Origin of the sequence: Polynucleobacter sp. AM-7D1 (genome assembly GCF_018688455.1) — a bacterium.
Classification (GTDB): domain Bacteria; phylum Pseudomonadota; class Gammaproteobacteria; order Burkholderiales; family Burkholderiaceae; genus Polynucleobacter.
On sequence record NZ_CP061319.1, the window covers coordinates 227097 to 283149 of the forward strand.

The 56053-nt window shown below is 44.4% G+C and carries 69 protein-coding genes (2 of these 69 only partly in view); 46 read left to right on the top strand and 23 right to left on the bottom strand.

Translation table 11 applies throughout. The features are described 5' to 3' along the window. The 5 genes from GQ359_RS01205 to hemL form a co-directional block, all read left to right on the top strand. On the top strand, positions 1–318 hold the 3' end of the coding sequence (locus GQ359_RS01205; protein ID WP_251367895.1) for a glutamate-5-semialdehyde dehydrogenase. Its footprint begins 969 nt before the window's first position; the window shows 318 of its 1287 coding nt (coding positions 970–1287); its start codon lies off the left edge, out of view; the stop codon is at positions 316–318. A gap of 62 nt (positions 319–380) precedes the next feature. Then, positions 381–806 (top strand): CopD family protein, encoded by a 426-nt coding sequence (locus GQ359_RS01210; protein ID WP_215302482.1) that lies wholly within the window; start codon positions 381–383, stop codon positions 804–806. 70 nt (positions 807–876) lie between these two features. Beyond that, the gene (locus GQ359_RS01215) at positions 877–2343 is read left to right on the top strand and encodes a class I SAM-dependent RNA methyltransferase (RefSeq protein ID WP_215387150.1); all 1467 of its coding nucleotides are present in this window, start codon (positions 877–879) and stop codon (positions 2341–2343) included. Positions 2344–2368: 25 nt separating this feature from the next. Further along, positions 2369–2539, top strand: a complete 171-nt coding sequence (locus GQ359_RS01220) for a rubredoxin (RefSeq protein ID WP_011902084.1) — start codon at positions 2369–2371, stop codon at positions 2537–2539. Between the two features lie 54 nt (positions 2540–2593). Next, a complete protein-coding gene (gene hemL / locus GQ359_RS01225; RefSeq protein ID WP_215387151.1) occupies positions 2594–3886 on the top strand; it encodes a glutamate-1-semialdehyde 2,1-aminomutase in 1293 nt (430 codons plus the stop codon). Between the two features lie 36 nt (positions 3887–3922). Here the strand turns inward: hemL and GQ359_RS01230 are convergent, their stop codons facing one another. Then, positions 3923–4762, bottom strand: a complete 840-nt coding sequence (locus tag GQ359_RS01230) for a symmetrical bis(5'-nucleosyl)-tetraphosphatase (RefSeq protein ID WP_215387152.1) — start codon at positions 4760–4762, stop codon at positions 3923–3925. A gap of 36 nt (positions 4763–4798) precedes the next feature. Then, positions 4799–6289 carry a deoxyribodipyrimidine photo-lyase gene (locus GQ359_RS01235; protein WP_215387153.1) on the bottom strand — a complete coding sequence of 497 codons (1491 nt, stop codon included), beginning with the start codon at positions 6287–6289 and terminating at the stop codon, positions 4799–4801. A 78-nt stretch (positions 6290–6367) separates the two neighbouring features. Here GQ359_RS01235 and GQ359_RS01240 point away from each other — a divergent pair, with 78 nt between their 5' ends. From GQ359_RS01240 to waaC, 10 genes are all read left to right on the top strand, one after another. Next, positions 6368–7186: a YdcF family protein gene (locus GQ359_RS01240; RefSeq protein ID WP_215387154.1), complete on the top strand. Its 819-nt coding sequence runs from the start codon at positions 6368–6370 to the stop codon at positions 7184–7186. 113 nt (positions 7187–7299) lie between these two features. Further along, the gene (locus tag GQ359_RS01245; RefSeq protein WP_215387842.1) at positions 7300–7884 is read left to right on the top strand and encodes a YqgE/AlgH family protein; all 585 of its coding nucleotides are present in this window, start codon (positions 7300–7302) and stop codon (positions 7882–7884) included. After that, the gene (gene ruvX, locus GQ359_RS01250; RefSeq protein WP_215387155.1) at positions 7877–8302 is read left to right on the top strand and encodes a Holliday junction resolvase RuvX; all 426 of its coding nucleotides are present in this window, start codon (positions 7877–7879) and stop codon (positions 8300–8302) included. Before GQ359_RS01245 ends, ruvX begins: the two co-directional genes overlap by 8 nt. A 1-nt stretch (position 8303) precedes the next feature. Then, complete coding sequence (gene pyrR, locus GQ359_RS01255) at positions 8304–8810, top strand: bifunctional pyr operon transcriptional regulator/uracil phosphoribosyltransferase PyrR (protein WP_215387156.1); 507 nt, start codon at positions 8304–8306, stop codon at positions 8808–8810. A gap of 5 nt (positions 8811–8815) precedes the next feature. Beyond that, entirely contained in the window at positions 8816–9787 is a 972-nt protein-coding gene (locus GQ359_RS01260) for an aspartate carbamoyltransferase catalytic subunit (protein WP_215387843.1), read from the top strand. A 46-nt stretch (positions 9788–9833) separates the two neighbouring features. Beyond that, positions 9834–10883, top strand: coding sequence for a dTDP-glucose 4,6-dehydratase (rfbB, locus tag GQ359_RS01265; protein WP_215387157.1), 1050 nt, complete (start codon positions 9834–9836; stop codon positions 10881–10883). Positions 10884–10899: 16 nt separating this feature from the next. Beyond that, positions 10900–11883, top strand: a complete 984-nt coding sequence (gene rfbD, locus GQ359_RS01270; RefSeq protein ID WP_215387158.1) for a dTDP-4-dehydrorhamnose reductase — start codon at positions 10900–10902, stop codon at positions 11881–11883. Positions 11884–11899: 16 nt separating this feature from the next. Then, positions 11900–12835, top strand: coding sequence for a glucose-1-phosphate thymidylyltransferase RfbA (gene rfbA / locus GQ359_RS01275; protein ID WP_371822448.1), 936 nt, complete (start codon positions 11900–11902; stop codon positions 12833–12835). A gap of 2 nt (positions 12836–12837) precedes the next feature. Then, complete coding sequence (gene rfbC, locus GQ359_RS01280) at positions 12838–13404, top strand: dTDP-4-dehydrorhamnose 3,5-epimerase (RefSeq protein ID WP_215387159.1); 567 nt, start codon at positions 12838–12840, stop codon at positions 13402–13404. Positions 13405–13445: 41 nt separating this feature from the next. Next, a complete protein-coding gene (gene waaC / locus GQ359_RS01285; protein WP_215387160.1) occupies positions 13446–14477 on the top strand; it encodes a lipopolysaccharide heptosyltransferase I in 1032 nt (343 codons plus the stop codon). Between the two features lie 21 nt (positions 14478–14498). On the opposite strand, the gene GQ359_RS01290 is transcribed toward waaC, so the two are convergent. After that, a complete protein-coding gene (locus GQ359_RS01290) occupies positions 14499–16112 on the bottom strand; it encodes a TolC family protein (protein WP_215387161.1) in 1614 nt (537 codons plus the stop codon). Between the two features lie 120 nt (positions 16113–16232). Here GQ359_RS01290 and GQ359_RS01295 point away from each other — a divergent pair, with 120 nt between their 5' ends. The 3 genes from GQ359_RS01295 to trmB are packed head-to-tail and all read left to right on the top strand — an operon-like array spanning position 16233 to position 18388. Next, positions 16233–17078, top strand: a complete 846-nt coding sequence (locus tag GQ359_RS01295) for an undecaprenyl-diphosphate phosphatase (RefSeq protein ID WP_215387162.1) — start codon at positions 16233–16235, stop codon at positions 17076–17078. 40 nt (positions 17079–17118) lie between these two features. Then, positions 17119–17577, top strand: a complete 459-nt coding sequence (locus GQ359_RS01300; RefSeq protein ID WP_215387163.1) for a DUF2721 domain-containing protein — start codon at positions 17119–17121, stop codon at positions 17575–17577. 13 nt (positions 17578–17590) lie between these two features. Further along, positions 17591–18388 carry a tRNA (guanosine(46)-N7)-methyltransferase TrmB gene (trmB, locus tag GQ359_RS01305; RefSeq protein WP_251367896.1) on the top strand — a complete coding sequence of 266 codons (798 nt, stop codon included), beginning with the start codon at positions 17591–17593 and terminating at the stop codon, positions 18386–18388. A 72-nt stretch (positions 18389–18460) separates the two neighbouring features. On the opposite strand, the gene GQ359_RS01310 is transcribed toward trmB, so the two are convergent. From GQ359_RS01310 to ribBA, 4 genes are all read right to left on the bottom strand, one after another. Then, positions 18461–19933, bottom strand: coding sequence for an NAD-dependent succinate-semialdehyde dehydrogenase (locus GQ359_RS01310; protein WP_215387164.1), 1473 nt, complete (start codon positions 19931–19933; stop codon positions 18461–18463). Positions 19934–20095: 162 nt separating this feature from the next. Further along, a complete protein-coding gene (gene nusB / locus GQ359_RS01315) occupies positions 20096–20590 on the bottom strand; it encodes a transcription antitermination factor NusB (RefSeq protein ID WP_215387165.1) in 495 nt (164 codons plus the stop codon). Between the two features lie 8 nt (positions 20591–20598). Next, positions 20599–21114 (bottom strand): 6,7-dimethyl-8-ribityllumazine synthase, encoded by a 516-nt coding sequence (gene ribH / locus GQ359_RS01320; protein ID WP_215387166.1) that lies wholly within the window; start codon positions 21112–21114, stop codon positions 20599–20601. An 18-nt stretch (positions 21115–21132) separates the two neighbouring features. Beyond that, positions 21133–22284 carry a bifunctional 3,4-dihydroxy-2-butanone-4-phosphate synthase/GTP cyclohydrolase II gene (ribBA, locus tag GQ359_RS01325; protein ID WP_215387167.1) on the bottom strand — a complete coding sequence of 384 codons (1152 nt, stop codon included), beginning with the start codon at positions 22282–22284 and terminating at the stop codon, positions 21133–21135. A gap of 131 nt (positions 22285–22415) precedes the next feature. Here ribBA and GQ359_RS01330 point away from each other — a divergent pair, with 131 nt between their 5' ends. The 6 genes from GQ359_RS01330 (at position 22416) to GQ359_RS01355 (ending at position 26119) form a co-directional block, all read left to right on the top strand. After that, positions 22416–22754, top strand: a complete 339-nt coding sequence (locus tag GQ359_RS01330) for a prepilin-type N-terminal cleavage/methylation domain-containing protein (protein ID WP_215387168.1) — start codon at positions 22416–22418, stop codon at positions 22752–22754. Further along, positions 22693–23331 carry a hypothetical protein gene (locus tag GQ359_RS01335; RefSeq protein WP_215387169.1) on the top strand — a complete coding sequence of 213 codons (639 nt, stop codon included), beginning with the start codon at positions 22693–22695 and terminating at the stop codon, positions 23329–23331. The genes GQ359_RS01330 and GQ359_RS01335 overlap by 62 nt, the downstream gene beginning before the upstream one ends. After that, the gene (locus GQ359_RS01340) at positions 23331–23660 is read left to right on the top strand and encodes a hypothetical protein (RefSeq protein ID WP_215387170.1); all 330 of its coding nucleotides are present in this window, start codon (positions 23331–23333) and stop codon (positions 23658–23660) included. Before GQ359_RS01335 ends, GQ359_RS01340 begins: the two co-directional genes overlap by 1 nt. Positions 23661–23681: 21 nt before the next feature. Then, positions 23682–24251: a Tfp pilus assembly protein FimT/FimU gene (locus tag GQ359_RS01345; protein WP_251367897.1), complete on the top strand. Its 570-nt coding sequence runs from the start codon at positions 23682–23684 to the stop codon at positions 24249–24251. A gap of 49 nt (positions 24252–24300) precedes the next feature. Further along, positions 24301–25419, top strand: a complete 1119-nt coding sequence (gene ribD, locus GQ359_RS01350; RefSeq protein WP_215387171.1) for a bifunctional diaminohydroxyphosphoribosylaminopyrimidine deaminase/5-amino-6-(5-phosphoribosylamino)uracil reductase RibD — start codon at positions 24301–24303, stop codon at positions 25417–25419. An 82-nt stretch (positions 25420–25501) separates the two neighbouring features. After that, on the top strand, positions 25502–26119 hold the full coding sequence (locus GQ359_RS01355) for a riboflavin synthase (protein ID WP_215387172.1): 618 nt from the start codon (positions 25502–25504) through the stop codon (positions 26117–26119). On the opposite strand, the gene GQ359_RS01360 is transcribed toward GQ359_RS01355, so the two are convergent. The 9 genes from GQ359_RS01360 to tolQ form a co-directional block, all read right to left on the bottom strand. Then, positions 26120–26410 (bottom strand): type II toxin-antitoxin system RelE/ParE family toxin, encoded by a 291-nt coding sequence (locus GQ359_RS01360; protein WP_215387173.1) that lies wholly within the window; start codon positions 26408–26410, stop codon positions 26120–26122. Next, on the bottom strand, positions 26397–26651 hold the full coding sequence (locus GQ359_RS01365) for a type II toxin-antitoxin system prevent-host-death family antitoxin (protein WP_215302514.1): 255 nt from the start codon (positions 26649–26651) through the stop codon (positions 26397–26399). The genes GQ359_RS01360 and GQ359_RS01365 overlap by 14 nt, the downstream gene beginning before the upstream one ends. 88 nt (positions 26652–26739) lie before the next feature. After that, complete coding sequence (queC, locus tag GQ359_RS01370; RefSeq protein WP_215387174.1) at positions 26740–27480, bottom strand: 7-cyano-7-deazaguanine synthase QueC; 741 nt, start codon at positions 27478–27480, stop codon at positions 26740–26742. Between the two features lie 31 nt (positions 27481–27511). Further along, positions 27512–28243, bottom strand: coding sequence for a tol-pal system protein YbgF (ybgF, locus tag GQ359_RS01375; RefSeq protein WP_215387175.1), 732 nt, complete (start codon positions 28241–28243; stop codon positions 27512–27514). Continuing rightward, complete coding sequence (gene pal, locus GQ359_RS01380; protein WP_215387176.1) at positions 28243–28743, bottom strand: peptidoglycan-associated lipoprotein Pal; 501 nt, start codon at positions 28741–28743, stop codon at positions 28243–28245. Before pal ends, ybgF begins: the two co-directional genes overlap by 1 nt. 119 nt (positions 28744–28862) lie before the next feature. After that, positions 28863–30116: a Tol-Pal system beta propeller repeat protein TolB gene (gene tolB / locus GQ359_RS01385; RefSeq protein ID WP_251367944.1), complete on the bottom strand. Its 1254-nt coding sequence runs from the start codon at positions 30114–30116 to the stop codon at positions 28863–28865. 81 nt (positions 30117–30197) lie between these two features. Further along, positions 30198–31073 carry an energy transducer TonB gene (locus GQ359_RS01390; protein WP_215387178.1) on the bottom strand — a complete coding sequence of 292 codons (876 nt, stop codon included), beginning with the start codon at positions 31071–31073 and terminating at the stop codon, positions 30198–30200. A 19-nt stretch (positions 31074–31092) separates the two neighbouring features. Beyond that, a complete protein-coding gene (tolR, locus tag GQ359_RS01395; RefSeq protein WP_215387179.1) occupies positions 31093–31512 on the bottom strand; it encodes a protein TolR in 420 nt (139 codons plus the stop codon). A gap of 2 nt (positions 31513–31514) precedes the next feature. Further along, positions 31515–32171 (bottom strand): protein TolQ, encoded by a 657-nt coding sequence (gene tolQ, locus GQ359_RS01400; protein WP_215302521.1) that lies wholly within the window; start codon positions 32169–32171, stop codon positions 31515–31517. A 76-nt stretch (positions 32172–32247) separates the two neighbouring features. Here tolQ and glyA point away from each other — a divergent pair, with 76 nt between their 5' ends. Together glyA and nrdR are read left to right on the top strand one after the other, a co-directional pair. After that, on the top strand, positions 32248–33492 hold the full coding sequence (gene glyA / locus GQ359_RS01405; RefSeq protein ID WP_215387180.1) for a serine hydroxymethyltransferase: 1245 nt from the start codon (positions 32248–32250) through the stop codon (positions 33490–33492). A 41-nt stretch (positions 33493–33533) separates the two neighbouring features. Next, positions 33534–33980, top strand: a complete 447-nt coding sequence (gene nrdR / locus GQ359_RS01410) for a transcriptional regulator NrdR (protein WP_015420459.1) — start codon at positions 33534–33536, stop codon at positions 33978–33980. 98 nt (positions 33981–34078) lie between these two features. Here nrdR and adk read toward each other — a convergent pair whose 3' ends face one another. From adk to GQ359_RS01440, 6 genes are all read right to left on the bottom strand, one after another. Next, the gene (gene adk, locus GQ359_RS01415; protein ID WP_215387181.1) at positions 34079–34744 is read right to left on the bottom strand and encodes an adenylate kinase; all 666 of its coding nucleotides are present in this window, start codon (positions 34742–34744) and stop codon (positions 34079–34081) included. A 106-nt stretch (positions 34745–34850) separates the two neighbouring features. Then, on the bottom strand, positions 34851–35615 hold the full coding sequence (gene kdsB, locus GQ359_RS01420) for a 3-deoxy-manno-octulosonate cytidylyltransferase (RefSeq protein ID WP_215387182.1): 765 nt from the start codon (positions 35613–35615) through the stop codon (positions 34851–34853). Positions 35616–35640: 25 nt separating this feature from the next. After that, complete coding sequence (locus GQ359_RS01425) at positions 35641–35820, bottom strand: Trm112 family protein (RefSeq protein WP_215387183.1); 180 nt, start codon at positions 35818–35820, stop codon at positions 35641–35643. An 18-nt stretch (positions 35821–35838) separates the two neighbouring features. Next, complete coding sequence (gene lpxK / locus GQ359_RS01430; RefSeq protein WP_215387184.1) at positions 35839–36930, bottom strand: tetraacyldisaccharide 4'-kinase; 1092 nt, start codon at positions 36928–36930, stop codon at positions 35839–35841. 42 nt (positions 36931–36972) lie between these two features. Continuing rightward, positions 36973–37419 carry a biopolymer transporter ExbD gene (locus GQ359_RS01435; RefSeq protein WP_215387185.1) on the bottom strand — a complete coding sequence of 149 codons (447 nt, stop codon included), beginning with the start codon at positions 37417–37419 and terminating at the stop codon, positions 36973–36975. Then, positions 37416–38042 (bottom strand): MotA/TolQ/ExbB proton channel family protein, encoded by a 627-nt coding sequence (locus tag GQ359_RS01440; protein ID WP_215387186.1) that lies wholly within the window; start codon positions 38040–38042, stop codon positions 37416–37418. Before GQ359_RS01440 ends, GQ359_RS01435 begins: the two co-directional genes overlap by 4 nt. Positions 38043–38356: 314 nt before the next feature. Here GQ359_RS01440 and xseA point away from each other — a divergent pair, with 314 nt between their 5' ends. Continuing rightward, a complete protein-coding gene (gene xseA, locus GQ359_RS01445; protein WP_215387187.1) occupies positions 38357–39571 on the top strand; it encodes an exodeoxyribonuclease VII large subunit in 1215 nt (404 codons plus the stop codon). Positions 39572–39573: 2 nt separating this feature from the next. Here xseA and murB read toward each other — a convergent pair whose 3' ends face one another. Continuing rightward, complete coding sequence (gene murB / locus GQ359_RS01450; RefSeq protein WP_215387188.1) at positions 39574–40614, bottom strand: UDP-N-acetylmuramate dehydrogenase; 1041 nt, start codon at positions 40612–40614, stop codon at positions 39574–39576. 115 nt (positions 40615–40729) lie between these two features. Between murB and GQ359_RS01455 the strand changes: the two genes are divergently transcribed. The 19 genes from GQ359_RS01455 to pseI form a co-directional block, all read left to right on the top strand. Further along, entirely contained in the window at positions 40730–41215 is a 486-nt protein-coding gene (locus GQ359_RS01455) for a YajQ family cyclic di-GMP-binding protein (protein ID WP_215387189.1), read from the top strand. 255 nt (positions 41216–41470) lie between these two features. Further along, positions 41471–41680, top strand: a complete 210-nt coding sequence (locus GQ359_RS01460; RefSeq protein ID WP_215387190.1) for a ParD-like family protein — start codon at positions 41471–41473, stop codon at positions 41678–41680. Continuing rightward, entirely contained in the window at positions 41680–41958 is a 279-nt protein-coding gene (locus GQ359_RS01465) for a type II toxin-antitoxin system RelE/ParE family toxin (protein ID WP_215387191.1), read from the top strand. Before GQ359_RS01460 ends, GQ359_RS01465 begins: the two co-directional genes overlap by 1 nt. Positions 41959–41970: 12 nt before the next feature. Continuing rightward, positions 41971–42915 (top strand): site-specific tyrosine recombinase XerD, encoded by a 945-nt coding sequence (xerD, locus tag GQ359_RS01470; RefSeq protein WP_371822449.1) that lies wholly within the window; start codon positions 41971–41973, stop codon positions 42913–42915. 54 nt (positions 42916–42969) lie between these two features. Continuing rightward, positions 42970–43605 carry a glycerol-3-phosphate 1-O-acyltransferase PlsY gene (plsY, locus tag GQ359_RS01475; protein WP_215387192.1) on the top strand — a complete coding sequence of 212 codons (636 nt, stop codon included), beginning with the start codon at positions 42970–42972 and terminating at the stop codon, positions 43603–43605. Continuing rightward, positions 43602–43973 carry an MAPEG family protein gene (locus GQ359_RS01480; RefSeq protein ID WP_215387193.1) on the top strand — a complete coding sequence of 124 codons (372 nt, stop codon included), beginning with the start codon at positions 43602–43604 and terminating at the stop codon, positions 43971–43973. The genes plsY and GQ359_RS01480 overlap by 4 nt, the downstream gene beginning before the upstream one ends. A gap of 138 nt (positions 43974–44111) precedes the next feature. Next, positions 44112–44783: a GTP cyclohydrolase I gene (gene folE / locus GQ359_RS01485; protein ID WP_215387848.1), complete on the top strand. Its 672-nt coding sequence runs from the start codon at positions 44112–44114 to the stop codon at positions 44781–44783. A 442-nt stretch (positions 44784–45225) separates the two neighbouring features. Further along, positions 45226–45432 carry a high-potential iron-sulfur protein gene (locus tag GQ359_RS01490; RefSeq protein ID WP_251367898.1) on the top strand — a complete coding sequence of 69 codons (207 nt, stop codon included), beginning with the start codon at positions 45226–45228 and terminating at the stop codon, positions 45430–45432. A 320-nt stretch (positions 45433–45752) separates the two neighbouring features. Beyond that, complete coding sequence (locus tag GQ359_RS01495; RefSeq protein WP_215387850.1) at positions 45753–47282, top strand: mannose-1-phosphate guanylyltransferase/mannose-6-phosphate isomerase; 1530 nt, start codon at positions 45753–45755, stop codon at positions 47280–47282. Between the two features lie 57 nt (positions 47283–47339). Next, positions 47340–48467, top strand: a complete 1128-nt coding sequence (gmd, locus tag GQ359_RS01500) for a GDP-mannose 4,6-dehydratase (RefSeq protein ID WP_215387194.1) — start codon at positions 47340–47342, stop codon at positions 48465–48467. Between the two features lie 160 nt (positions 48468–48627). Then, a complete protein-coding gene (locus GQ359_RS01505) occupies positions 48628–50412 on the top strand; it encodes an ABC transporter ATP-binding protein (RefSeq protein ID WP_215387195.1) in 1785 nt (594 codons plus the stop codon). Between the two features lie 27 nt (positions 50413–50439). Further along, positions 50440–51606, top strand: a complete 1167-nt coding sequence (gene pseC / locus GQ359_RS01510; RefSeq protein ID WP_215387196.1) for a UDP-4-amino-4,6-dideoxy-N-acetyl-beta-L-altrosamine transaminase — start codon at positions 50440–50442, stop codon at positions 51604–51606. Beyond that, positions 51603–52289, top strand: a complete 687-nt coding sequence (pseF, locus tag GQ359_RS01515) for a pseudaminic acid cytidylyltransferase (protein ID WP_215387197.1) — start codon at positions 51603–51605, stop codon at positions 52287–52289. Before pseC ends, pseF begins: the two co-directional genes overlap by 4 nt. Positions 52290–52301: 12 nt before the next feature. Further along, the gene (locus GQ359_RS01520; RefSeq protein ID WP_215387198.1) at positions 52302–52934 is read left to right on the top strand and encodes a pseudaminic acid biosynthesis-associated methylase; all 633 of its coding nucleotides are present in this window, start codon (positions 52302–52304) and stop codon (positions 52932–52934) included. Positions 52935–53034: 100 nt separating this feature from the next. Then, positions 53035–53721, top strand: coding sequence for a PIG-L deacetylase family protein (locus tag GQ359_RS01525; RefSeq protein ID WP_215387199.1), 687 nt, complete (start codon positions 53035–53037; stop codon positions 53719–53721). Further along, positions 53718–54392: a hypothetical protein gene (locus tag GQ359_RS01530; RefSeq protein ID WP_215387200.1), complete on the top strand. Its 675-nt coding sequence runs from the start codon at positions 53718–53720 to the stop codon at positions 54390–54392. The genes GQ359_RS01525 and GQ359_RS01530 overlap by 4 nt, the downstream gene beginning before the upstream one ends. A gap of 49 nt (positions 54393–54441) precedes the next feature. Next, a complete protein-coding gene (locus tag GQ359_RS01535; protein WP_215387201.1) occupies positions 54442–55083 on the top strand; it encodes a formyltransferase family protein in 642 nt (213 codons plus the stop codon). Positions 55084–55090: 7 nt separating this feature from the next. Then, the gene (locus GQ359_RS01540; protein WP_215387202.1) at positions 55091–55537 is read left to right on the top strand and encodes a hypothetical protein; all 447 of its coding nucleotides are present in this window, start codon (positions 55091–55093) and stop codon (positions 55535–55537) included. Between the two features lie 33 nt (positions 55538–55570). Then, positions 55571–56053: the 5' portion of a pseudaminic acid synthase gene (gene pseI, locus GQ359_RS01545; RefSeq protein ID WP_215387203.1), read on the top strand. 564 nt of this gene lie beyond the right edge of the window; the window shows 483 of its 1047 coding nt (coding positions 1–483); it begins with the start codon at positions 55571–55573; its stop codon lies beyond the right edge, outside the window.

Genomic DNA, 56053 nt, shown 5'->3' on the forward strand with positions numbered 1-56053 from the left:
TATTTAGCGCCAATTTTGTCGATTAAGACGGTTGCGGATATGGATGAGGCAATGGGTCATATTGAGCAATATGGCAGTAAGCATACTGATGCCATCATTACTAACAATCAAGCGCAAGCGAATCGCTTTTTGCGTGAGGTTGATAGTGCCAGCGTGATGGTCAATGCCAGCACGCGTTTTGCCGATGGTTTTGAATATGGTCTGGGCGCAGAGATCGGTATTTCTAACGATAAATTACATGCTCGTGGCCCTGTAGGTTTAGATGGTTTGACTTCCCTCAAATACATCGTCATGGGTCATGGCGAAATTCGTACTTAAATGCGTACTTAATCAATCCCGATTCAAGAACGATAAAAAATACCTAACGGAGACTATTCAACATGGGTAACGCATATTTATGGACTAAGACACTTCACATTGTCTTGATTGCCTCTTGGTTCGCAGGCTTGTTTTATCTCCCACGTATTTTTGTGAACCTGGCGGATGAGAAAAATCCTGAAGTCTATGCACGTCTTCTCGGTATGGCTGATCGCCTCTTTCGCTTTATGACCATTTTGGCAGTACCTGCAGTCTTGTTGGGCCTGACACTTTGGCTGCATTTTAAGATTGGTGCCGGTGAGGTTTGGATGCATGCCAAATTTTTCTTTGTCATCTTGGTTATTGGTTATCACCATGCTTGTTGGGGCTTGCTCAAAAAGTTCCGTAATGGTGTTAATGCCCGCTCTGGAGTTTGGTATCGCTGGTTTAATGAAGTGCCTGTGATCCTTTTATTGATCGTGACAGCCTTAGTCGTGATCAAGCCTTAATGCTGACACCTAAGTAATTGTTTAATTGTTTTGATGATTTTTTACTTCACCTTTTTAGATTGCTAGCTCCATGAGATTTTTTGTTGTTTGTCCAGGTGGACTGGAAGTGCCTCTTGCACAAGAGCTAGCAAGTATTGCGCAGCGCCCTGACTGCAAGGCTCTGGGCGCTTGGGTGATTGATCCAACACCAACTAGCCCTACAGGTGGTATAGGCTTGGCAGCCCCTATCTCTGCAACGATGGCATTGAACTTGCATTCACGAATTGCAAGTCGCGTACTGTTGCAGATGGCGGAATCGCCATACCGCCAGGAGGAGGATTTGTATAAGCTGGCCAGTGGTTTGGCTTGGGAGGAATGGTTTTCTTCTAAGCAAACCCTTCGAGTAGATGTGACTGCTCATCGCTCCCCACTTAAGAGTCTGAATTTTGCAACCTTGAAAATTAAGGATGCGATTGTCGATCGCCTGCGTGATGTCACTGGTGATCGCCCAAGCATTGATACCGCGTTTCCGGATGTGCGTGTGCAGGCCCATCTAACGGCCACTCATGCCACGATCTATTTGGATACTTCTGGCGAGGCCTTATTTAAACGTGGCTGGCGTGATGAAAAAGGTGATGCCCCTTTAAAAGAAAATCTTGCAGCAGGCATTCTGTCAATTACTGGCTGGAAACCCTCCCAAACTTTATTTGATCCGATGTGCGGTAGCGGTACCTTTTTGATTGAGGCTGCACAAATGGCTTTAGCTATTCCGCCAGGAGCCATTCGAGCGGGAATGTATGGCGATGATGCAAAGCCAAGTCGCTTGGCTTATCGTCCATTAGTGACTTCAGCTCATGGCTTTGGGTTTCAAAGACTCAAGCCTTTTAACGAGGCTGCTGAGCAAAAACGATGGGGCTCTCTGAAAGACACCGCACATGCTGAAATGATGGAAAAGCGTAAGCAGTTCCCAGATTCAGAATCTTTAGGCATTAGCGGTGGCGATATTAATGAGCGTCTGGTGGCAATGTTTAAAGGTAATTGGCAGCGTGCGCAGTTACCTGGCTTACCAGTGACTCGCCAGATTGACGCCTTGGCTAGCAAACCACCATCGAATGTTAAAGAGGGTGTCATGCTCTTGAACCCTCCATATGGTGAGCGCTTAGTCATCAAAGGTGGGCGAGGTCAGGATCGTGCTGCAGGCGGTGATATGGAGCCTGACTCCTATGAGCAAGCTGAAGAGCCAGAAGATCGCTACGCCTTTAATTTGGAAACAGGTCGTCAGAGCGCTAAACGTTCGAGCCGCGAGTCTCTCAAAAAGTTGCAAGCTCAGGAAGAGCAAGATCCAAAATTTGTTGAGTTCTTGAGACAATTTGGTCAGTACCTTAAGGATGCTTTTGGTGGTTGGAATGTCTTTGTACTCACAGCAGACATGTCCTTACCAGGGCAGTTGCGTATTAAGGAATCCAAGCGCACTCCTTTATTTAACGGTCCGTTGGAATGCAGGCTGTTTAAGTTTGAGATGCATCAAAAACGCGATGCTGCAGCGGATTTAAAATAAAAAAATATCTACAAGGAAGACAGCGATGGAATTTAAAACATACATGTGTTTAATTTGCGGTTGGGTTTATGACGAAGCTGCTGGCCTACCGGAAGAGGGTATTGCACCAGGCACCCTTTGGAAAGACGTGCCTATGAACTGGACTTGTCCTGAGTGCGGCGCACGTAAAGAAGACTTTGAGATGATGGCGATCTAATCGCCCCGAATTAATCAATTACTAAAAATACTTTAGCGAAAGCAGGACAGCATCTTGGGACAAAACGATATCTTATTTGAGCGTGCGCAAAAGACCATTCCGGGTGGGGTGAACTCGCCAGTACGCGCTTTTCGTCAGGTGGGTGGAACACCCCGTTTTGTTGCTAAGGCTAAAGGCCCTTATTTCTGGGATGCCGAAGGTACGCGCTATATTGATTTGATTATGTCTTGGGGCCCGATGATTGCGGGCCATGCAAATCCAGAGGTAGTTGAGGCTGTGAAGCAAGCTGCAGAAACCAGCTTTAGCTATGGCGCCCCTACCGAAGGTGAAATTGAATTAGCGGAGCGCATCAGCCAGTTGGTTCCTAGTATTGAGCAAGTGCGTATGGTCTCAAGTGGAACTGAAGCAACGATGAGCGCCTTGCGTCTTGCGCGTGGTTATACAGGGCGTGATCTTATTATTAAATTTGAAGGCTGTTATCACGGCCATGCTGATAGCTTGCTGGTTAAGGCAGGCTCCGGCCTCTTGACCTTTGCAGACTCCACTCAAAATGCCCCGTCATCTGGTGGCGTGCCACATGATTTAGTGAAACATACCTTGGTGTTGCCATACAACGATGTGGCAGCAGTAAAGGAAGTATTTGAAAGGCAGGGCAATCAGATTGCAGCAGTCATTATTGAGCCGATTGCCGGCAACATGAATCTGATTAAACCTTCAAAAGAATTTTTATCGACGCTGCGTCAGCTAACTAGCCAGCATGGCAGTGTGTTGATTTACGACGAAGTAATGACAGGCTTCAGGGTTGCTTTAGGTGGCGCTCAATCTCTGCAAGGCATTACTCCTGACCTCACTTGCCTTGGCAAGGTGATGGGCGGCGGCATGCCGATGGCTGCGTTTGGCGGTAAAAAAGAAATCATGTCTAAGCTCGCTCCGCTGGGCAATGTATATCAGGCTGGTACCTTGTCAGGCAACCCAGTGGCCGTAGCAGCAGGCTTAAAAACCTTGGAGATTATTTCTAGAGAAGGTTTCTATGAGTGTTTGACTGGTCAAACCGAAAAGCTCATGGCTGGATTAAAGCTGGCTGCGGATGAAGCGGGCGTACCGTTTTCTGTGGATAGTGTTGGCGGTATGTTCGGCTTTTACTTTGCCAATGAAGTCCCCACTTCTTTTGAAGCGGTGACTAAAACTGATATCGAAGCGTTCAAGAAATTCTTCCACTTAATGCTAGATCAAGGTGTTTACCTTGCACCATCAGCATATGAAGCTGGATTTACCTCTATTACTCATGACAATGCAGTGCTGGAAGAGATCATTGCTGCAGCAAAAACTGCATTTAAGAAGCTGTAAGAGAATTTACTTAGGTGCTAGTGTAGGTAGTCAGAATTACATTCTGAGTGGATGGTTATAACCACCCACTTGGATAATTTCTAAATTCTTATTAGATTTGCCCGATTCTGGAATTTCCATCGCAGTGAGCTTCCCACCCCAGACGCAACCGGTATCTAGTCCGATGACATTCTCGTGTTGCAGCAGTCCTAGAGTGGACCAGTGCCCAAAGTAAATTAGGGAGTCTTGTGTTTTTCTCTTGGGAGACTTGAACCAAGGGATATAACCCTTCGGACCATCCTCAAAACCTTCTTTACTCTCGAATTCCATTGTGCCTGTGGGAGTGCAAAAGCGAATGCGGGTTAGTGCATTAGTAATAACGCGTAAACGTTCATAACCTTTAAGGGAGTTATTCCACTTAGCTGGAGTGTTGCCATACATATTCGCTAAAAAATCTTTATAGGATTTTTTGCGGAGTGCCTTTTCTACTTCTTGTGCGCATTCAATTGTTTGCTGCAGATCCCATTGAGGCAAAACCCCAGCATGAACTGTTAAAACTTTTCCATTACTAAGAGCCATTGGCCGATGGCGTAACCAATGAATTAATTCAGCTTTATCTGGAGCATCTAGGATGGGTTGAACAGTATCGAGTCCCTTGGTTTTGCGAATGCCCGCATCTACGGCTAGCAAATGTAGGTCATGATTTCCCAAAATGCATTCAATACGCCTCTCTTCTTGCAATTGTTTGAGATAACGCAAAGCGCCCAAAGAGTCTGGGCCGCGATTGACGAGGTCTCCCAAAAAAATCATCTTAGATTGAGTGGGGAGTTTTTTGACGAGCGCCTTCAAGGATGGTGCGCACCCTTGAATATCACCGACGGCATAGATCTTGCTCATACCCTATCTTAAAGCGGAACGAACTAAAGCCCGTAATTAAGTTGCCGAATCCTCAGAAGTTACTTTTTTAATAACGCTATAGCGCACCAAGGTCTTTTTGCGTGCTTCATCATGATTAACAACTGGTAGGGGGTAGTCACGACCCAGCAGAATGCCGGCAGCCTCTAGTTCAATATGTCCGGCTTCCCAAGGTGCATGAATGGATTTCTTGGAGAGTTTGTCTAGTTGGGGTAAATAGCGACGGATAAATTTTCCCTCGGGATCAAACTTCTGGGATTGGGTAATCGGATTAAAGATGCGGAAGTAGGGCTGTGCATCACACCCTGAAGAGGATGCCCATTGCCAGCCACCATTATTAGAAGATAGCTCAAAGTCATTGAGGTGTTTTGCAAAATACATTTCACCCCAGCGCCAATCAATCCCCAAGTCTTTAGTAAGAAAGCTGGCAACTACCATGCGTAGGCGGTTATGCATATAGCCACTTTGGTTGAGCTGACACATGGCAGCATCTACTAATGGGTAACCCGTTTTGCCATCACACCAAGCTTTAAATAATTTCTTAGCAGTAGCACCACTTTCCCATTCGATATTGTCGTAGTCTGGCTTGAATGCTGCACCTTCGGCAAGGCGTGGGTGATTGGCCAGAATCATGAAATAAAAATCACGCCAGATCAACTCGCTTAACCAAATCGTCGCACCCATGCTGCCTGCTAGCATGCGACGATGTGCCTCGCGTACTAAGCCCCTAATGGATAGCATGCCAAAGCGCAGATGGGTAGATAGATAGCTCACCCCTTTAATGGCTGGGAAGTCACGACCGATTTGGTATTGATCGATGCGGTGCAGAAAATCCTCTAAGAAACTCTGGCCACCCTCTGATCCTGGTGGAAGGTAGGTCTCAATACCTGTGGGGCTAAAGCCCATAAACTCTAGTGAGGGGAAAGAGGTCTCCAGAGTTTTTGGGATGGCTACGAACTGTCCTTTTTTAGGTGTGCAGTCATAGGCAGCAATATCTTTATCTTGTAGCGTCTTGAGCCAATTATTTTTATAAGGCGTAAAGATGGAGAACACGGTATTGGAGTTGGTAATAATTTCTTTTTTCTCAAAGATGACTTGATCCTTAAAGGTCTCCAATTCAATACCGAGCTTCTCTAATAATCTGGCAACAGAGGCATCACGCGCAATTGCTGATGGTTCGTAGTCATGATTGGTGTAAACGGCATTAACACCCAATGTCTCCGTAATTTTCGGAATGCAGGTAGTGGGCTTGCCAAACTGAACAATGAGACCGCCACCTTGATTGCGTAATTGCTCATCGATTTGCTTCAGACCTTGCCATATAAAGTCCACCCGGCGATCATGTTTGAGACCGCTTGCATCTAGATCTTCAGACTTCAGCGGATCCAGAATATCGGTATCGAAGATAAACGCTAGCCAAACCTGAGCATTATTTTTTAGGGCGTGATGAAGCGCTGCATTGTCATAGAGACGCAGGTCACGACGGAGCCAAACGAGAGCTTTTTGCATAGCCCCTATATTAGGGCTTATTCAAGAGCTTCGCTTGGCTTGCGAGTAATATTCTGCTTATTAATAGACTACTAATTTATGGATACTTTATTTTTCGTTTTTTCAAAATTGGTGCAGTTTTGCATTGAGCCCCTGAACTGGGTAATTGTTTTTGTGGCGCTCAGTCTGCTATTTTTAAGTCTTAGAAAACCCCATCTATGTAAACGATTCTTGCTTTTTGCTTTGGCGGACTTATTGCTGGTTGGGTGGTTGCCAACTTCTGAAGTCTTTTTAAGGACTCTTGAAGATAGTGTTCCTAAGGCTCAGCTTGCTCAGATGTCGGAGGCAGACTTTGGTGGGATCATTATTTTGGGCGGCGCCATTGAGGGTGGCGAGATTGCAGTAGATCGTGGTGAGGTATCAATTTATTCTGCTGCTGAGCGAGTCACCAAGGCCTTTGAGCTTATTCGTAAGTATCCCGATCTACCTTTTATCTTTAGCGGCTTCTCTAATCGCCTCTCTCCGATAGGAGTATCTGAGGCGGATGCCTTCAAACAGCTGGTAGCGGAGCAGGGCTTGCTAGACAGAAATGCCCATTATGAAAACCAATCCCGCAATACCTATGAAAATGTCATATTGATGAAGCCCATGATCTTGGATTTAGGAGCTAGGGGCATCAAAGAGGCTGATGCGCCCCCAAAACCTTGGCTTTTGATTACTTCGGCATCACATATGTATCGATCGGTAAAGATTTTCCAAAAACAAGGGATTTCGGTAATTCCCGTTTCGGTGGATTACCAAACGGGAAATCGATTGAATTGGAGCTCATTTGATCTGATGGAGGGGGGTAAGCTGTGGAATAACTTCCTGCATGAGGCGGTGGGGCTTCTAGCCTACTGGATCACTGGAAAGATCTAACTAGGGCAGGGAATTCGGTAAAATAAACTCACATGAACACGGCTAAAAAAGCCCCTGTGGGTAAGGCTGCAACACCCACCCAGACTTCCCAGACTTTTGCTGCTGGGTCCTCAATTGCTTATTCTGCTGATCATCTAGCAAACCAATTCCTAATTGCCATGCCTGGCATGGTCGACCCCAACTTTGCGGGTTCAGTCATTTATCTTTTTGAGCATACCGAGCGAGGCGCAATGGGCTTGGTGATTAATCGCCCGACTGAGCTCGATATGGGTGCCTTATTTGAAAAAATTGAGGTCAAGCTGGAGGCTGAGCCAGTATCTGAACAGCCGGTCTATTTTGGTGGTCCAGTGCAGATCGAACGTGGTTTTGTCTTGCATGAACCCAGCACAGAGGTGGCTTATAGCTCCTCTTTGGCCGTTCCAGGCGGTTTGACTATGACAACGTCTAAGGATGTGCTTGAGGCCGTGGCAACAGGTTCTGGACCTAGTAAATTTTTAATGACCTTGGGTTATGCGGGCTGGAGTGCTGGTCAGCTCGAAGAGGAAATCACCCTCAATGGCTGGATCAACGTTCCTTTATCCCAGCAGCAAATGATTGAGATCATTTTTAATACCCCCTCTAGCCAGCGCTACGAGAGGACGATGGGTCTTTTGGGCTTTGATTCATCCCATCTTTCTGGAGAGGCAGGGCATGCCTGAAAGCATTAAGAAGGATGTGGAGTTGACAGTTATGGCCTTTGACTTCGGGACACGACGTATTGGTGTTGCTGTCGGAAATACGCTCACTTGCTTAGGGCAGCCTATTAAAACCATCGCAGAGTCATCTAGCGATGGCGCATTCAAAGTCATTGAGGGGCTTTTGAGGGAGTGGCGGCCTAATCGCCTGGTAGTTGGCTTACCTTGCCACCCTGACGGTACTGAGCATGAGATGAGTGCCAAGGCTCGCCGCTTTGGCAATCAACTGCATGGACGCTTTCAGTTGCCAGTGGAGTGGGTCGATGAGCGCTATACCTCCGCTGTTTTAGAGGGTGATCCCGATATGCGAGACAATTTGGATGCCGAGTCTGCGGCCTTGATTTTGGAGCAGTATTTCCTTGAGAAGAATTGGATTAATTGAGATGAATGCAGAGCAGTCCTATCTGAAATTACTAGATACTTTGAGTCAGCGCAAAAAGGCGGGCGATTCATTTGAGTTGACCGGTCTTGCAATGGGTGGGGCTTGGATTGCAGAGCGTTTAGCTACAGATTTAAATTTTTCTCACTTTGGCATCATTAACGTGGCATTTCATCGAGATGACTATGCAGAGAAGGGCATGACAGCGCTTCGTACTGCCGGCACCATGCCTACCCATCTTCCTTTTGAGGTCAATAGCGCAAACGTGATTTTGATTGATGATGTTTTGCTCACTGGTCGTACGGTTCGTGCAGCACTCAATGAATTATTTGATTTTGGTAGACCTGCCCAGGTGGAGTTGATGGTTTTGGCAGATCGCGAGAATCGTGAATTACCAATCTCTGCTGACTTTGTAGGAGAGCAAGTGAGCGTTCCCGATAATCAAATTTTAGTTTTACAAAAAGATAATGCTGGTAAATTCAGCTTCCAATTAGAGGAGCGTGCAGCATGAGCGGAATGAACGACTTAGTAAATGCCCCGGTAAATCAATTTAATGCCGCTGGTGAGTTAACTCACTTGCTCACTTTAGAGGGTTTACCAAAAGAGCAAATTCTCCACATCCTCGATACTGCACAACGGTTTGTGAGTGTGACGGATCCTGCAAGAGAAGTGAAGAAAGTACCACTACTTCGTGGCAAGAGCGTCTTCAATCTGTTCTTTGAAAACTCAACACGTACTCGCACAACTTTTGAGATAGCTGCTAAACGCTTATCGGCAGATGTCATTAACTTAGATATCTCTACATCTTCAACTGCAAAAGGCGAAAGTCTTTTAGATACGATAGACAACTTAGTGGCAATGCAGGCAGATATATTTGTTGTGCGACATGGTGTTTCAAGGGCGCCTATTGAAATTGCGCAACACGTGCCTGCACATGTGCATGTTGTCAATGCAGGTGATGGTAGTCATCAGCATCCCACCCAGGGCTTGCTAGATATGTATACGATGCGCCATTTCAAAAAGGACTTTAGTGGCTTGAAGATCGCAATTGTTGGTGACATCGTTCATAGCCGTGTAGCGAAATCTAATATTTGTGCCTTGAGAACCTTGGGTTGCACTGATATTTGTGCGATTGGTCCCGAGAGTCTTTTGCCGAGCAATTTAGATATGTTGGGAGTGAAGGTTTTTCATAGTATGGAAGAGGGTTTGAAAGGTGTTGATGTTGTCATGACCTTACGTATTCAGAAGGAACGTATGGAAGTGGGTCAAGTGCCCGAGGGTGATGCATTCTTTAAGCAGTATGGCTTAACTCCGACACGTTTAGCTCTGGCGAAACCCGATGCTATTGTGATGCACCCGGGCCCCATGAACCGAGGTGTTGAAATTGACTCCGCTGTAGCAGATGGCTCCCAGTCAGTCATCCTAAACCAGGTATCCTTTGGTATTGCGGTGCGCATGGCGGTAATGTCTATTGTTGCTAGTAATTAATTATTCAAGCTCTACTGACATTTTTCAAAATTTGAAGGGGCATAAAATGATCTTGGTCACGGGAGGGGCTGGATTTATTGGTGGAAATTTTGTACTCGATTGGTTAAAGGTGCCTAGCAATGAGGGTGTCGTCAATTTGGATAAGTTGACCTATGCTGGCAACTTGGCAACTCTGGATTCGCTAAAGCATGATGCTCGACACACCTTTGTACATGGCGATATTGGCGATAAAGAGTTGGTCGCCAACTTGCTGAGAGAGCATCGGCCTCGTGCGGTTATTAATTTTGCTGCTGAGAGCCATGTTGATCACTCTATTCACGGTCCGGCTGAGTTTGTAACAACGAATATTGTGGGTACTTTTAATCTTCTAGAGTGTGCTCGCGAGTATTGGAATAATTTGGATGATTCTGCGAAGAGCAACTTCCGCTTTCATCATGTATCAACCGATGAAGTCTACGGATCACTTTCTGCCAGTGATCCTGCATTTACAGAAACAAACTCATATAAGCCTAATAGCCCATATTCTGCATCTAAAGCTGCATCTGACCACTTAGTTCGGGCATGGTTTCATACCTATGGCTTCCCGGTGCTTACGACAAATTGCTCTAATAACTATGGGCCATATCACTTCCCGGAGAAGTTGATTCCTTTAGCAATTCTGAATGCACTGAATAGCAAGCCGCTGCCAATTTATGGTGATGGCGAGCAGATTCGCGATTGGCTCTATGTCGGCGATCATTGCTCCGCAATTCGTGAGGTATTGGCTAAAGGTACTTTGGGTGAGTCCTACAACATTGGTGGTTGGAATGAAAAAGACAATATTGATGTCGTTAAAATGATCTGTACGATTTTGGATGAGCTGAAACCTCGCGCTGATGGCAAGTCGTATGTAGATCAAATTACTTACGTTAAAGACCGTCCTGGGCATGATCGTCGTTATGCTATTGATGCAAGCAAGGTTGAGCGTGAGCTCGGTTGGAAGCCTGCGGAAACATTTGACACGGGTATTCTCAAGACTGTGCAATGGTATTTGGATAATCCTGTTTGGATCGAGGGCGTAGTAAGCGGTTCTTACCGTGGTTGGCTTTCTAAGTAGTGCAACCAAAGAGCATATGAATATCCTCGTATTTGGTAAAGATGGCCAATTAGGAAAAACTTTTCAAGAGGTGTTGGGCAGACTTGGCTCGGCTTTGATTGCGAAGCTCGTGATTCAGTATGTTGGACGCTCCGAATGTGATCTGAGTAATGAGGAGGCATTAAATCAATTGCTCAATCAATTTCAGCCGCAGTTCATTATTAATGCCTCCGCCTATACCGCTGTTGATAAGGCGGAGACGGATTCTTTTGCAGCCTTTGCAATTAATGCTAGGGCGCCTGAGATAATGGCGCAATATGCCGCAAACCATGGCGCTACTTTTTTACACTTCTCAACGGACTATGTTTTTGATGGTGAGAAGTATGGTTTTTATTTGGAGGATGATTTACTTAATCCTCTAGGGGTATACGGCAAAAGTAAGGCCGCAGGAGAAGAGGCTATTGCCAGAGCATTTTTTCAAGTTAAAGGCATTGGTCAATATGCTATTTTCAGAACAAGCTGGATATATGGCGGTGGTAGCAATTTCATTCGCACTATTTTGCGTTTGGCCAAAGATCGTGAAGAGCTGAAAATCATTGACGATCAATTTGGTGTTCCGACAAGCGCTAATTGGTTAGCGCAAGTGAGTCTGAATTTGGCCCTAGATGAACATGCTTGCTTAAGAAGGTTCGTATCTGGAATCTATCATGCTGTTCCCGCTGGGGAGACTACTTGGCATGGTTTGGGGTGTTTGGCTGTACAAGTAGCATTAGATGCTGGTGTGATCCTGAAGACCAATCCAGATGCAATTAAACCTATCCTCGCTGCGGATTACCCCCTGCCTGCCCCAAGACCAATGAATTCAACAATGTCTAGTGATAAATTGCGGCTTGCCCTAAGCGGATTAGAAGTCAATGCCTCCAACTCTTATAATGATTCGGTTGGGATTATTGAGTTTCCAGAGTGGGATGTGATGGTGCGTAAATATGTAATAAGCTTGGCTCGCGATCAATTGATTTAAATATATTGGGACTGTAATGGCGATTAATCGCAAAGGTATTATTTTGGCTGGGGGCTCTGGTACCCGTTTATACCCAGTAACTCAAGCTGTCTCTAAACAGCTCATGCCGGTGTATGATAAGCCGATGGTCTATTATCCATTGACCACCTTAATGCTTGCTGGCATAAGAGATATTTTGTTGATTTCTACCCCACATGACTCCCCGCGTTTCGCTGAATTGCTAGGCGATGGTTCTCAATGGGGTCTCAATATTGCGTATTGTATTCAACCATCGCCTGATGGCTTGGCGCAAGCATTTACTTTGGGAAAAAACTTTATTGGCAATAACCCAAGCGCTTTAGTGTTGGGCGACAATATTTTTTACGGTCATGAGTTAGTTGATAAGCTCGATAGCGCTAATGAGCGCGTTAGTTGTGCAACTATATTTGCTTATCACGTTAAGGATCCTAGTCGATACGGTGTTATCGAATTTGATAAAGATTGCAAAGCTTTGTCTATTAAAGAGAAGCCCCTCAATCCACGAAGTAGTTATGCAGTAACGGGGCTTTATTTCTATGATAATCAAGTGTGTGATATCGCCTCTTCGATTCAACCTAGTGCGCGTGGTGAGCTGGAGATTACTGATATCAACCGCGTGTACCTCGAAAAGAATCAGCTCAGAGTGGAAATTATGGGGCGTGGTTTTGCGTGGTTAGATACTGGAACACATGATTCTCTGTTAGACGCAGCAGGTTTTATTGCTACCTTGCAAAAACGTCAAGGTCTTATGGTGTCATGCCCTGAAGAAATTGCTTATCGTCAAGGCTGGATTACTGCAGAAGATGTTCTCACAATTGCCACCAAATTGTACAAGAGTAATTACGGGCAATATTTAGCGAGGCTTTTGAATGAGGTTAATGCACCCGCCCAATCAGGCTCCATGTCCCATACAAAGACCGTCGGATTGAGGTAGCCATGAGTATCCTCTCTAAGTTTCAGGTAATGCCTACTGCTATTCATGATGTTTTGGTGATTGAACCTACAGTATTTGTTGATCATCGCGGCTGCTTTATAGAATCCTTTAACGCCCTAGACTTTGCAGCCGCCACGGGTTTGACTGTGAATTTTGTTCAAGATAATCATTCATTTTCAGGTCAATGGACTCTGCGCGGCATGCATTATCAATTAAAGCAAACCCAAGGTAAGTTAGTTCGGGTGGTTGTTGGCAGAATATTTGATGTAACGGTCGATATTCGTAAAAACTCTCCTACATATGGCAAGTGGGCTGGCTTGGAATTAAGCGCTCAAAACCACAAGCAATTATGGATACCGGCTGGTTTAGCGCATGGCTTTTTGGTCTTGTCGGAAACTGCTGAGTTTTTGTATAAAACAACTGATTACTATCACCCGCAAAGCGAAGCCTGTCTAGCTTGGGACGATCCAACTGTTGGTATTGATTGGCCTTTGCCTGCAGGCATCCCCCCCAATATGAATGCTAAAGATTCTGCAGGTTTATCGTGGGATGTTGCCCCTAAGTTTTAATCAAATTTAGGTGTATTTACAAAAGATAAGATAATGCTCGCATGAGCACTTCGCCCAAAATCCTGTTGGTGAAACTATCCTCTCTTGGGGACGTATTGCATAACTTGCCGATTGTGTGGGATTTACGTGCGCGTTTGCCGGATGCACAAATTGACTGGGTGGTCGAAGAAGGGTATGTCCACTTACTTGAGCCCTTGCTGTCGCGTGATGGTTTTCGAGGAATCGATCGTATCATTCCCTTTGGATTACGTCGCTGGAAGAAAAATATTTTTAAGTTAGCGACGTGGAAAGAGTTTTTTGCATTTAAAAATGCCCTTCAAGTTTGCACTTATGACGTATTGATCGAAACGCAGGGCCTACTCAAATCTGCCATCGTTTGCTCCCTGGCTAAGAAAAGTTCTGACGTTGTAGTTGCAGGCCTTGCTAATGCAACAGAGTTCTCAGGTTACGAACCGTTGTCGAGATCTTTTTATAATCAGCCAGTGCGGGTCCCCAAGCGGTGCCATGCGGTTGATCGTTCACGCTGGGTGATGTGTTCAGCTTTAGATCTGCCATTGCTGGAGAGAAGTGATGCGCCTGAGTTTTATCCCAAAGCATTTGTAAAAAATATTCCAAGCGCTGTAATCCAAGGCTTGAAAGTGCCCTTTATTCTTTGTTTTCATTCGACTGCACGTGAAGCGAAGCGTTGGTCTAATGACGATTGGATTACGCTAGGCAAAGATTTATCTGCCAGAGGATATCAAGTGGTTTTCCCTTGGGGCAGCGCCAAGGAGAAATCTGTCAGTATGTCTCTTGCAGAGCAGATTCCTGGAGCGCTTGTACCTCCGTCATTTTCGATTGAAGAGGCATTCTCAGTCATTGCTGGAGCTGCTTTAACAGTGGGGGTAGATACTGGTCTGACTCATCTGGCGGCGGTCCTGGATAAGCTGACTGTAGAGATTTATTGCGATTCACCACGTTGGAAAACAGAAGGCTATTGGTCTGATCGAATTTGTAACGTGGGCGATATTCAAAACCCAGCCAGCGTTCAAGAGGTTCTTGGCGCATCTTTAAAGCTTCTAGATCAAGCTTAAATATTGACAGATTTTTAGTTATTAACGCAGTAAGGTATTGATAGAGATGAGATCTTCATCTGATAGTGCCGCCGCATGTGCCTTTAGCTTTATGGCATTCATAATTGTGTTGTAGCGCGCTTGTTGTAGTTGTGAGCGTGTAGTGATCACGGTGTCTAAAGCAATTAATACATCGATATTGATCAAAGTCCCGACCTGAAATCCCAGCTTACTAGACTCCAGCGCTGAAGTGGATGAGCGCTCAGCTGCCTCATAGGCTTTGACGCTGGCTAGGCCACCATAGAAGCCAGTGAATGCTGCACGGGTACTTTGGGCTGCAGTACGGCGTGCATTGTCATAGTTTGCCTTTGCTGCATCTAGCAGGGCAGCATTCTGACGAATCAGCGAGCTGTTGTATCCGCCTGAGACTAAGGGGATAGTCATCTGTAAAGCAATAGTGTTGTTATAAATATTTGTTTGTGACGGCGTTAAGCTATTGGCCGATCCATTCGAGGTGTTGTAGCCAGCGGTACCTACAAAATTAAGAGAGGGATAGTTCAGCGCTTGCGAGGCGTTATAGCTACTTTCAGCTAAGCTGACAGATAGCTGACCGGCTAGCACATTGAAGTTTGCAGCCTCTGCTTGATGTATCCAATCCTCAAGGGTTTGGCCTTGTGGCAAATGGGGATTTACGTTATCTGCAACTGGAATGCCATTACTGTCTTTTGCTTTAGAGCGAGGGTCTTTGAGAACGCCATCAATCTTAGCCTCTTTAGTGAGTGGCTTTAAGGCGCTGACTGGACGACCAACCAATTGCTCTAATACACCACGTTTCACAATCAGATCTGCCTGAGCAGCAATTTCTTGAGAATTAGCAAGGTCAAGAGCTGCTTGTGCGGTGTTGACATCAACAATGGTGGCCAGTCCAGCATCAAACTTGGCTTGAGCAATCTCTAGTTGCTGTTTGATTAACCCTTTTTTATTACGATAGAGCTCTACGTTATCTTGGCTGGTGAGTGCATCAAAGTAGGCTTGCGATACTCTGATGATTAAATCTTGTTGCGCTAAGTAAAAGCGCATATCCGCAATCTTGGTATTGAGGTCACCTTGTTTAAATGCCTCAAATGCTGCCATATTGAAGACAGGTTGAGTGAGGGTGACGGTATAGTTTTTTTGGTCGTATACCCGATTGCTAGGATATGAGCTAGCAGGAGTATTGCCTGCTGCATGCTGATAGTAGCGAGTGCCCCCAGGTACAGCGCTAGCCTGTGGGAGTAAGAGGGATAAGCCCTGCCAATAAAGCTCTTTACTAGCTTGATAGTTAAAACGAGCAGCATTTAATACGGGATCGCTAAATGCTGCTTCTTGGTAGAGTCGAATTAAATCAGTTACCTGACTAGTATTAGTTGCACTGTTAGCGCTGACATTAGATGGTGCTACATTGATCGGAATGGCTTGCTTTGGCAAAGCGACCATCTGCGGCGGCATGTCTAGACCTGCTAAAGACTGTGCACTCACACGGCTTGGCAATGAAGATTTGGCCCCATTAGCGCTTTGCGCTAGCGCTGCGGATGGATAGACTCCGAGTCCGAACGCCTGACCCAGGATTACACCAAAAGCGGTTAACTGAGGGAGGCGAAAACGTGTTGATGTCATCTAATTCGGGTACTTTTCAATGTGCCATGAAGTTTAAGGCTTATTTGCCAAAAGCGCTGGATTTAAGCCTTATTTTGCCAAATCCTAGGATCTGCTTCATCTATCTATAAAATTGAGCCTATGGATCTAATTTTGCTAGCTAAAGCGGTAGTACTGGGGGTAGTGGAGGGCTTAACCGAGTTTTTGCCAATCTCCAGCACGGGTCACCTGATTTTGGTTGGTGATTTGCTCGACTTCAATGATGAGCGTGGAAAGGCTTTCGAGGTCATTATTCAGTTTGGCGCGATTTTGGCAGTCTGTTGGGAGTTCCGAGAAAAGCTCTGGAAGGTTGCCTCTACCGCTCGAACAAGCGCCATCTCTCAACGCTTCATTTTCAATCTATTGATTGCCTCTATTCCGGCGATGGGTTTAGCGTTCGTATTTGGCAAATACATTAAAGCTGTTTTGTTTGCGCCCATTCCAGTGGCTACTGCATTTATCGTTGGTGCGCTGGTGATCTTCTGGGCGGAGCGCCGTCAGCAAAAAGTCATGTCAAGCAAATCACATATTCAATCGGTGGATGATCTCACCACAATGGATGCTCTAAAGGTCGGGCTGGCGCAATGCGCCGCTTTAATCCCTGGAACTTCTCGTTCAGGTGCCACCATTATTGGCGGCATGTTATTTGGCTTGCCGCGTGCAGTTGCGACTGAATTTTCCTTCTTCTTAGCAATTCCTGTAATCGGCGGTGCAACTGCTTACGAACTTCTCAAGCTTTGGAAAAATCCCGTTACTTTGTCTGGTGAATTTACCTGGGCGATTGTGGTTGGTTTTATCTCCGCCTTTATCTCCGCTTTTATTTGTGTGCGCTGGTTGATTCATTATGTTGCTCGACATAATTTCATTCCATTCGCTTGGTATCGCATTGTCTTTGGTGTGCTGGTATTGGTGAGTGCGTACACCGGCCTTGTAGCCTGGTCTCACTAACCAAGATAATTCAAATTCATAGATGCAGATTGGAATAAATATGGATGTATCAATTGACGCTATTACCAATAATATTCAGCTGGCATTAGCACCAGTCTTTTTATTGACTGCAGTAGCAACCTTAATTAATGCGATCTCTGCTCGCTTGGCTCGATCGGTGGATCGTATGCGCGCTATTCAGCACCGAATTCAAGAGGGTGGCATTCAGGATCAAGACATGCTGGCCCATATGATGAAAGAAGCGAATGAGGCAAAGGTAAGGGGACGTCTTTGTACAGCTGCGATTTTCTTTGATGTATTAAGCGGTGTATTTATTTCCTTAACAGTTCTAGAGCTATTCTTCTTTCAAGCGGGTGCAGTTCGATCATTACAAGCTACCTACGTCATTTGGACCTTCGTATTGGGTCTCATATCGTTTATGACATCCTTATCTATCGTCTTGGGCGAAGTGGTTTACGCCTATCGTTCGGCTGGCTGGAATACGCCTTTCCCGAAATAAAGATATTTCTATAGTGACTATTTCTAGAACAGACCGCATTCGCTCTTTTGTATTACGTGCTGGTAGAACTACTGCTGGCCAGCAGCGGGCTATTGATGAATTGGGCCCTCAGTTCTTAGTGCCATTTCAGGAGACCGTATTGGATCTTCCTCAGGCTTTTAATGGCTCTTCTCGTCCAAAGATATTGGAGATTGGTTTTGGGATGGGTGAGACCACCGCCAAAATTGCTGCCTTGCGTACTGAGGATGATTTTTTGGCAATTGAAGTCCACCCCCCAGGAGTTGGCGCTTTACTAAAACTGATTGGTGAAAACCAGCTCACTAATTTACGTTTGATTCGTCATGATGCAGTTGAGGTGCTAGAGAAGATGATTACGCCTAATTCTTTGGATGGCATTCATATTTATTTCGCGGATCCTTGGCATAAGAAGCGTCATCACAAGCGCCGCCTAATTCAGGCAGAGTTTGTGAGACTGCTGGTTTCTCGTCTCAAGCGTGGCGCCTACTTGCATTTAGCTACCGACTGGCATAACTATGCTGAGCAAATGCTCTTAGTATTAAATGCAGAGCCCGACTTAGAAAATACCTCTGCTGATCAAATAGGCATTGAAACTTTTTCAGCGACTGATGTTGCTAGTGAAATTGAGCTTGCTAAAGAGTATTTTAAAGAATTCAAGCCGACTCTTGAGCAGATAGGGGCTAAGCATTCTGGGTACGTTGAGAGACCTGCATATAGACCAACCACTAAGTTTGAAACCCGCGGCATTAAGCTGGGACATGGTGTGTGGGACTTAGTCTATAAGAAAAAATAAAGTAGCGATGATGTCAAAAATAAAGCCGCTCTTTTAGGTTAAATGAGCGGCTTAGTTGTTTCTGATCTTAGCTTACAAACCAAGACAAACGTATTTGAGTTCTAGGTATTCATCCATGCCGTAGACGCTACCTTCACGTCCTAAGCCAGATTGTTTCACCCCTCCAAATGGACCCACTTCATTGGAGATGATTCCAGAATTCACGCCCACAATGCCGTACTCCAATGCCTCTGCTGCTTTCCAGATGCGACCAATATCTCGGCTGTAGAAGTAAGAAGCTAATCCAAATGGACTGTTGTTCGCTAATCTTATTGCCTCCTCGTCGCTTTCAAAAGCAATGATGGGGGCTACTGGACCAAAGGTTTCTTCATGAGTAATGAGCATGTCATTGGTGACATTAGACAAAATCGTTGGTTCATAGAAAGTGCCTCCCAATGAAGATCGCTTACCGCCGCTGACCAGCTTAGCGCCTTTGCTAAGTGCATCAGCCACATGCCTTTCTACTTTCTCAAGTGCGGCTTGCTCAATCAGTGGGCCTTGAGTGATTCCAGCCTCCATGCCGTTACCTACTCTAATCACTTGAATGGCCTTGGCAAACTTCTCCACAAATTGATCGAGCACATTCTTGTGGACATAAAAGCGATTCGCGCAAACGCAAGTTTGACCAGAGTTGCGATATTTAGACGCCATTGCGCCAGAGACTGCCGCATCGATATCTGCATCTTCAAAAACAATAAAGGGTGCATGGCCACCAAGTTCGAGGGCTAATTTTTTTACGGTAGGTGCACACTGAGTCATCAAAATACGGCCTACTTCTGTAGATCCAGTAAATGATAGATGACGAACTACAGGTGAGGCGCACAGTGTTTGACCAATCACAATAGATTGCTCAGCATCTGCCGTCAGAATGTTGATTACACCTGCTGGTACACCAGCACGTTGTGCAAGTTCAGCTAGGGCAAGAGCCGATAGCGGAGTTAGTTCGGCGGGCTTAATAACAATGGTGCAACCTGCTGCCATTGCTGGCGCAATCTTGCGGGTAATCATGGCAATCGGAAAGTTCCACGGAGTAATTGCTACGCAGACACCAATCGGCTGCTTCATCACGATGAGACGTTTATCGCTCCAGGTTGTGCTTGGAATAGAGCCTGCTACCCGTTTAGCTTCTTCTGCAAACCATTCAATAAATGAAGCGCCGTAGACTACTTCACCAGTTGCCTCAACTAAGGGTTTGCCTTGTTCTAGAGTCATCAGAGTGGCAAGGTCTTGAGTATTCTGAATAATCAGATCAAACCATTTGCGCATCACCTGGGCGCGCTCTTTAGCGGTTTTACATTTCCATTCCTGAAAGGCGACCTCTGCAGCTTGGATGGCTAGTTCAGCATCTTTAGTCCCAAGATTACTTACTTGTGCAATGTGCTCGCCGGTAGCTGGATTAGTAACAGCAAAGTTATTGGCAGACTTTACCCAGGCCCCTTTAATGAAGGCATCCTCTTTAAACAAGCTCGGATCTTTGAGTAAGGGGCGAATATCTATTTTTTGCATGGCAAAGTCTCCAAAATCGTTCTAGCTATTGATGCTTAATAGCTTAATCTATTTAATCAATTGATTTTATCCCTCAAGCGAGGGTAATGAAAAAACCCCTGAACTCTGAACGAATGCAGGGGTCTAGTGAACTGCTTTGCGAGGCTTGGGCTGCTGGTGAGCTTAGCCCGCCTGAATCTCTGCACCTCTTAGCTTTTGAGCTAAGAGGTCTAGAACCCCGTTCACGTATTTATGACCATCGGTACCACCGAAGGTCTTAGCAAGCTCTACGGCCTCATTAATAGCTACTTTATATGGCACGGATAGGTCGATAGCTAATTCATAAGCACCGATCAATAAAGCGGCATGCTCAACAGGAGAGAGCTCATTAATAGGGCGATCCAGTGCAGGGGTAATGATGCCTTCGAGCTCATCTGTACGCTCTAAAACGCCAGAAAAAATGCCTTGGAATAAATCATGTTGGCAACGACGAAAGCCAGGGTCTTCTGCTAACTGTTTAGCGATGGCTGCGGCATTCGGCAGGCTACCTGCGCGACGCATCACCAGGCTTTGATATACACCTTGCAGGGCATACTCACGAGCACGGCGGCGTGGCGTTAGAGAGCGTTTTGGTGCGCTGGCCACAGGGGCTTGTGTTGTTGCGGGGGTCTTAGTCATATCAATCATCACTCTTCGCTGGGATTGATTTCAAAATCAATGTCTGGTGTGAGGGCTAATGCTAGGTTAGCCATTTCAACAACGGCTTTAGCGCAATCAGCACCTTTAACTTGAACCCGAACTTGTGCTTGCTCATCCGTCTCGCAGGTGAGAACACCATTGGCAATTGGTAGCCCAGACTCAAGACAAACACGGGTAATGCCAGCCCCAGATTCATTCGATACAAGTTCAAAGTGATAAGTCTCGCCACGGATGATGGCGCCTAGCGCAACCAAGCCATCAAACTCACCTGTTTCAGCCAGCTTTTGAAGTGCGAAGGGAATTTCTAATGCGCCCGGCACGGTGACTAACTTAATGTCAGATTGGGCAACACCTAACTTGATGAGCTCTTCAATACATGCGGTAGTGATTGCAACGCAATGCTCTTCATTAAAGCGCGCTTGTACGATGCCAACGCGTAGATCCTGACCATTTAGATCGGTAGCAAGTACGCCTACAGCAGATTCGTCATTGGATGTGTTCATTATATTTTCCGGAATTACTTATTGTTTAGATTCAAGATGAGATTGAAAAGGGGTGTAGCCAGTCACTTCGAGCTTATATCCAGATAGGCTTGGCACCGGACTTGGATTGGCTAGCAAACGCATCTTTCCTACACCAAGATCTTTGAGGATTTGCGCACCGATGCCATAAGTACGAAAATCTGTTTTGCGTGCTGGGGGTGCACTTCGGTTTTCTGACTGTGTACCATTGAGTTTATGAAACTGTGCCAACCAATCTGCATCTCCTGGAGCTGCAATACCAGAAGCATTGAGTAAAACAGCGACGCCAGCTGGTGAGGCTGCTAACTTTTGTAGTGCTTGAGCCAGCGGCCAAGAGTGGGTGCTGACATTAGCATCCAAGAAGTCTAATGCTGTAAGGGGTTCATGTACACGAACTAAAGTTTCTACGCCCTCCGAAGGTTTGCCGTGAACTAAAGCCAGGTGAATGCAAGAGCTTGGGGTATCGCGATAGACGATGCCCTGGAACTTGCCCCAAGGAGTGTTGAACTCACGCTCGCCTTCGCGGACCACAATACTTTCATGTTGGCTGCGATACTGAATGAGGTCAGCAATACTGCCAATTTTTAATTGATGTTCTTTTGCAAACTCTAATAAATCTGGCAAACGTGCCATGCTGCCATCGTCCTTCATGATTTCGCAAATCACAGCGGTAGGTGAGCAACCTGCCATTGCTGCTAAATCACAACCAGCCTCTGTATGGCCTGAGCGAATCAATACGCCACCAGGCTGTGCCATTAATGGAAAAATATGACCTGGTTGAACTAGGTCGTTTGGTTTTGCATTAGCCGCAACCGCAGTTTTGATCGTATGGGCGCGGTCAGCAGCTGAAATTCCGGTAGTAACGCCACTAGCCGCTTCAATCGAAACTGTGAAATTGGTTCCCATGGATGTGCCGTTATCACGCACCATCAAAGGAAGATTAATTTGTTGGCAACGTTCGCGTGTCAAAGTCAGGCAAATTAATCCACGACCATGCTTAGCCATAAAATTTACCGCCTCAGGGGTGACATGGTCAGCGGCGAGTACTAAATCACCTTCATTCTCACGATCTTCTTCGTCAACCAAGATCACCATCTTGCCAGCTTTCATGTCGGCAACGATTTCTTTAGTGGAAGCGAGGATATTTTGCATAGCTCTCTATTTTAAGCTGAGGAGGTGCTTTTGGCTCCTACCCTGCGCACTGACCCCCATATCCAGCATTTCTGACGATCGGCGCCCATTTATTAACTGTATTCCCTTGATGTGACTTAGGAGAATGGCTAATGCTCAAGATTCCCAGTGGATACAGCGATAGATCTACTAAGCCCCAGGATTTAAAAGGACAGGCCAATGGCTTTGTCTTGTTGGAAGTGCTTGTAGCGATGAGCTTGATAGCAACTAGCTGGATCAGCCTTGGTAATACCTATCAAAAATTAGTACTCGTTATGGGGCAATTAGGGGCAAGACGACTGCAAATACACCAGGAGCTAGACCAACATGAGATCGCCCAAGCTGAAGCAGGAAAAATCGTATCAAGAGAAAGTCTATTAAATGAGTCTAATGGAGTGCCTCGTCGGATTCACCCTATGCCTCATCTTGGTAGAGCCTCTATTAAAAAATAGTGGAGAACTGATCGTCAAACAAATTGAGCTGGAGAAATCCCAATCACTCGCTCTTGAAGCAGATCGCGCTTTGGAATTGATTGGCCGATCCATTCGCATGGCTGGATTTCAAAATTTCCCATCCCCATTGGCAAGGCAATCACAACAATCAAAAAAAGACTTTATTGATATTCAGAAGGGAGTTGGATTTCGAGGTTCGGATTCCATCACAGTAAAGCATGAAGTATCTAAAGGAGTTGACTTTGATTGCGTAGGAAATGTTATTACCAAAGAGCGCACCAAGAAGAATATCTCTCAACAGGGATTTATTGTTGATCGGCAGGCAAGCCTTCCTAAGGGTGTGCGAGTAAATGGCGGTTCACTCATTTGCCAATCGCTGGATCGTCAGGGCCGCTTACAAAACACCACTTTAATGAATGGTGTAGAGCGTTTATCGATCGAACCCATTCAAGTTGGTCATCTGCCTATAAGCCAATCCGCCAAAGGGCCGAAAACATTCAGGGTGACGCTGGAGATGACTGATGGAGCAAGGATTCAGCGCGTATTTGAGCGTACTTTTTCTACAAGAAATCTTTAGTGATTATTGCTTGGGTCTTATCTCTATTTATGTTGATCTCCTCCTTGATTCAGATCTTGGAGCGCTCTGTCGCGCTTGAACTCATTCGCTTTGACGCTATTACCAGTGCGGGGAAGAAATTGATCGAATCTGAAAAATTACTTTTAGAGTGCCAGGAAAACATGGCAAGCGTTGCTTCATTGAATCACTCTCATTGCCATATTCAATCTGTCGGAAAAAATCTCTGGCTAATTTCTACTAAAGACAAACCCACCATCGAGATCTTGGTTTTCCTGGATGAAAAAACTAAACAAGCCACCCGCTTAAATTGGCGCCAAGAATTTGAATGAACGGTGATTTGAATGAATGGTATGAATGATAAAAATTTGAATTACCTCAGAATGGAAAGTGGCGGCAGTTTGCTGGAGCTAATGGCCGTGGTGCTATTGATTGCCATCATGGCGGTCATGTCAATGCCGCTACTACAAAATGGCATGGCCGTTCGACAAATTGATACTATCGCTCGACGTTTTATTGTTCATGCGCAATTTGCACGAGGACAAGCTTTAATGCTGGGCATTCCAACCCAGATTGCTCCTATTACCGACAAGCTTTGGGATGAGGGGTGGGTAGTGAAAAATGCCTGTTCGGAGAAGCGGGCGTCATCAGCCTGCGTCGAGCGCTATTGGTTTTCTCAAGGGGATATAGCGCCGATTTACTTTAAGGGTGGGGGCAAGCAATTTATTGACCCCCATAGTGGAAAAAGAGGGATTCTGTTTAATGCAGCGGGGGCTGCTAAAACGGGCCAGGGAGGCTTTGTAGCCAATCGTCTGATACTGGGCCATGAGCAAGTTGCCAGTCTTGAGAGGCAACTGATTTTGGGTAGTGGTGGTCGCTGGCGCATTTGTGATCCTGTTCGGGATACCAAAGCCTGTAGATAGTTTGTAGGTAAATTTGCTCCTCTAGCCCGCAATCGGTTTTAATAGACCTATGTACACCGCTGTTGACCACCAATTGATGAGTGAGGCCTTGGCCGAAGCTCAAAAGGCCCTCTATTTATCCAATCCCAATCCGCGGGTGGGTTGCGTGATCGCGAAGGATGGAAAAGTGATTGGTCGGGGTTGCACGCAAAGAGTGGGTGGACCTCATGCGGAAGTTCAGGCATTGGCTGAAGTCAGGGCGAAGGGACTGGATCCTGCTGGATCGACGATCTATGTCACTTTAGAGCCATGCAACCATACTGGCAGAACCCCACCTTGTGTTGATGCCTTAATTGAGGCAAAGCCGGCTATGGTGATTGCAGCCATGTCTGATCCAAATCCTTTGGTAGGCGGCCAAGGATTAGAGCGTCTTAAGTCTGCAGGAATTGAAGTGCGCTGTGGTTTGTTAGGGGCGGAAGCCATAGCACTCAATCTGGGATTTATTTCTCGGATGACTCGTGGTTTGCCTTGGGTGCGGATGAAGATTGCTGCCAGCCTAGATGGGAAGACCGCACTCCCAAATGGGCAAAGTCAGTGGATCACGGGACCGCTTGCAAGAACCGACGGACATCACTGGCGTGCTCAAGCCTGTGCCATTCTGACGGGCGTAGGCACTGTGAAAGAAGATGATCCCACTCTGAACGTGAGGGATGTTCAAACGGAGCGCCAGCCTTGGAGAATTATTGTGGACTCTAAACTGGGGACACCACTCAATGCAAAGATTCTTGGTCGCTTAGATCAATCCGGAGTGATTCTGGTGTGCGCTTCTTTAGATTCTGCGGATACAAAAGAAAAAGCTGCAGCATTTGAGGCTCTTGGTGTTGAAGTGATTGCGATGGCTAATGCTCATGGCAAAGTAGATTTGCCAAAACTCTTTGCGTATTTAGCAAAAGAGCGCCACATGAATGAAATCCATGTCGAGGCGGGATTTAAGTTAAACGGATCTTTGCTACGAGAAGATTGTGTGGACGAGCTTTTGCTCTACTACGCCCCCTTCTTTATGGGTGATGGTATTGGCATGGCAAATATTTCTCCTTTGGCGGCATTGGATCAACGCCAGGATTGGCAAATCATCGATCAAACCCTATTTGGCTCTGATCTACGTTTACGCCTGAGCAAGCAGTCATAAAAAAGAACTAAAAAATAAGCAATAACATCCCAAGAAAAATAGATTAAAAAATCCACTCATTACTACTAAATAAAATCTCACTATGTTTACTGGAATTATTACGGCAGTTGGTCAAATCAAAAGCGCTCAAGCTAAAGGTGATGGCCTGCACTTAGTAGTTGAAGTACCTTCTGGATATCTTGATGATGTTGCATTGGGTGACAGTATTGCTATTCAGGGTGCCTGTATGACGGCTACTGAATTGACTGATACTACTTTTGCTTTAGACATCTCTCGCGAGTCTTTGAGTAAGACGATTGGTCTGGATAAGGTGGGCCCTGTTAATCTTGAAAAAGCGCTACGTCTCAATGATCGATTGGGTGGTCACTTGGTGAGCGGGCACGTTGATGGGGTAGGCAAGGTGGCGCATTTTGCCGCTGTCGCAGGCGATGCTTATGGCTCATGGTTATTACAGATTGAGGCGCCCAAAGAGCTTGCGCCATTTTTAGCTTACAAGGGATCTATTGTGGTGAACGGTGTTTCACTTACAGTCAATCAAACTCAAGATAGCAAAGAAGCTTGCTTAGTCGATATCAATATTATTCCGCATACACTTGAGAACACTACATTAGGGAAACTCAAGCAAGGTGATGTTGTCAATCTCGAGGTGGATTTAATTGCGCGCTATGTTGCGCGAATGCTAGAAAGCCAGTCTAAGTAACTATTTTCTTTTACCTGCTTTTTTATAAACAGCTGACTGATTTCGCTTGCCAACTGCAATAATCAGAACAATAAGTCTGTGGTCTATAACTTCATAAACTAGCCTATAGCCAAGTGCTGCTAGTTTTATCTTATAGAAATTATCTAGGTCACCATGTAACCTGGCGGAAGCAACTCTAGGATTTTGAATTCGTTTCTCAAGCTGCTTTTTGAACTGGCTGCGAACTGAGTTATCTAATTTTTGCCACTCTTTTAAAGCAAGTACATTGAACTCAAGACTATAGGTCTTCAAGTTTTACTTTCACCGTTTTCCCAGTGCTGCGCGCTTTAATGACTTTAATGAGTGAGAGGTCATCCACCAAGTCAAGCAGCGCTTCATATGCTTTTGCTGAAAGTAGATAGGCTTCAGGTTTATTGTGATTCAGGACAGCAACGGGTAGATCCCCTGCAATCTCTAAAATTTTGCTTGGATTACGCCTCAGATCAGTCATGCTGACCGTAGTTTTGGCATGAATGGTTTGCGTAATTGTCATAATAAAATACCCATAATTTAATGCATTATTATGTGTATTTTGTAAAAAGTCAAACCCTTTCCCGAGTGGGGAATCGCTCTGTTTTGACTTAGCTTCTGCGGTAGCGCGTTGGATCGCTCAAATTAGCTTGTTTAAAGCCTGCCTGCCTTAGTCGACAAGACTCACATTCGCCACAAGCTTCACCTAGGTCGTTTGCTTGATAACAAGAAACGGTTTGTGAGTAGTCGACACTTAGGGTGGTGCCCAGTTGAATGATTTCTGCTTTACTCATACTAATGATCGGTGCATGTACCCGAAAGCGATTCTCATTGTTCAGTGCTTCTACGCCAGCTTTGGTGGCCAAGTTGGCCATCGTCTCAAATGATGCGACATATTCTGGGCGACAGTCTGGGTAGCCTGAGTAGTCAACGGCATTGGCACCATAAAAAATATCCAATCCACCCAATGACTCAGCCCAGCCCAAAGCAAGGGATAGCAAAATCGTATTACGTGCAGGGACATAGGTAATTGGAATTTCAAGATCTTTACCGGGGGTAGTGGGGATATCGATAGATGAGTCGGTCAGAGCCGAACCCCCAAAGCGCGTGAGGTCTAAATTCACAACCTCATGACGAATAACACCCATTTTCTTGGCAATATGTTTTGCTGCTGCTAGTTCGGATGAGTGGCGTTGACCATAGCCAACAGATAACACATAAGGTGCATATCCGAGATCTTTCGCTAAGGCTAGAATCGTGCTTGAATCTAGACCGCCTGAGAACAAAATCACTGCTGGAGCATCGGGTGTGCGAGGAGCGATATTCTGAAAGGCTGCAGACAGCGATGACATAGCGAAACGATTCTTTGCTTGGCTTATAGGATTACTTCGTTGCAGCAATCAATTGTTGCGCATCTTTTGCCGCTTCAGCGTCTGGATACTTGCTGATGATCTCGCTAAAGGTTTTCTTGGCAGCCGCTTTATTACCACTTTCCAATTGCGCATTACCGAGTGTCAACATAGCCGATGGAATGCGTGGGTGATTTGGGTAGCGCTTAATCAGGCTCTGCAGTTGCGTAATCGCGCCAGCATAGTCTTTGTTAGCGTATTTGCTGTTACCACTCCAAAAGAGTGCCAGCGGTGCATAAGGGCTAGTAGAGTACTTTTTAGCAAAGACAGAGAACTCGCTATCTGCTTTTTTAAGATTACCTGCCTGAAAGGTCTTCAACGCATCGTCGTAGGCTTTTTTCTCACCAGGCTGGACAGTGCCGTTCACACCTTCAATAGTTGCAGTGCGAGGTTCAAAATTACCTAAGCGGGTATCGAGATCTTGATAATAGGTTTTTTGACTGGTGCCAATATCTTGACCTTGTTTCTCAAGCTCCTCCACCTTCCCTCGTAGCTCAGCATTATCTGTTTTTAGTTTATCGATCTGCCCTTGTAATTCAAGCTGTGTTGTTGCTAGGGATTTGCGTAAATCCAATATGGCTTTTCGTGCGTCATCATCAGCAAAGAGTGCCCAAGCATTGCCGGATAGCCCAAGGAAAGTGGTGGCAGCACTTAAACAAAACGCTCGTGAGAGCGTTTTTTTAAGAGAGTGTGAAAGCATAGACATTAGTTTGTAATGTAAACAATATCAGCGCGACGATTTTCTGCCCAAGCTGCTTCGTTATCACCTTCAGCTTTTGGCTTCTCTTTACCAAAGCTCACCGCTTCCATTTGGTTCTCAGAAACACCCATTAGGTTGAGTGACTTACGTACTGCATCTGAACGGCGTTGACCCAAAGCTAAGTTGTACTCTGCAGTACCGCGTTCATCGGTATTGCCTTGAATAATGACCTTTTGATTCGGGTTGGCTTTTAAGAAGCTTGCATGCGCGGACAATTGTTTTTGATATTTAGTTTGAACGGTGTATTCATTCAAATCAAAGTACACGCTACGTTGGAAGAGTGGGCTGCTTGGATCATTCCATGGCTGTGAGCCAAAGTTACCGCTACCACCACCATTGGCCCCATCAACATCATCCAATTTGACGCTTGAGCAAGCGGCTAAAAATAAAGCTGTTACCCCGACGAGAGTAAGGGTTGCGGTACGGCGTGCGATAGAAGTCTTCATGATCTGTCCTTTTTCCTACAAACTGAGTAACTAAATAAGCTGATAGCCAATATTATGCCCCTAAGAGCTCAATATTGGCTATTTAGCCGGGAAAGATCAGAATTGAATTTACTGAGGCTTTAGTCCATAAAAGGACCCCAGGACGGCTGACGTACATCTGATCCTGGAATGCTCAATACCTGCTTAGAATTGCCATCTACTGAAACTGCAGCCAAAACCCGCTTCCCACCCAGCTTTGTGGAATACAGGACATAGCGGCCATTTGCGGCAAAGGATGGGGACTCGTCGCTAGTGCCATCTGTCAGTGCTTGGGTATCGCCTGTTGCTAAATTGAGGATATACAGGCGGAATGCCCCGCCAATATTGGCGATATAGGCCAGATACTTACCGTCCGGTGAAATGCGCGGTGAAGTTACAAAACCTTGCTTGAAGGTGATGCGTTTAGCGCCCTCAACCTGTTCACCTTCGGAGCTCATCCGATAGATTTGCGGGTTGCCACCGCGATCGCTCGTAAAGTAAATATATCGACCATCTGCTGAATACTGTGGTTCGGTATCAATGGTGCGACCGCGCGTGAGGCGTTGTAGCCCAGTACCATCTGCATTAATGCCATAGATCTGGGTGTTGCCATCTTTGGAGAGTGATACAGCTAATTTCTTGCCATCTGGCGACCAGGCTGGCGCACTGTTATTTCCCTTTTGGTTGGATAGCGGAATACGGCGACCAGTAGCGAGTTCGTGGACATAGATAACAGGCTTGCGATCTTCAAATGATACGTAAGCCACCTTCTTTCCATCGGGGGACCATGACGGAGAGATGATTGGCTCACCGCTATTCATGGCATTGCGAATATTTTGACCATCTGCATCAGAGATCACCAAACGATAGCGTTTACCTTCTTTAATGACGTAGGAAAGGCGGGTTGAGAAGATACCCCGCTCACCCAATAATTTGAGGATGATGTCATCTGCAATTTTGTGGCCTGCAGCACGCAAATTGTCTGCGCTGGAATTGATATTTAAGCCGCCAAGACTTTCGGATTTGCGAATATCAAAAAGCTTATAGTGAATCTCAAACTGACCCGCGCCAGTTTGAACTACAGAGCCTACCGCCAAAGCATCTGCACCCCGAGCGACCCATGATTTGTAGTTCGGTGTGCCTTCATCACTTTCGCTGGCATTGCCGTTTTCAGTATTTTTGAAGTAACCACTGCGTGCCAAATCTTGACGAATGATGTCAGTAACACTAGTAGGTAATTTATTCTCATCTTTGAATCGCATTACGGCAATGGGATAGAGTGACTGACCTACACCCGTGATTTCAATATTCATTTGCGCTAGCGCAGAGGAGCTCATACCAAACATTGAGATCATCACAGCTAGCACTACTGTAGTAAGTGAAAAAACTTGTTTATAGGTAGTGCGCTTGATCAATTTAGCTACTTGCAACATGCTTTAGTCCTTGGGTTTAAAGGTCAGCTTAACTTCTCTTTGGGGAATTTTGCCATTGTCGTCTTTCGGCAGACTTTCTGCGCGATTGAGCGCAAGTAGCACTGCGCGATCCCAGCCAGCATTTCCACTGGAGCTCACGAGATCTGTACTTAAGATCGCGCCATCGGGTGCGAGATTGACTTTAACGACTGCCGCAGGATTTCCGCTTATTGATTCTGGGTTAAATACGATGAGCGGCTTTACTTTCTTAACTACCTTATCTGTCCAGCCAGGTTGCGCATTGCCGCCAGCGCCAACTCCGCTGCCACTTGATCCACCACTACCGCCTTCTGCACCAGCAGCTGCACGCAGGCGAGCTAGCTGATCCGCACGCACTTTTTCAGCTGCGGCATTGGCTTTTGTTTCAGTAGGTGATTTGGATTCCACTTTTTGAGGAGGGTCAACTTTTTTTGGTTTTTCCTTCTCCTTTGGAGGTGGAGGTGCTTGCACTGGTTTGGGAACTTCTTTTTTTGGAGGCTCTTTTACTTTTTCCTTCGGTGGCGGAGGGGGAGGCTGTATAGCCTTAGGAACTTCTTTTGGCATTTCTTTTTTGGGAGGCTCTTTTTCAACAGGTTTTTTATTGATAGCGATGTCCGCTGCCTCTTCCTTGATCTCTGCCTTTACTTCTGGTACGACAGGTGTTTCAACTTGTTGACTAGCATCCCAGAGCTCAACTTCTACTCCAGATGGAGTGGAGTTATTCCAGTTGATACCAATGACTAAGAATGCAAGTAAACCTAAGTGCGCAGCTAATGAAAAACTAAAAGCACGTTTTGTGCTTTCATTTTTAGTTGAGCGTCCTCGAGAAAAATTCGAGTGAAAAGTTTGCGCGCTATTCATGTATGCGGAACAAAAAGCCTTATTGACTCTTCACGGCAAGACCAACACGTTTCACGCCATTTTCTTTGAGTTTAGACATGACTTCCATCACGACTTCATATTTAATAGATTTGTCTGCAGCAAGAACAACGGGTTGCTCGGCCGATTTTTCTGCTTGTGATCTTGCAAATGTACCGAGCTCAAATTTATTTAAGGTTTGAACCGGATCACCATCTTTGCGAACGATGATGTTTTCATTGGCATCGATTGTTAAAAAGACGGGTGGCAAAGATTGCACTTTTGCACCACCTACAGTTGGTAAATTGACGACACCAGGATTGACCATCGGTGCAGTCACCATGAAGATGACGAGCAGCACCAACATCACATCAATGTAAGGTACGACATTGATGTCGGCCATTGCCCGACGCTTAGAGGATTTTCTGAGTGAGCCAGCCATGCTTATTTGCCTGAAGCTTGGCGTTGCAAGATGTTAGTGAACTCTTCGATAAAGGTTTCAAAGCGGATGGCGAGCCGATCCACATCCGTTGCTGCGCGGTTGTATGCAACTACCGCAGGAATTGCGGCAAAAAGACCGATCGCGGTTGCAACCAGCGCTTCAGCAATGCCTGGGGCTACCGCTGCCAAGGTAGCGTTTTGAACATTGGCTAAACCGCGGAAGGCATGCATGATCCCCCAAACGGTACCAAAAAGGCCAATATAGGGGGATACAGAGCCTACAGAAGCTAGGAATGGTAGGTTGGCTTCCAACATATCCATTTCACGCTGGTAGGTGGCTTTCATGGCGCGGCGGGCGGCGTCAATTTCTCGCACTTTCATGAACTCCTGCATGCCGGCCTCAAAGATATGTTCTAAAACAGCATCGCTACGGGTATTGCGCTGAGCAGCATTAAATAAGGTGTTGAGATCTCCGCCGGACCAAAAGTCACGCTCAAAACGCTCGGTGTCTTGCCTTACGCCTCGCAGAATGGCCGTTTTCTTAAAAATGATAGTCCAGGAGGCCACAGACATGCTGAGTAATAACAACATTACTAGCTGGACTAATAGGCTGGCATTTAGGACTAGGGAGAGGAATGAGAGGTCTTGTGTAGTGGTCATGGTGGATTTTGTATGATGTAGGTTGATTTTACTAAGTTAATTCACTCAGCAATACAACTTCATCGGGATTATGACCATGTTTGACCGCCAAAACACCTTAGCCAAAACCGACCCAGAATTGTGGGCAGCGATTCAGAATGAGAATAAGCGTCAGGAAGACCATATTGAACTGATTGCATCTGAGAACTACACCTCCCCAGCGGTCATGCAGGCGCAGGGCTCTCAGTTGACCAATAAATATGCCGAAGGCTATCCAGGCAAGCGCTATTACGGTGGTTGCGAGTTTGTGGACGTTGCTGAACAATTGGCGATTGATCGCGTTAAGGCCTTGTTTGGTGCTGAAGCGGCTAACGTGCAGCCCCATTGTGGCGCATCTGCTAACCAAGCAGTGTTCTTGGCTTTCTTAAAGCCTGGCGATACCTTCATGGGTATGAGCTTGGCTGAAGGCGGTCACCTGACGCACGGCATGGCTTTGAATATGAGTGGTAAGTGGTTTAACCCAATTGCTTATGGCTTAGATAAAAATGAAGAGATTGATTACGAGCAGATGGAGCGTTTAGCCCGTGAGCACAATCCAAAGTTGATTATTGCTGGCGCCTCTGCGTACTCTAGAAAAATTGATTTCGAGCGTATCGGTAAATTGGCCAAAGAAGTAGGCGCGATTTTCATGGTGGATATGGCGCACTATGCTGGCTTAGTGGCTGCTGGTGTATATACAAACCCAGTGCCCCATGCTGATATCGTGACTTCCACTACTCACAAGAGCTTACGAGGTCCACGTGGCGGCATCATCTTGATGAAAGCCGAGCACGAGAAAGCTATTAACTCCGCGGTATTCCCGGGCCTACAGGGTGGCCCATTGATGCACGTGATTGCTGGTAAGGCTGCAGCGTTTAAAGAGGCACAAGAGCCTAGCTTTATTGATTATCAAAAACAAGTAGTCGCTAATGCCAAAGCTTTAGCTGAGACATTGATTGCTCGTGGCTTGCGTATTGTCTCTGGCGGTACAGATTCTCACGTGATGTTGGTGGACCTACGTGCCAAGAAGATGACTGGTAAAGAGGCTGAGCGTGTATTGGGCGAAGCGCACATAACTTGTAATAAGAACGGCATTCCAAACGATCCAGAAAAACCAATGGTGACCAGTGGTATTCGTTTGGGCTCACCTGCCATGACAACACGTGGCTTTAAAGAAGCGGAAGCACGTCAAGTTGGTAATTTCATTGCGGATGTTTTGGACAATCCAAATGATGCTGACAATATCTTCAAAGTTCGTGCGCAAGTAGCTGAGTTGACTAAGCGTTTCCCGGTTTACGGCTAATAAAAATAACTGACTAAACTAAAACGTAAAGAAGAACTACATTGCGCTGCCCTTTCTGCCATAACGACGATACTCAAGTTCTGGATACTCGTGTATCGGATGAGGGCGACACGATTCGACGCCGCCGCCGTTGTGCCAAATGCGATAAACGATTTACGACTTATGAGCGTGTAGAGCTTGTATTGCCAGCAATCGTCAAGAAGAACGGTAGCCGTGTTGAATACAGTCATGACAAGTTGGTTAGTTCAGTCAAGCTAGCCTTGCGCAAGCGCCCTGTCTCATCAGATTCTGTTGATGAATCGATTGCTCGGATTGAAGAGAAGCTACTCAGCCTGGGCGAAAAAGAAATCCCAAGTGAGCGCGTTGGTGAGCTGGTGATGCGTGAACTCAAGCGCTTAGATAAAGTTGCTTACATTCGCTTTGCCTCTGTCTACAGAAGTTTTGCAGATATTGAATCTTTTGAGAGTGCACTCAAAGAGTTGAAATAAGAAAACCTTAAATACCCAGCCAGTTAAATAGATCAGAGAAATAAAAAAAGGACTGCATATGCAGTCCTTTTTTTATTCGCAAGTTGCGAAGTTTTTATTTACTTTAATTCTGCAAAAATTGAAGTAGTGATTTCATCAACGCTTCCAGTACCGCTCACTTTGCGATAGGCGGGTGCCTTCACTTTGTCGGCGGGATTACTTTGAGTTGCCCAAGTAGAGTAGTACTCCACCAACGGGCGAGTCTGATCGTCGTATACCTGCAAGCGTTTACGAACGGTTTCTTCTTTGTCATCATCACGCTGAATTAAATCTTCACCAGTCACATCATCCTTACCTTCCACTTTTGGCGGATTGAAAGTAACGTGATAAGTGCGACCTGAAGCTGGGTGAACGCGACGACCGCTCATGCGATCTATGATGGCATCAAACGGTACATCGATTTCTAAAACATAATCGATTGGCACACCCGCATCTTTCATGGCTTGCGCTTGGGGAATGGTTCTTGGAAAGCCGTCAAACAAATAACCCTTGCTGCAATCAGCTTGAGTTAAACGATCTTTTACTAAACCAATGATGATGTCGTCGGAAACAAGGCCGCCGGCATCCATAATTTTTTTAGCAGCAATGCCAAGTTCAGTTCCAGCTTTAACGGCAGCGCGTAACATATCACCTGTCGAAATTTGTGGAATGGCAAATTTTTCGCAAATGAACTGAGCTTGAGTTCCTTTGCCAGCACCTGGTGCACCGAGCAGAATTAACCGCATTGTTTTCCCCTTAGAAGACCCTTATTGTCCCGTATTTTTTCGGGATCCTTTGTAACTAATTCCTAGGATTATCCCCGAGAGAACCCTTCGGGCTCAGGATTCTCGCTTAGGAGGCTAGGATGCGACGTACCCGATCTAGATCTTCCGCAGTGTCAACCCCTGCTGGCGGGGCTTCGCTGGCAGTATGGACGGCAATTCGGTAGCCGTTCCAGAGGGCGCGAAGCTGTTCTAAGGTCTCTGCCTGCTCTGGTGGCGCTGGCTCAAGGCGGGTGTATGCCTGCAAAAAGTCAGCTCGGTAAGCGTAAATGCCTAGATGGCGTAGGTGGATCACTTTGACCGATGTCTCCGCATCCCGCACAAACGGAATGGTGGCTCTAGAGAAGTAAAGCGCCTCATTGGAGCGATTAAGAACCACCTTAACAACATTGGGGTTTATGATTTCCGCTTCATCTGTAATGGGTACGGCAACAGTTGAAATCGCGCAGGCGGCATTGTCAGCCAAAGTTTGAGCAACTTGATTGATCAACTCTGGCGGAATCAAGGGTTCATCACCTTGGACATTGACGACTAAGGTATCAGCTGGAAGCTTTAATAGTTGTGCCACTTCTGCAATGCGGTCTGTACCAGTGGGGTGGTCTGGGCTGGTTAATAAACACTCGATACGATGTTCATCGCATGCTGCTTGAATTTCTGGTGAATCAGTTGCGACGACAACACTTTGCGCATTGGATTGCTGCGCACGTTCGGCCACACGAATCACCATCGGCTTGCCACCAATATCGGCGAGGGGCTTGCGAGGTAGGCGAGTTGAACCCAGTCTGGCAGGAATAACAACTAAAAATTCTGGTGGTTTGGAAGTTTGAATACTCATTCGCTAGATTGCGCTTAATCAACAATTAATTGATTTCATCGGCAGTAAGACTTCGGGCCTCATCAACCAGCATCACTGGGATGTCATTACGAATGGGGTAAGCCAGGCGATCAGCTTTGCAAATGAGTTCGTGTTTTTCGGCATCCAAATGCAAAGTGCTTTTGCATATAGGGCATACTAAAATTTCGAGTAAGCGCTTGTCCATATTTAATCTTTGCTCTTTTTATAAAGTGTATCGATTTGGATCGGGTCTTTGCAAAATAGACTGCAGCCAATCTGCTAATGTATTTGGGATCTTCAGGCTCATTGGAACAACCCAAATACGTTCGTCCTGTATTGAGGTGCATTTTACGGCATCCTTCTCCGTAATCAGGATGCATTTCGCGTTGATGGAGTTAAAAAACGCTGGGGTGTAGCTAGCGTGATCGGCTAAGCCAATACATTTTCCAGTGATACCTTGTTTCATTAAATCATCAAAAAAGCGTTGGGGATTACCAATGGCTGCAACAGCGGTGATCTCATTGGGAAGATATGCATTTGCAATAGCTTCTAGAGATTGTGTGTTACCAGGGGAATTTAGTTGATAGGGCGCGCCTAGTTGGCTAGAGAGTGTAAATGCGCGGCGGCCTAAAAAGTACTCATCCACTGGAGTTGCAGTTGTATTTGCGCCTGTCATCAATGTGGCATCTCGCTCTCGGAAAGCAGGCTCACGCAAGGGTCCAGCAGGCAGTAAAAAGCCATTGCCTTCACCGCGTTGATCACGCACAACAAATTCAATATCGCGACCCCCTTCGCGAGCAGGCCAACGTACCAAGCTGCGATGTTGCAAACCATCATCGCTGATGATGACGTTCACCGAGGGGCTATTTCTTAAGAGCGAGCGAATACTTTTTATCCGTTTTGGATGAACCCAAATTGGAAATTGATCTTGTGTACGTTTGGCAATGAGAACGGGCTCATCACCTACTTCTGCGGGATTGGAATCGCTACTCACTTGCTGTGGGGTGTTTGATGCCGGAGCGCCATAACCTCTGCTGATAATTCCGGGTTTCCACCCCATGCTTGCGAGTCGTTCTGCTAGTGCAATGACGATGGGGGTTTTACCTGTGCCTCCTACGCGAATATTACCGACGATGATGATGGGCACAGCTTGCGGCTTATTTTTTCCTAAGTTCAGATCATTGACTAAATCCAAAGCTTGATTGATCCAACCGTACACCTTTGATAAAGGCCAGACGATGAGGCTGGTTGGCCCACGCCTTTCCCAAAACCGGGGGGCCTTATTAAAGAAAGAAGTTTTTTTTGGTGATGACATTAAAGGCGACTTGTTTAGCTCAATATTTCTAATGGACTGAATTTATTTCTTCGTAGTTTGACTGCTAAACACAATATTAGATAGATTGGCGTCGCGCGCAGCCTCTAGGGCGGTTACGACTGCCTGGTGGGGCGCTTTAGCATCTGCATCGATATTGACCTGGATGGAATTATCTTTGTTCAGTGAATTGAGGCTATTGCTGAGTTGGCTGCGGTCAGTTACCTTGCCGTTAATAGCAAAGCGCCCATCTCGACTGACTGCGATATGAATTTGCTTCACCTCTGACTGGCTTGCTGCGCCATTGGCAGTCGGCAGGGTGATGGCTAGTTCTTGATAGCGCGTGAAGGTCGTGGAGATCATCAGAAATATCAGCACTACTAAAAGCACATCAATAAAAGGAATGAGATTGATTTCGGGCTCCACAGAGGATGAGCGAACCCCTAATGAAAATTGGCCTCGGTGCTGAAGCTTATTTTCTAGCCAACTCATTTTTTATCCGTAGTAGGTGGATAAAGTTTTTTAAATAATTGGCGGGTAAATTCTTCGCATTCATGTTGGCGTTGATTTGCCATTGCCCGCAGGCCACGCCATGCAGCTAAAGCAGGAATCGCAATCAATAAACCAAAAGCCGTGTTGTAGAGAGCAATAGAGATGCCATGAGCTAGTTGTTGAGGGCTGTTCACACCCTGACTGCCAAAAATTTCAATCATGCCGACAACGGTGCCAAATAAACCTAGTAAGGGTGCGACTGTCGCGATAGTGGCTAGCGCGCCTAAATAGCGATCTAGTTTTAGCCAGGTTGATTGAGCGCTTGCTTGCAACTCTTCTAAAGCGGAGTCTGCAGAGCTGCCAGAGGCCTTTTCGCGCAGAATGCAGGCAAAAAGTGAGCTTACCGGAGAGAGTTGGCCAATAGTCCTAATTTCGTCTTCAGAAACCTTTTTTTGCTGGGAAATAGCATTTGCCACTCCAAATGTGGATTCAAGGCTATCTTTGGGGAAAATATGAATTTGGCGTAAATACCAAGCCCGCTCGAGGATGATGGCCAGTCCGATAACCGAGATAATAAGTAGGGGCCAAATAGGCCAGCCAGCAGACAGTAAGATTGAGTACATAAGCTCAGTACTTTAGCTGAATTAAAAGTGGGCTTTGACAAAGCGATCCTGTGGATAACTCTGTGCAAAACTTTTTAGGAAGACTCGTGTAAGTCCTTGATTTATAGTGAATAAGGGTAGTTTATGCTTGAATATAGGTAAATAGATCTTGAAAATTACCTATATAAATCAATGACTTAAATTATTAATGTTGGATTTATGAGACGTTTTGGGTCAGTAATTACTTACTTATAAGAGTTAAACCTAGGGTGTATGCGTTTATGTGGATATTTATTGCCTGCTAGCCCTGATGCCTGTGTAGAAAAAGAGGAAAAATGTCCGAAATATCAAGAGAAATTCTGAGTGTTGGCGATCTAAACCGCGCTATTGCTAGCTCTTTAGAGGAGCGCTTTGATGCTGTATGGGTCAGCGGGGAGATTTCGAATTTCAAGGCATATGACAGTGGACATTGGTATTTTTCTCTCAAGGATGAAGAGGGGCAGATTCGCTGTGTGATGTTCCGTGGTCGTAATGGGCAAGTCGGATTTATGCCTCAATCTGGGGATTTAGTAGAAGTCGCTGCCAATGTGGGCTTCTATGTTCCTCGTGGTGACATTCAGCTCACGGTGCAAAGCATGCGACGCGCTGGCATGGGCGGTCTTTACGAAGCTTTTTTGAAGCTTAAGGCCAAACTCGCAAAAGAGGGTTTATTTGACACTAATAATAAACGTCCCATACCAGCTCATCCGAGAGCGATTGGCATCGTTACCTCGTCGCAAGCTGCGGCCTTAAAAGATGTGTTGAGTACTTTGGCTAGAAGAGCTCCCCATATTCCAATTGTGATTTATCCAACACTCGTGCAAGGACCTGATGCGCCAGCTGGCATTATTGCTGCACTCAAAAATGCTGAAAAAGAAAATGCTGTTGATGTGATTTTGTTAGTACGCGGAGGCGGCAGCATTGAAGATCTCTGGGCATTTAATGATGAGCAGTTGGCGTACGCCATCGCGCAATCACCTATTCCGATTGTGAGTGGCGTTGGACATGAAACCGATGTCACGATTGCCGACTTTGTTGCAGACTTACGCGCACCCACTCCAACGGGTGCGGCAGAATTAGCTGCGCCACGACGCGATCAAATGCTGCAAGAGTTAGATGCCATCATGCAAGCATTGCTGCAAAGAGTAAGTCAACGTGTAGAGCGCGAAGCGCAAACCTTAGATCAATTGGCTTTGCGTCTCAGTCATGCCTTACCCAACCCTGATCGCATGCGCGAGCAAATCAGCGGATGGCAAATACGACTCAACCAAGCATGGCTGGTGAGAGTTGAAAATTGGAAACGTGATTATAGCCATTTCCAATCCCAGCTTGAGATGCTTAACCCACAAAGAACTTTAGAGCGTGGTTATGCGGTAATCCTGAGCAAGGAAGAGCAGGCAATGCATGCTGTGCGCAATCCTAATGAGTTGAATACAGAGAATACGTTTCAGGTACGCTTGGCCGAAGGTCAAGTAGAGGTTGAGTTTGCGAAGGTTGAATTGCCGAAATAAAGCTACAGAATATTTGGCTCAATCTCGAGTTGTACGCCGAATTCATCGAATACTTTATCTTGAATATTTTTTGCTAAACGGAGAATATCTATCGATGTCCCGTCACCATGATTTACGAGAACTAGTGCTTGATTTTCATAAACACCGACAGGGCCAACACGTTTGCCTTTAAAGCCACATTGGTCAATCAGCCATCCGGCCGCCAACTTACGTTTGCCATTGCTATCTGGGTAAGAAACCAGATTCGGAAATTGCTTAATCAGCTGCTCACATTGTTCAGCGCTGACAATCGGGTTTTGGAAAAAACTTCCAGCATTGCCAATAACCTTGGGGTCTGGTAATTTTTTAGATCGAATAGCACATACGGCATCAAAAATGTGTCTAGCGCTTGGACTGGAGTTTGACCCAGCAAATTGCTTTGTTAGATCGGCGTACTGTAATCGTGCTTGCCAAGCCTTAGGGATTTTAAAAACGACCTTTGTCACGATAAATCGATTGGGATTTTGCTTGAAGTGGCTATCGCGATAGGCAAACTGGCAGGCCTCTTGCGGGAGAGTGACAAAGGCATGGTCCACAGAATCAAATGCTTCGATGCTGTCGATGTATTCGCCTATCTCAACACCGTATGCCCCAATGTTTTGAATGGGTGCGGCACCGACAGTTCCCGGTATGAGTGCGAGGTTTTCTAGTCCGGGTAAATTTTGATCTAGTGTCCAAGTAACAAACTCGTGCCAATTGACTCCAGCACCCACCGAGAGCCATGAATACTCTTGATCGGACTTAAAAATCTCCTGACCCAGAATATTGATGAGCAGAGTTGCTCCAGGCAAAGACTCTGGAAGAATCACATTGCTTCCGCCACCCAATACGCGCCAGGCAAGTTTTTTATCCCCAAGCTTTGTCATGAGCGCTGGTAGCTGATCCGCGGATGTGATCTCGTACGCCAATTCCGCTGTGGAATCCAGGCCAAAGCTATTCCGGCGCTTGAGCCCGAGATTGGGGGTCAATTTTGCTGGATTGGGCGCATTTTTCGCGGAGTTCATGCCACAATCTTATTCGTGTTCGAGTTTCTGGCGGTAATTTATGGAAAAACTCGAAAAGTAACAATGCAATTTGAATTTGCAGAATTCATTACCCAGATTATTTAAGGAGTTTGAGATGCCCTCATTTGACGTAGTGTGTGAGCCTGACATGATTGAGTTGAAAAACGCAATCGAGCAATCCAATAAAGAAATTACCAATCGTTTTGACTTTAAAGGCTCCGATAGCCGAGTTGAGCAAAAGGATGAGACCTTGATCTTGTTTGGTGATGATGACTTTAAGTTGGGCCAGGTACGCGATGTCTTAATTAGCAAGATGGCTAAACGTAATGTGGATGTGCGCTATCTCAAAGATGACAAAACTGAGACCATTGGCGGCGATAAGCGCAAGCAAACCATGAAGATCCAAAAAGGAATTACCTCCGAGTTATCCAAGAAGGTAGTGCGCATCATTAAAGACAGCAAGATCAAAGTGCAAGCCAGTATTCAGGGTGATGCAGTGCGTGTCACCGGTACCAAACGTGATGACTTGCAAGAAACGATGGTACTGCTCAAAAAAGAGGTAGCAGAGGCGCCATTGGGTTTTAACAACTTCCGTGACTAAATCTCTAAGACAAGTCCCTGCACGCTCATTCCAAAGTTGATAGGCGAGTAAGGGGGGCAAGCTTTTGGGGTGGTGCGATACCTCCGATTGCTTTGATCTAGGAAACTTATTCGCATTAAGGCAGCCCTGCTGGCTATGCTAACTGTTGTCCTAGAGGGTGCTTGAATGCATTTATCCGCCAATAACCCAGTTTAGATAAAAGGTTACTTTTTGGAACCTTTAGGGCTATAATGTATTCATCTCAAGGAGAAAAACATGTCTATTAACGTTAAATTATCTGAAAATTTGGTAGAGCAGGCTAAAGCTTACGGGCAAATTGAGCACCGTTCGGTGCCTAAGCAGATTGAATACTGGTCACAGATTGGCAGGGTTGCTCAAGAAAACCCAGAGTTACCGTTTTCCATGATTCGAGAGATTTTGATTGCCGATCAAGAGCCGATCATCGGCGAGTATGTATTTAGTTGATGCGCTTACTCCTGACAGCTTCGTTTGTAAAAGCAATCAAAAAATTACATTCACAACAAAAATCTGAGTTAGATAACGCGGTTAAATCTATTGGTTTTGATACATCGATTGGAGAGGCTAAGGTTGGGGATCTACTGGGTGTGCGTGTTTTCAAGTTTCAACTTCCACAGCAACAGTGTTTGTTGGCTTATCGTATTTTGGATGAAGAAAGTATTAAGTTATTGACGTTTGGTCCGCATGAAAATTTCTATCGTGATTTAAAGCGGCAGGATGATTGAAGTGGTTTTATTGTGACCGCTGATCAAAGCCTGGCTCCATCGACTAAGGTGTCGATTGCATCGACAAGCCAAGAGGCCATCGAGCGCTTCTGTGATGCTTGTTGGCTAGAAGATGGCTTGGCACAAAATAGTTTATCTGCTTATCGCCGAGATCTATTGCTCTTGGCGCAGTGGCTTCAAAAAGATTCAGGCGCTGATCTCTACAGTGTGTCGGAAAAAGATCTCACTGCTTACATTGCGCATCGACGCGCAGATAAAGCAACCACTGCTAATCGTCGACTGACGGTATTCAAGCGCTTTTATCGTCATGCTCTGCGCATGAATTTGGTAAAAAGCGACCCCTGCATTGGTTTACGTGTTGCTAAGCAGGCACTACGTTTCCCTAAAACTTTGAGTGAAGATCAGGTTACTGCTTTGCTGAATGCTCCCGATGTGGAAACTTCACTTGGATTGCGTGATCGCACTATGCTGGAGCTGATGTATGCCAGCGGCTTGCGTGTCACAGAAATCGTTTCTTTAAAGACAGTTGCTCTAGGATTAAATGAAGGTGTAATTCGGGTGGTGAACGGTAAGGGTGGCAAAGAGCGTTTAGTGCCTTTTGGTGGGGAGGCGGGGCAGTGGTTGCGTCGCTATTTAGCTGATGCCAGAACTCCATTACTTGAGGGTAAGTCTTCGGATGCGGTATTTGTGGGGCGCCATACGGGCACTGGTTTAACTCGTCAGGCTTTCTGGGTGCTGATTAAGCGTTACGCCGCGATTGCCAACATCCCCGTAGCTTTATCGCCCCATACCTTGCGCCATGCTTTTGCTACCCATTTACTCAACCATGGGGCAGATTTACGGGTGGTACAACTCCTTTTAGGCCATGTCGATATCTCTACTACACAGATCTATACCCACGTTGCTAGAGAGCGTCTGAAGTCGATCCATCAGCAGCACCATCCTAGAGGCGCATAAAGCGTGCCAATCCAAGCAATCATCAAGAATGTAATAAGTGTATAAGATATCCCCATGAATTTAACTTTAGATCTTTTGCTGATCCCGATTGCCTACCTGATTGGTTCCATTTCTTTTGCGGTAGTGGTGAGTAAGTGCATGCGTTTGCCTGATCCCTATTCTTATGGCTCTGGTAACCCAGGCGCAACCAATGTTCTTAGAACGGGTAACAAGCTGGCAGCGGTTCTCACTTTGATTGGTGATGCCTTAAAGGGTTATCTTGCCGTCATGTTAGCGAGAGTATTGCTCGGCGATGAGTCTTTGACATCAACACTCAATTCTTGGTTGTTATGTGGCGTGGTGATTGCAGTGTTCTTTGGGCATCTATTTCCGATCTTCCATGGCTTTAGGGGGGGGAAGGGTGTTGCAACTGCCTGCGGCATTTTGTTTGGCATTAATTGGATTTTGGGTTTAGCAACCTTAAGTACCTGGATCATTGTGGCGATGTTTATGCGCTACTCATCATTAGCTGCTCTAGCGGCTGCAGTCTTTGGCCCAATCTATTTTGTATTTTTGTTTGGCTTTCAGCCGATGGGCATTGCGCTGCTCGTAGTATGTCTTTTGCTGATTTGGCGCCATCGTAGCAATATTCATAATCTTATGAACGGCAAAGAAAGTCGTATTGGCTCCAAGAAAAAAGGACAGTCATGACGATTGCTTATTGGTGTGTGCTGTTCATGGGATTGTTTCCTTATGTAGCAGCCGGCATCGCAAAAAAAGGTTTTGAGGGCTATGACAATGGCATGCCCAGGCAATGGCTAGCCAAGCAGACAGGATTTCGGGCGCGTGCTAATGCAGCTCAAGCTAACCTTTTTGAATCTCTCCCATTCTTTTTTGCCGCCGTGATCATTGCATCTATAGCCAATGCACCGCAAAACAGAGTTGATTTGCTAGCAATCGGATTTGTTGTAGCGCGCATTGCTTATTTGATTTGTTATGTAGCCAATTGGCCAAGCACTCGATCTATTGTGTGGCTTGCCGGCTTAGCTTGCGTGGTAGCCATCTTCTTTCAGATTTAAAGAGTAAAAACTAATTTACGAAATTCATCGAGACAATAAATAAATATGCCGACTAAAAAAATTCTCGCAAAGGCTGCTGGCAAGGCTCACGTCAGGAAAGCCTCTATTGTTAAGCCAGCAAAAAAAAGTGTTGATGGCATGCCATTATCGGTAGTAATTCGTCGACGCATTGAGGCTCAAAAAGCACGCTTTCATGCAAATGACAATATCTCTAAATTCATTCAGCCTGGTGAGCTAGAGGCCCTGGTAGATGAAGTTGCTGAAAAGATGCAGGCTGTTTTAGAAAGCTTAGTTATTGATACGGAGAGCGATCACAATACTAAAAATACAAGTCAACGTGTAGCTAAGATGTTTGTCAAAGAGGTGTTCAACGGCCGTTATGTTGAGCAACCCACCTTAACTAAATTTCCTAACGTTAGCCGCCTAAACGAGTTGATGATCATTGGCCCCATCACTGTGCGTAGCGCATGCTCTCATCATCTATGCCCGATCATGGGCCGGATTTGGATTGGCGTATTACCAAGCAAAGAATCCGCTCTCATTGGTTTATCGAAGTACTCACGCCTGACAGAATGGGTCATGTGTCGACCCCAGATTCAGGAGGAGGCGGTAGTAGAGCTTGCGGATATGTTGGAGAAAAAAATTAAGCCGATTGGTGTTGCGATTGTGATGGATGCAGATCACTTCTGTATGCAATGGCGTGGTGTTAAGGATCGTGACTCAAAGATGGTAAATAGTGTGATGCGTGGCGCTTTCTTGAAGGACTCTAATTTACGTAGGGAGTTTTTATCTCTTTTAGATAAGGGGTAAAAGATTGATGCATCTAGTGGCTTTTGGTAAAAGACGGAGATTGTATTTTGTTTAAAGCTATAGCAAGGATTGTGAGTGTCCATTTTGCTGTGAGCTTTTTGCTGGGGTGTGGACCAATAATTTATCCCAGTGTTAATGTCGATCCTACCAAGAGTAATGGGGCGACTTTTCAAAGGGATGCGATTGATTGCGCTCAATCTTACCCTGAGGCCGGGTCAGGGGTGCATATCAAACAACGAATTAGCTGCATGAATCTCAAGGGCTGGCATTAATTCTCAATTAAAAAATCCTTTAAATTACCGAATTACCTTAGTCACAGTCGACTAATTTGATCTACTCTATGATCAATATAGGTCCAAATTTTGCTCTGTATCACCTGCTGGAGCTCATGTGAAAACAGCAGGCGCGGATTTATGATTTTTCCGCTGCTGGCGCTTGTACCTTGGCTATATATGACAAAGCTCAAGGCATGGTTGCTGAAGCTGAACCACAAGCCGCCGCTATAGGTTGCCAGGCCGATGTTTCTACAGTGGATAATGCCAAGTTCCCAAAGTATGTTGTAGGTCAGCAATGTGATAATTGTGCTTTGTATCAAGGGAAGTTTGACCCTCCTGCTAGCGGTTGCTCATTAGTTGCTGGCAAAAGTTGAAGCTTAGATCATGCCAAAAAGGTTTAATGCTGCCTTACTTTCATGCTTCATAGAAAGATCGACACGCGGTCTTTTTTATTTTTTTAAGATCTAAATACTGGTTTGGTAGAACCGGTCGAGTTGATCAATCCTTTGATTTTGAGTATCGAGGCACAAGATGAATATGGCTTTGCTGATGCAATATACTCAAAACGAATGCTGAATTATGATAGAAAATTTTTGATTTAGCCTTAATCTTCAGCAATAAACCCTTTAAAATTGTAGATCACCAATAAAAATATTGAAGCTTGGCGCAAATATTTATGACAACTCCGAAGTTGATGGCATCAGATAATCTCAATATTCAAGTAGTCCCGGTGATTCTCTGCGGGGGGTCTGGTACGCGTTTATGGCCCTTATCTCGAAGGGCTTTCCCAAAGCAATTTTTGGTAATAGCCGAGGATGAATCTAATCACAGTCTATTTCAACAGACCATTCAAAGAATGGAGACTATCTACCAAGGTGATCGTACGTGCGATGGAACTGTATTGGGATCTTCGGTAATTATCGCCAATGAAGATCATCGCTTTTTGGTTTTGGATCAATTGCGGGAGTTGAAAAATGAAGATGCAACACTATTGTTAGAGCCTGTGGGACGTAATACGGCACCCGCATTAACATTAGCAGCCCTGCAATTATTGAGGGTCGAAGAAATGACTAATGGGAATGATAATGATCCAATATTAGTGATTACGCCAGCCGACCAAGTGATTCAGAGTCAAACAGATTTTGCGCAGGCTTTACAGGGTTGTATAGCCACTGTAATCGCAGATAAATCTAAACAAACACTCGCTATCTTGGGTGTCAAACCAACTTCTCCCGAAACGGGATACGGCTATATAAAGCGCAGCCGTTCTATCGGAGTCTATCAGGAATATATTGTGGAGGGCTTTGTAGAAAAGCCGGATGAAAAAACTGCTAAAGAGTATCTCTCAGATAGCTACTATCTCTGGAATAGCGGAATCTTTGTGATGCACGCAAGCACTTGGCTTGCAGCTGCGAAAGAATTTTGCCCTAATATGCTCAGCGCAACAGAAGCAGCATGGATTGCAAGAGCTGCGGACAAGTTAGGCGATTTTACTTTTATACGACCCAATAAAGAAATATTTAAAGATGTTCCAAGTGAATCTATAGATTATGCGGTCATTGAAAAATGTCCCGGCAGTAAGTATCAAATCAAAATGATTGAGCTAGATGCAGGTTGGAATGATTTGGGCTCTTGGGATGCGGCATGGAATGTCGGCCCCCAAGATGAGGGTGGGAATGTTGTCATTGGTGACATTATTACAATGAACTCAAAAAACTCCCTCATTCACTCTAGTAGTAGATTGGTATGTACTGTTGGCATTAATAATCTTATTATTGTTGAAACGGCTGATGCGGTTTTAGTTGCCGACAAGAAAAATAGTCAAGATGTGAAGTCTATTGTTGCTGAGCTAGAGGGGCAAAAACGTGAAGAAAAGAATTTGCATCGAAAAGTCATAAGGCCTTGGGGTTGGTATGACTGTATTGATGAGGGTGAGCATTTTAAAGTCAAACGCATCCAAATCGGACCGGGTGAAAATCTATCGTTGCAGATGCATCAACATCGCGCAGAACACTGGGTAGTGATTAAGGGGGTTGCAGAAATTACCAATGGTAATCATGTGCTCACGCTTTCCGAAAATCAAAGTACTTATATTCCTAGGGGGCAGATTCATCGTATTGCCAATCTAGGAAAAGATATCTTGGAGATCATAGAAGTTCAATCTGGAAATTATTTTGGAGAGGATGACATTATTCGTTTTGAAGATAGTTATGGAAGGAGTTGAGTTTCGTACTAGCGACAGATTTTTATAGAGAATATTTTTCCAGAAGGCTGAATATATATGGGCAAGAAAAAAGTTGCATTAATTACTGGCATTACTGGTCAGGATGGTTCATATCTCGCCGAATTTTTGCTAGAGAAAGGTTATATTGTTCATGGAGTTAGACGTCGCTCTTCATCTTTAAATACTGAGAGAATAGATCATCTATGCCAAAAATCTTCAATTGGTAGCAATGATTTAGTTTTGCATTATGGCGACTTAACGGATTCAAGCAACCTTGTGCAAATAGTTAAACAGGTGCAACCTGACGAGATTTATAACTTGGGCGCTCAAAGTCATGTCGCTGTATCTTTTGATTCACCCGAGTACACTGCAAATGTGGATGCGATTGGTCCGCTAAGATTGCTTGAATCGATTCGTATCTTGGGCCTAGAGAAGAAAACACGTTTTTATCAAGCTTCTACTTCAGAGCTTTATGGCTTGGTGCAAGAGATTCCTCAAAAAGAAACAACCCCGTTCTATCCAAGAAGTCCGTATGCGGTAGCAAAAATGTATGCATATTGGATTGTTGTGAACTATCGAGAGGCATATGGTATCTATGCCTGTAACGGAATTCTTTTTAATCATGAGTCAAAGCGGCGGGGGGAGGAATTTGTAACCAGGAAGGTGACTCAGGGATTGGCCAATATTGCTCAGGGTTTAGATAAATGTCTTTATATGGGTAATATTGATAGCTTGCGTGATTGGGGTCATGCTAAAGATTATGTCCGTATGCAATGGCTCATGCTCCAACAAGACAAACCAGAAGACTTTGTCATTGCTACTGGCGTGCAATTTACCGTGCGTGAATTTATTATTCGCAGCGCTAAGGAGTTGGGAATTACTCTAAAATTCGAAGGCACTTTTGAGTGCGAGTGTGCTGTCGTGGTTGGCATCGAAGGCGATAAAGCTCCAGGCTTAAAGTTGGGCGATGTGATTATCCGCATTGATCCGCGCTACTACCGCCCAACTGAGGTTGAGACTTTACTTGGTGATCCAACTAAAGCAAAAACAAAGCTAGGCTGGATTCAGGAGATTGCTCTTGATCAGATGATCGTGGAGATGGTTTCTAACGATTTAGAAAAAGCAAGGCAACGTGTACTCTTAAGAGGATATGACTTCAGTCATGCAGTAGACAAAAAGGGTTAAGAGTCTCTGGATATCTAGAGGAGAAGAGCTCTATATAATTTGGTGAGTACAAAGTTATTAAAACTATTTTTTTAAGATTACACCAATCAGTTTTTATGCATTTAATTGTGAAGATGGTGCTATTGGTAAGCTGTTAAAAATCTCAATTAAGGCTGATGGCATGAATAAAAAAAATTCAATTTATAAATCTATTTATAGTCTGTGGCGCCACCTTTCCGCAAGACGAAGGAAAGATTTTATTCTGCTGCTATTTGTCATGATCGCATCTTCATTTTCGGAGATTATTGGAATCGGGGCGCTCATCCCATTTTTGACTATCTTAGCAAGACCTGAGACATTCTTCGATAATAGTTTAATTCAACACACCCTTAATTTTTTAGGGATTTATAGTTCAGATGATCTTATTGTTCCCCTTTCAGTTTTTTTTGGGGTTGTAATTATTGCTGCCGCCTCTATGAGACTTCTGTTTCTTTGGGTTGGCGCTAAATTTTCATTTGCAGTGGGTGCAGATTTAAGTATTAATATGTATCGGCGAACTCTTTATCAAGATTATCTAACTCACTGCAGTCGAAATAGTAGCGAAGTAATTGGAGGCATTTTATCTAAAGTAAATATTGTAATTTATGGCATCGTTACTCCAATTATCTCAATTATTGGCGCTAGCATTATGCTATTGGCATTGATAATTGCATTAGTTTACGTAGACCCTAATATTGCATTGATATCAATTGGAGGATTCTTGTGCATTTATGGACTCATTTTTTTAAGCGTACGAAAAAAACTTTTCAATAACGGCAAAAGAATTAATGATGCATCTGACGACCTAATCAAGTCAATCCAGGAAAGCTTAGGTGGAATACGGGATATATTGCTGGATGGAAGTCAAGAGCTCTATTGCAACGAGTATCAAAAAAATGACTTAGCTTTGCGTAAAGCTCAGAGAGATAATTTAATTATTAGTTCAGCACCGCGATACTTAGTTGAATATATCGGAATTGTTTTATTTGCTTTTTTAGCACTATGGTTAACCGTCCAAAAAGGGGATATATTAATTGCAATACCCTTATTAGGCGCTCTTGCTATGATTGCGCAACGTAGCTTGCCTCAAATGCAACAGCTGTATAGTGGATTAGCTAGTTTGCGCAGTAGCCATGAATCCTTGGACGATGTAATATTTTTGCTAGATCAAAAATTGCCGACTCATATCGATGGAATGGGTAAGGGATTGATTCCGTTTAATAGAGAGATAGTTTTTGATCAAATCTCTTTTCGATATGGACTCAATACCCCCTTGATTTTATTCAATACCAATTTAAAAATCAGCAAGGGATCTTGGGTGGGGGTTGTTGGTTCAACTGGTTCCGGTAAAAGCACTTTGGTTGATATTTTGATGGGCCTTCTTTCTCAAACAAGTGGGCGCCTATTGATTGATGGCGAGTGCTTAACAAGCTCAAACTGTCTTGATTGGCAAAAGCGAATCGCTCACGTGCCGCAAGCCATTTTTCTTAAAGATGCAACTATCTTAGAAAATATTGCATTTGGCATTCCTAAGAATGAAATTGACATCCCAAGGTGTATTTCTGCTGCTAAGCAAGCTCAACTATCTGAGACAATTAAGGATTGGTCGGACGGGTATGCGACGCTAGTTGGAGAACGGGGAGTCTCTCTATCTGGTGGACAGCGGCAGCGGGTTGGTATTGCAAGAGCACTTTATAAGAATGCGGATATTATTATCTTAGATGAAGCTACCAGTGCGTTGGACGCAGAAACAGAGACAAATGTAATGGATTCAATTGCTCAATTGGATAAGGGGGTAACTCTTATCATTATTGCTCATCGAACCTATACATTAAAAAAATGCAACCAAATAATTAGAGTGAATAAAGGGGGTAGCATTGAGTCCCTTGGTTCATATCGTGAATTAGTTGATCTAGGTATAAATTAAATAGTTGTTTGCTTATATTGCTACTAAATGAAAATAATACCTTACGCCCGTCAAGATGTGAATGACCAGGATGTGTCTGCTGTTATTGAGGTATTGAGGTCAGATTATCTGACCCAGGGACCACTTGTAGAGAGATTTGAAAATTCAGTCAAATCTTTTTGCCACGCTAAAGCGGCGATAGCGGTAAATAGTGCAACTAGCGCGCTACATATCTCTTGCCTTGCTATGGGGGTTAAGTCGGGCGACATTGTATGGACGTCTCCTATTAGTTTTGTGGCAAGCTCGAATTGCGCTTTATATTGTGGCGCTTCAGTTGATTTTATTGATATCGATCCTCTGACTTACAATATCAGCGCAATGGCGTTAGAAGAAAAGTTAATTTCCTCAGCGCTTCAAAATAAATTGCCAAAAGTAGTAATTGCTGTTCATTTTAGTGGCCAGCCATGTGATATGGAGACTATTTTTTCTCTAAGTCAAAAATATGGGTTTAAGATTATTGAGGATGCATCGCATGCTATTGGAGCGCAATACAAAAACCTAGCAGTTGGATCGGGTCAATATAGCGACATCACAATATTTAGCTTTCATCCCGTAAAAATCATTACTTCTGGTGAGGGGGGTATGATCCTTACTAACAATTTAGAGCTATCTAAAAAGTGCCAACTTTTACGCAGCCATGGGATAGAAAGTATTTCTGGGGAGTTGAATCTCCATCCTTCTAAAGAGATATGGAATTATCAGCAAATTGATTTGGGTTTCAATTATAGGATGACTGATATTCAAGCCGCTTTAGGCCTAAGTCAGATGACTCGCTTGAGTGATTTTATTGCGAAGCGCCGTACCTTGGCTGCACGTTACGATATTTTGCTTGCAAATTTTCCCATAACAACACCATGGCAGCATCCTGATGGCTTATCAGCTTATCATTTGTACGTGATTCGCTTGCATACTGATAAGCTAAAAAAGGGACAGCATCAAATATATGATGAGCTTCGGGACTTAGGTATTTTGGTTAATCTCCATTACATTCCAATATACCTTCATCCCTATTATGTAAAGATGGGTTTCAAGAGGGGTTATTGCCCTGAGGCTGAGCAATACTTTTCTCAGGCTCTGAGTTTGCCTCTATTTTCAGGTCTTAATGCTGAAGATCAGGAATTGGTTGTTGCTAGCCTCAAGCAGGTATTGCAATGAATATCGCCATTATTCCTGCGCGCGGTGGAAGCAAAAGAATTCCAAGGAAAAACATTAAAGATTTTTTTGGGCGGCCCATGATTGCCTATGCAATAGAAGCCGCAAGAAAATCTATTTTATTCGATCGTATTATTGTTTCTACAGATGACGAAGAGATTGCTGAAATTGCAGTTAAGTATGGCGCGGATGCGCCCTTTAGAAGATCAGCTCAGTTATCCGATGATTTTGTTCCAACTGTTCCAGTTGTAGCTGATGCAATTAATCAATGTGAAGTCTTAGGCTGGAAAATTGAAAATGCATGCTGTATATACCCAGCAGTTCCATTTTTAAGACCTACCGATCTGGTTCAAAGCTTCAATTTATGGATTAAAAGCGGAAAACATTACTGCTTTCCAATCTTGGAGTTTCCGGCTGCCCCACAGCGTGCACTTAAAATTTCTGCAGACAAAGGGCTTTCACCTTTTTATCCGGACTTTGAGTTAACGAGAACACAGGATCTAGAGGCGGCATATTTTGATGCTGGCCAATTTTATTGGGGCTCGACAGTCTCATGGAAGAGTATTATAAATTTGCACAGTAATGCTAGTGGATATTTGATGCCAAGCTCAAGCCTAGTAGATATTGATACTCCAGAAGATTGGACTCGGGCTGAATTAATTTATCAAGTATTGGAAAGAGGATAAAAAAGGAAGATTATGTTTAAAACTGAACAGGAGGAATTTTGGGCCGGAGAATTTGGTAGGGAATATATTGAGCGCAACCAAGATGAGGCTTACCTCCTCTCAAATATTAATTTCTTTTCAAAAGCCCTTGCAAAGGTCGGGGAATTTAAAGATATGATCGAATTTGGGCCAAATATTGGAATGAATATGAGGGCAATCCAAAAGATATTTCCTGGAGATAATGCACGCTTTAATGCTGTTGAAATCAATTCCCAGGCAGTGCAGCAGTTAAAAGAGCACTTTCCATCGGAAAATATTTATGAAAAATCAATACTAGACTGGGTTCCACAAAAAACTTGGGACTTGGTTTTGATTAAAGGAGTGTTAATTCATATCAACCCAGATCATCTTGCAGATGTATATATGAAATTAGTTCAAGCAACCGCCAAATATCTATTAATTGCTGAGTACTATAATCCTACTCCAGTCGAGGTTAAATATCATGATCAGCATGATAGACTCTTTAAGAGAGATTTTGCTGGAGAGTTAATGGATTCTTTTGAAAACATGAATTTAGTTGATTATGGCTTTGTTTATCGGCGAGATCCACAGTTTCCTCAGGACGATATTACATGGTTTTTACTTGAAAAAACTAAATGTAATTAGAAACTTTTAATAAGAGGCTAATTAAAGTTTTTCGAGTGAAAGTTTTTTGAAAACTTATAAGTCGTTATGTAATTATAAAAAATAATATGGTATGTGACCGATGACCGCAAAAGATTGTCAGATTGTCTTGGTAATTATTGCCCATAGAGATGATGAGACTATTGGTCTCGCAGGGGTGATTGCAAGGCATATTGAGTGTGGTGATTTTGTGTATGCCATGTCAATGACTGACGGTGTTGGAGCTAGAGGTTCAAATATTAGTGAGGTTCGATTGCGGGAGCAGGCCTCTTTGAAAGTAGCTAATGCCCTTGGATTTTCTTGGTTAGATGGGGGGTCATTCCCTGACAATGCCATCGATACTGTGCCGTTATTGGAGATTGTCAAAGTTATTGAAGCAATAAAAATTAAGATAAATCCAACAATTATTTATACACATAGCTCGGCCGATTTAAATATCGATCATAGAATTGTTGGTCAGGCAACATTAACAGCATTTCGCCCTCAGCCAGATGAACGCTGGCAAGAAATTCGATTATTTGAGGTTTCTTCTGCAACAGACTATGGGCACAGGTCTGTAACAGGAATTTTTAATCCAAATCTGTATATTAATATTGAAAATGTTTGGAATAAAAAACTACTTGCCTTGAATATTTATAATAGTGAGATGAGAAGTAGTCCTCATTCTAGATCGTATGATGGAATCGAAAATCTAGCAAAATACAGGGGGAGTCAGGTTGGCCTCAATTTCGCAGAGGCTTTCGAAGTGATTAGAAAGATAGAGCGATGACTAAGTACATAATCGCATCTTCAAAAGATTGGTTTGCAAAGTATCCAAAATCCGATGAATTTAAAGATTTAAATTTCTTGAATATCGATAAAAAAGAAGGGTTAAATTTAGATTTTCTTGAAAGTATCAATCCTAGGTATATATTCTTTCCACATTGGAGTTGGAGGGTTCCCCAAGAGATTTATGAGCGCTTTGAATGCGTTGCATTCCATACTGCACCATTGCCATATGGAAGGGGCGGTAGCCCTATACAAAATTTATTACTTCGCGGCATTACCACTTCTCCAGTTTGTGCATTAAGAATGACGGACGTTCTTGATGGAGGAGCCATTTATAATTCTTTAGAAGTTTCTCTCGATGGAACAATTCAGGAAATTTTTTTAAGAATTGCCGGTTGTGTTGAAAGGTTGATTCTATATATTTGTAACAATAATCCTATTCCAATCGAGCAGTCGGGCGAGGTTGTTCTGTTTAATAGATTATCAATTGCCGATAATGAACTATTAGGTAGTTACTCGGTAAAAGAGATTTACGATAGAGTAAGGATGGTGGATGGTCTTGATTATCCGAGGGCTTATCTATATCTTGGAAGACATAGACTTGAGTTCTCGGAAGCTAAATTTTCAAATAATGATTTGATAATGAAGGTAAAAATAGTCCATGAAAATTAACTTCCTTTCAGTTGAGAATTTCCAAATTAAATGGATTCGGGAAAATTAAGTGGCTTATAAAGTAACTTTCTTATTGGACAAAAATAATAACTGGATTGAATCCTATATTTCTAATTTATGCACTGAAATATCACCCCATAAATATGAGGTTGCAATCACACATAACCATGACTTAGTAGAACATCAAGATATTGTTTTTATACTGGGCTATACAAGAGTTCTCAATGCAGAATTTCTTGCTAAAAATAGATTTAATCTAGTTGTGCATGAAAGTGATTTGCCGAGGGGAAAGGGGTTTTCTCCCGTTCAATGGCAAATATTAGAGGGCTCAAATTCCATACCCATTTGTCTTTTTGAGGCAACAAGTGAACTTGATTCAGGCGACATAGTTTTAATGGATAAATTTGAACTGACAGGCTATGAGCTGTATGATGAGATTCGAGAAAAACAGGCTAGTGCTACAACAAAATTAATTACTAAGTTTTTATTTGAGTACCCAATTTTTTCTAGACTTAAACAAGTTGGACAACAGACTTTTTATTCTAGGAGGTCATTGATAGATGGTAAGTTGGATATTAACAAAAATATCAAGGAGCAGTTTAATTTACTTAGGGTTGCAAACAATGAGAATTGGCCGTCCTTTTTTATTATTGATGGTAAAAAATATTTTTTAAAGATATATGCTGAGTGAGTACAAGATGAATTCTTCTTCGACCTACCCATACTCATTTATAAAAGTAAAAAAAACCATTGAGCACATTGATGCTCTTTATGAACTGCTAAAAAAACGAGTTCACAATATAAGCCATAACTCCCTGCCAACTTATAATGATCATAAAAATTTTGTTAAAAACAGCCCGTATAGGGTATGGTACTTAATTAAAGTTCATGATGGTTATATCGGATCTTTATACCTACTAAATGATAATTGCGTTGGAATTTTCGTAGACCCTAACTATGATCATGCTATTGAATATGCCATCAGTTGGGCATTAATGAGTCACAAGCCACTACCTGAAATTAAGTCAATTAGATCATCTAATTTCCATATTAACGTATCACCTAGTAACGATAGACTTAAAAAAGCCATTCAGAACATTGGCGGCACTAAAATTCAAACCACGTTTTCTTTGACCATAAGATGATGGATTGTCGGGATATTCTATTGAAAGAAATTTATGTTCAAAATTGAAGGTAATGAAATAGGCGACAATGCAGCCCCTTATGTAATTGCGGAGCTTTCTGGTAATCATAATGGATCTATAGAGCGTGCAAAGCTTCTGATAAAAACTGCAAAAGATTGTGGGGTTCACGCAATCAAGATACAAACCTATACACCTGATACCATGACTATAGATTGCAGCAATGAGGACTTTATAGTCCGTGGGGGGTTATGGAACGGCTATAAGCTATATGACCTGTATTCTGAGGCGCACACTCCTTACGAATGGCATGATGAGCTTTTTAGCTACGCGAGGCAGTTGGGAATAACTCTATTTTCAACGCCATTTGATGAGAGCGCTGTGGATCTTCTGGATAAGATTGGGGTGCCAGCTTATAAGATTGCCTCATTCGAATTTACAGATTTGCCGCTGATACGCTACGTTGCAAAAAAAGGCAAGCCATTGCTAATGTCTACTGGAATGGCTACTCAAGATGAA

Coding starts and splice junctions, on each gene's coding strand:
- GQ359_RS01210 (WP_215302482.1), top strand. CDS start 381: ATGGGTAACGCATATTTATGGACTAAGACACTTCACATTGTCTTGATT.
- GQ359_RS01215 (WP_215387150.1), top strand. CDS start 877: ATGAGATTTTTTGTTGTTTGTCCAGGTGGACTGGAAGTGCCTCTTGCA.
- GQ359_RS01220 (WP_011902084.1), top strand. CDS start 2,369: ATGGAATTTAAAACATACATGTGTTTAATTTGCGGTTGGGTTTATGAC.
- GQ359_RS01230 (WP_215387152.1), bottom strand. CDS start 4,762: ATGAGCAAGATCTATGCCGTCGGTGATATTCAAGGGTGCGCACCATCC.
- GQ359_RS01235 (WP_215387153.1), bottom strand. CDS start 6,289: ATGCAAAAAGCTCTCGTTTGGCTCCGTCGTGACCTGCGTCTCTATGAC.
- GQ359_RS01240 (WP_215387154.1), top strand. CDS start 6,368: ATGGATACTTTATTTTTCGTTTTTTCAAAATTGGTGCAGTTTTGCATT.
- ruvX (WP_215387155.1), top strand. CDS start 7,877: ATGCCTGAAAGCATTAAGAAGGATGTGGAGTTGACAGTTATGGCCTTT.
- pyrR (WP_215387156.1), top strand. CDS start 8,304: ATGAATGCAGAGCAGTCCTATCTGAAATTACTAGATACTTTGAGTCAG.
- GQ359_RS01260 (WP_215387843.1), top strand. CDS start 8,816: ATGAACGACTTAGTAAATGCCCCGGTAAATCAATTTAATGCCGCTGGT.
- rfbB (WP_215387157.1), top strand. CDS start 9,834: ATGATCTTGGTCACGGGAGGGGCTGGATTTATTGGTGGAAATTTTGTA.
- rfbD (WP_215387158.1), top strand. CDS start 10,900: ATGAATATCCTCGTATTTGGTAAAGATGGCCAATTAGGAAAAACTTTT.
- rfbA (WP_371822448.1), top strand. CDS start 11,900: ATGGCGATTAATCGCAAAGGTATTATTTTGGCTGGGGGCTCTGGTACC.
- rfbC (WP_215387159.1), top strand. CDS start 12,838: ATGAGTATCCTCTCTAAGTTTCAGGTAATGCCTACTGCTATTCATGAT.
- waaC (WP_215387160.1), top strand. CDS start 13,446: ATGAGCACTTCGCCCAAAATCCTGTTGGTGAAACTATCCTCTCTTGGG.
- GQ359_RS01290 (WP_215387161.1), bottom strand. CDS start 16,112: ATGACATCAACACGTTTTCGCCTCCCTCAGTTAACCGCTTTTGGTGTA.
- GQ359_RS01295 (WP_215387162.1), top strand. CDS start 16,233: ATGGATCTAATTTTGCTAGCTAAAGCGGTAGTACTGGGGGTAGTGGAG.
- GQ359_RS01300 (WP_215387163.1), top strand. CDS start 17,119: ATGGATGTATCAATTGACGCTATTACCAATAATATTCAGCTGGCATTA.
- GQ359_RS01310 (WP_215387164.1), bottom strand. CDS start 19,933: ATGCAAAAAATAGATATTCGCCCCTTACTCAAAGATCCGAGCTTGTTT.
- nusB (WP_215387165.1), bottom strand. CDS start 20,590: ATGACTAAGACCCCCGCAACAACACAAGCCCCTGTGGCCAGCGCACCA.
- ribH (WP_215387166.1), bottom strand. CDS start 21,114: ATGAACACATCCAATGACGAATCTGCTGTAGGCGTACTTGCTACCGAT.
- ribBA (WP_215387167.1), bottom strand. CDS start 22,284: ATGCAAAATATCCTCGCTTCCACTAAAGAAATCGTTGCCGACATGAAA.
- GQ359_RS01330 (WP_215387168.1), top strand. CDS start 22,416: ATGCTCAAGATTCCCAGTGGATACAGCGATAGATCTACTAAGCCCCAG.
- GQ359_RS01335 (WP_215387169.1), top strand. CDS start 22,693: ATGGAGTGCCTCGTCGGATTCACCCTATGCCTCATCTTGGTAGAGCCT.
- GQ359_RS01345 (WP_251367897.1), top strand. CDS start 23,682: ATGAATGATAAAAATTTGAATTACCTCAGAATGGAAAGTGGCGGCAGT.
- ribD (WP_215387171.1), top strand. CDS start 24,301: ATGTACACCGCTGTTGACCACCAATTGATGAGTGAGGCCTTGGCCGAA.
- GQ359_RS01355 (WP_215387172.1), top strand. CDS start 25,502: ATGTTTACTGGAATTATTACGGCAGTTGGTCAAATCAAAAGCGCTCAA.
- GQ359_RS01365 (WP_215302514.1), bottom strand. CDS start 26,651: ATGACAATTACGCAAACCATTCATGCCAAAACTACGGTCAGCATGACT.
- queC (WP_215387174.1), bottom strand. CDS start 27,480: ATGTCATCGCTGTCTGCAGCCTTTCAGAATATCGCTCCTCGCACACCC.
- ybgF (WP_215387175.1), bottom strand. CDS start 28,243: ATGTCTATGCTTTCACACTCTCTTAAAAAAACGCTCTCACGAGCGTTT.
- pal (WP_215387176.1), bottom strand. CDS start 28,743: ATGAAGACTTCTATCGCACGCCGTACCGCAACCCTTACTCTCGTCGGG.
- tolB (WP_251367944.1), bottom strand. CDS start 30,116: ATGATCTCAATGTTTGGTATGAGCTCCTCTGCGCTAGCGCAAATGAAT.
- GQ359_RS01390 (WP_215387178.1), bottom strand. CDS start 31,073: ATGAATAGCGCGCAAACTTTTCACTCGAATTTTTCTCGAGGACGCTCA.
- tolR (WP_215387179.1), bottom strand. CDS start 31,512: ATGGCTGGCTCACTCAGAAAATCCTCTAAGCGTCGGGCAATGGCCGAC.
- tolQ (WP_215302521.1), bottom strand. CDS start 32,171: ATGACCACTACACAAGACCTCTCATTCCTCTCCCTAGTCCTAAATGCC.
- glyA (WP_215387180.1), top strand. CDS start 32,248: ATGTTTGACCGCCAAAACACCTTAGCCAAAACCGACCCAGAATTGTGG.
- adk (WP_215387181.1), bottom strand. CDS start 34,744: ATGCGGTTAATTCTGCTCGGTGCACCAGGTGCTGGCAAAGGAACTCAA.
- kdsB (WP_215387182.1), bottom strand. CDS start 35,615: ATGAGTATTCAAACTTCCAAACCACCAGAATTTTTAGTTGTTATTCCT.
- GQ359_RS01425 (WP_215387183.1), bottom strand. CDS start 35,820: ATGGACAAGCGCTTACTCGAAATTTTAGTATGCCCTATATGCAAAAGC.
- lpxK (WP_215387184.1), bottom strand. CDS start 36,930: ATGTCATCACCAAAAAAAACTTCTTTCTTTAATAAGGCCCCCCGGTTT.
- GQ359_RS01435 (WP_215387185.1), bottom strand. CDS start 37,419: ATGAGTTGGCTAGAAAATAAGCTTCAGCACCGAGGCCAATTTTCATTA.
- GQ359_RS01440 (WP_215387186.1), bottom strand. CDS start 38,042: ATGTACTCAATCTTACTGTCTGCTGGCTGGCCTATTTGGCCCCTACTT.
- xseA (WP_215387187.1), top strand. CDS start 38,357: ATGTCCGAAATATCAAGAGAAATTCTGAGTGTTGGCGATCTAAACCGC.
- murB (WP_215387188.1), bottom strand. CDS start 40,614: ATGAACTCCGCGAAAAATGCGCCCAATCCAGCAAAATTGACCCCCAAT.
- GQ359_RS01455 (WP_215387189.1), top strand. CDS start 40,730: ATGCCCTCATTTGACGTAGTGTGTGAGCCTGACATGATTGAGTTGAAA.
- GQ359_RS01460 (WP_215387190.1), top strand. CDS start 41,471: ATGTCTATTAACGTTAAATTATCTGAAAATTTGGTAGAGCAGGCTAAA.
- GQ359_RS01465 (WP_215387191.1), top strand. CDS start 41,680: ATGCGCTTACTCCTGACAGCTTCGTTTGTAAAAGCAATCAAAAAATTA.
- plsY (WP_215387192.1), top strand. CDS start 42,970: ATGAATTTAACTTTAGATCTTTTGCTGATCCCGATTGCCTACCTGATT.
- GQ359_RS01480 (WP_215387193.1), top strand. CDS start 43,602: ATGACGATTGCTTATTGGTGTGTGCTGTTCATGGGATTGTTTCCTTAT.
- folE (WP_215387848.1), top strand. CDS start 44,112: ATGCCATTATCGGTAGTAATTCGTCGACGCATTGAGGCTCAAAAAGCA.
- GQ359_RS01495 (WP_215387850.1), top strand. CDS start 45,753: ATGGCATCAGATAATCTCAATATTCAAGTAGTCCCGGTGATTCTCTGC.
- gmd (WP_215387194.1), top strand. CDS start 47,340: ATGGGCAAGAAAAAAGTTGCATTAATTACTGGCATTACTGGTCAGGAT.
- GQ359_RS01505 (WP_215387195.1), top strand. CDS start 48,628: ATGAATAAAAAAAATTCAATTTATAAATCTATTTATAGTCTGTGGCGC.
- pseC (WP_215387196.1), top strand. CDS start 50,440: ATGAAAATAATACCTTACGCCCGTCAAGATGTGAATGACCAGGATGTG.
- pseF (WP_215387197.1), top strand. CDS start 51,603: ATGAATATCGCCATTATTCCTGCGCGCGGTGGAAGCAAAAGAATTCCA.
- GQ359_RS01520 (WP_215387198.1), top strand. CDS start 52,302: ATGTTTAAAACTGAACAGGAGGAATTTTGGGCCGGAGAATTTGGTAGG.
- GQ359_RS01525 (WP_215387199.1), top strand. CDS start 53,035: ATGACCGCAAAAGATTGTCAGATTGTCTTGGTAATTATTGCCCATAGA.
- GQ359_RS01530 (WP_215387200.1), top strand. CDS start 53,718: ATGACTAAGTACATAATCGCATCTTCAAAAGATTGGTTTGCAAAGTAT.
- GQ359_RS01540 (WP_215387202.1), top strand. CDS start 55,091: ATGAATTCTTCTTCGACCTACCCATACTCATTTATAAAAGTAAAAAAA.